This window comes from uncultured Gilliamella sp., assembly GCA_945271295.1.
Taxonomy (GTDB): domain Bacteria; phylum Pseudomonadota; class Gammaproteobacteria; order Enterobacterales; family Orbaceae; genus Gilliamella.
Genome location: CALYPG010000010.1, coordinates 1 through 57,671, shown reverse-complemented (window position 1 = coordinate 57,671; position 57,671 = coordinate 1). Strand labels below are relative to the sequence as shown.

At 35.7% G+C, this 57,671-nt stretch carries 53 protein-coding genes, 1 tRNA gene and 3 pseudogenes (1 of these 57 running past the window's edge); 28 read left to right on the top strand and 29 right to left on the bottom strand.

Annotated features, from left to right (window positions below):
- The 7 genes from Q0K76_RS06955 to ispC form a co-directional block, all read left to right on the top strand.
- Positions 1-736, top strand: partial view of a serine hydrolase gene (locus tag Q0K76_RS06955; RefSeq protein WP_294613446.1) — the 3' portion only. The gene continues 446 nt to the left of window position 1, outside the view; only the last 736 of its 1,182 coding nucleotides appear in the window; its start codon lies off the left edge, out of view; it ends in the stop codon at positions 734-736.
- Positions 737-1,171: 435 nt separating this feature from the next.
- Entirely contained in the window at positions 1,172-1,909 is a 738-nt protein-coding gene (gene rpsB, locus Q0K76_RS06950; RefSeq protein WP_294613444.1) for a 30S ribosomal protein S2, read from the top strand.
- Positions 1,910-2,000: 91 nt separating this feature from the next.
- A complete protein-coding gene (tsf, locus tag Q0K76_RS06945) occupies positions 2,001-2,861 on the top strand; it encodes a translation elongation factor Ts (protein ID WP_294613441.1) in 861 nt (286 codons plus the stop codon).
- A 118-nt stretch (positions 2,862-2,979) separates the two neighbouring features.
- On the top strand, positions 2,980-3,714 hold the full coding sequence (pyrH, locus tag Q0K76_RS06940) for a UMP kinase (RefSeq protein WP_294613438.1): 735 nt from the start codon (positions 2,980-2,982) through the stop codon (positions 3,712-3,714).
- A gap of 30 nt (positions 3,715-3,744) precedes the next feature.
- A complete protein-coding gene (gene frr, locus Q0K76_RS06935) occupies positions 3,745-4,302 on the top strand; it encodes a ribosome recycling factor (protein WP_363322419.1) in 558 nt (185 codons plus the stop codon).
- Positions 4,303-4,647: 345 nt separating this feature from the next.
- On the top strand, positions 4,648-5,313 hold the full coding sequence (deoC, locus tag Q0K76_RS06930) for a deoxyribose-phosphate aldolase (protein WP_294613434.1): 666 nt from the start codon (positions 4,648-4,650) through the stop codon (positions 5,311-5,313).
- A 17-nt stretch (positions 5,314-5,330) separates the two neighbouring features.
- Positions 5,331-6,509, top strand: coding sequence for a 1-deoxy-D-xylulose-5-phosphate reductoisomerase (gene ispC, locus Q0K76_RS06925; protein ID WP_294613432.1), 1,179 nt, complete (start codon positions 5,331-5,333; stop codon positions 6,507-6,509).
- Between the two features lie 13 nt (positions 6,510-6,522).
- On the opposite strand, the gene Q0K76_RS06920 is transcribed toward ispC, so the two are convergent.
- Entirely contained in the window at positions 6,523-7,086 is a 564-nt protein-coding gene (locus tag Q0K76_RS06920) for a sugar O-acetyltransferase (RefSeq protein WP_294613429.1), read from the bottom strand.
- Between the two features lie 4 nt (positions 7,087-7,090).
- Positions 7,091-8,050 (bottom strand): aminoimidazole riboside kinase, encoded by a 960-nt coding sequence (locus Q0K76_RS06915; RefSeq protein ID WP_294613427.1) that lies wholly within the window; start codon positions 8,048-8,050, stop codon positions 7,091-7,093.
- A gap of 314 nt (positions 8,051-8,364) precedes the next feature.
- On the opposite strand from Q0K76_RS06915, the gene Q0K76_RS06910 reads away from it, so the two are divergent.
- Positions 8,365-9,834, top strand: a complete 1,470-nt coding sequence (locus Q0K76_RS06910; RefSeq protein ID WP_294613424.1) for a sucrose-6-phosphate hydrolase — start codon at positions 8,365-8,367, stop codon at positions 9,832-9,834.
- A 51-nt stretch (positions 9,835-9,885) separates the two neighbouring features.
- Here the strand turns inward: Q0K76_RS06910 and Q0K76_RS06905 are convergent, their stop codons facing one another.
- Positions 9,886-10,890, bottom strand: a complete 1,005-nt coding sequence (locus Q0K76_RS06905) for a LacI family DNA-binding transcriptional regulator (RefSeq protein ID WP_294613421.1) — start codon at positions 10,888-10,890, stop codon at positions 9,886-9,888.
- Between the two features lie 196 nt (positions 10,891-11,086).
- On the opposite strand from Q0K76_RS06905, the gene Q0K76_RS06900 reads away from it, so the two are divergent.
- Together Q0K76_RS06900 and cysE are read left to right on the top strand one after the other, a co-directional pair.
- A complete protein-coding gene (locus Q0K76_RS06900) occupies positions 11,087-12,325 on the top strand; it encodes an oligosaccharide MFS transporter (RefSeq protein ID WP_294613418.1) in 1,239 nt (412 codons plus the stop codon).
- 187 nt (positions 12,326-12,512) lie between these two features.
- Positions 12,513-13,274, top strand: a complete 762-nt coding sequence (cysE, locus tag Q0K76_RS06895; protein ID WP_363322424.1) for a serine O-acetyltransferase — start codon at positions 12,513-12,515, stop codon at positions 13,272-13,274.
- Positions 13,275-13,336: 62 nt separating this feature from the next.
- Here the strand turns inward: cysE and Q0K76_RS06890 are convergent, their stop codons facing one another.
- From Q0K76_RS06890 to Q0K76_RS06865, 6 genes are all read right to left on the bottom strand, one after another.
- Positions 13,337-14,173 (bottom strand): mechanosensitive ion channel domain-containing protein, encoded by an 837-nt coding sequence (locus Q0K76_RS06890; protein WP_294613412.1) that lies wholly within the window; start codon positions 14,171-14,173, stop codon positions 13,337-13,339.
- Between the two features lie 63 nt (positions 14,174-14,236).
- Entirely contained in the window at positions 14,237-14,827 is a 591-nt protein-coding gene (slmA, locus tag Q0K76_RS06885) for a nucleoid occlusion factor SlmA (protein ID WP_363322423.1), read from the bottom strand.
- Positions 14,827-15,285, bottom strand: a complete 459-nt coding sequence (gene dut / locus Q0K76_RS06880) for a dUTP diphosphatase (RefSeq protein WP_294613405.1) — start codon at positions 15,283-15,285, stop codon at positions 14,827-14,829. Before dut ends, slmA begins: the two co-directional genes overlap by 1 nt.
- Positions 15,269-16,495, bottom strand: a complete 1,227-nt coding sequence (gene coaBC / locus Q0K76_RS06875) for a bifunctional phosphopantothenoylcysteine decarboxylase/phosphopantothenate--cysteine ligase CoaBC (RefSeq protein ID WP_294613402.1) — start codon at positions 16,493-16,495, stop codon at positions 15,269-15,271. The genes dut and coaBC overlap by 17 nt, the downstream gene beginning before the upstream one ends.
- A 50-nt stretch (positions 16,496-16,545) precedes the next feature.
- Entirely contained in the window at positions 16,546-18,207 is a 1,662-nt protein-coding gene (gene recN / locus Q0K76_RS06870) for a DNA repair protein RecN (protein WP_294613399.1), read from the bottom strand.
- A 378-nt stretch (positions 18,208-18,585) separates the two neighbouring features.
- Positions 18,586-19,938, bottom strand: a complete 1,353-nt coding sequence (locus Q0K76_RS06865) for an Nramp family divalent metal transporter (RefSeq protein WP_294613397.1) — start codon at positions 19,936-19,938, stop codon at positions 18,586-18,588.
- Positions 19,939-20,228: 290 nt separating this feature from the next.
- Between Q0K76_RS06865 and metE the strand changes: the two genes are divergently transcribed.
- Together metE and metF are read left to right on the top strand one after the other, a co-directional pair.
- Positions 20,229-22,502 (top strand): 5-methyltetrahydropteroyltriglutamate--homocysteine S-methyltransferase, encoded by a 2,274-nt coding sequence (metE, locus tag Q0K76_RS06860; protein ID WP_294613394.1) that lies wholly within the window; start codon positions 20,229-20,231, stop codon positions 22,500-22,502.
- 110 nt (positions 22,503-22,612) lie between these two features.
- Positions 22,613-23,488, top strand: coding sequence for a methylenetetrahydrofolate reductase [NAD(P)H] (metF, locus tag Q0K76_RS06855; RefSeq protein WP_294613391.1), 876 nt, complete (start codon positions 22,613-22,615; stop codon positions 23,486-23,488).
- A gap of 42 nt (positions 23,489-23,530) precedes the next feature.
- Here metF and Q0K76_RS06850 read toward each other — a convergent pair.
- Together Q0K76_RS06850 and Q0K76_RS06845 are read right to left on the bottom strand one after the other, a co-directional pair.
- A tRNA-Met gene (locus Q0K76_RS06850) sits at positions 23,531-23,607 on the bottom strand.
- A gap of 119 nt (positions 23,608-23,726) precedes the next feature.
- Positions 23,727-24,626, bottom strand: coding sequence for an AraC family transcriptional regulator (locus tag Q0K76_RS06845; protein ID WP_294613388.1), 900 nt, complete (start codon positions 24,624-24,626; stop codon positions 23,727-23,729).
- Positions 24,627-24,814: 188 nt separating this feature from the next.
- Here Q0K76_RS06845 and Q0K76_RS06840 point away from each other — a divergent pair, with 188 nt between their 5' ends.
- From Q0K76_RS06840 to Q0K76_RS06820, 5 genes are all read left to right on the top strand, one after another.
- Entirely contained in the window at positions 24,815-26,794 is a 1,980-nt protein-coding gene (locus Q0K76_RS06840) for a TonB-dependent receptor (protein WP_294613385.1), read from the top strand.
- A complete protein-coding gene (locus Q0K76_RS06835; RefSeq protein ID WP_294613382.1) occupies positions 26,784-27,800 on the top strand; it encodes a methyltransferase in 1,017 nt (338 codons plus the stop codon). The genes Q0K76_RS06840 and Q0K76_RS06835 overlap by 11 nt, the downstream gene beginning before the upstream one ends.
- A 13-nt stretch (positions 27,801-27,813) precedes the next feature.
- On the top strand, positions 27,814-29,019 hold the full coding sequence (locus Q0K76_RS06830) for an MFS transporter (RefSeq protein ID WP_294613379.1): 1,206 nt from the start codon (positions 27,814-27,816) through the stop codon (positions 29,017-29,019).
- A 78-nt stretch (positions 29,020-29,097) separates the two neighbouring features.
- The gene (locus Q0K76_RS06825; protein WP_294613376.1) at positions 29,098-29,526 is read left to right on the top strand and encodes a GFA family protein; all 429 of its coding nucleotides are present in this window, start codon (positions 29,098-29,100) and stop codon (positions 29,524-29,526) included.
- A 101-nt stretch (positions 29,527-29,627) separates the two neighbouring features.
- Positions 29,628-30,113 (top strand): NADAR family protein, encoded by a 486-nt coding sequence (locus Q0K76_RS06820; RefSeq protein ID WP_294613373.1) that lies wholly within the window; start codon positions 29,628-29,630, stop codon positions 30,111-30,113.
- A gap of 119 nt (positions 30,114-30,232) precedes the next feature.
- Here Q0K76_RS06820 and Q0K76_RS13035 read toward each other — a convergent pair.
- The 4 genes and pseudogenes from Q0K76_RS13035 to Q0K76_RS06805 all read right to left on the bottom strand — a co-directional run.
- Positions 30,233-30,355 (bottom strand): annotated as a pseudogene (locus Q0K76_RS13035) (IS3 family transposase); the annotation flags it as partial.
- Between the two features lie 30 nt (positions 30,356-30,385).
- Positions 30,386-30,532 (bottom strand): annotated as a pseudogene (locus tag Q0K76_RS06815) (DDE-type integrase/transposase/recombinase); the annotation flags it as partial.
- A gap of 54 nt (positions 30,533-30,586) precedes the next feature.
- Entirely contained in the window at positions 30,587-30,985 is a 399-nt protein-coding gene (locus tag Q0K76_RS06810) for a hypothetical protein (protein WP_294613370.1), read from the bottom strand.
- A 427-nt stretch (positions 30,986-31,412) separates the two neighbouring features.
- Positions 31,413-31,940, bottom strand: coding sequence for an Imm15 family immunity protein (locus Q0K76_RS06805; RefSeq protein WP_294613367.1), 528 nt, complete (start codon positions 31,938-31,940; stop codon positions 31,413-31,415).
- A 225-nt stretch (positions 31,941-32,165) separates the two neighbouring features.
- Here Q0K76_RS06805 and Q0K76_RS13030 point away from each other — a divergent pair.
- A pseudogene (locus Q0K76_RS13030) lies at positions 32,166-32,468 on the top strand (NADAR family protein); the annotation flags it as partial.
- Here Q0K76_RS13030 and Q0K76_RS06800 read toward each other — a convergent pair.
- The 3 genes from Q0K76_RS06800 to carA are packed head-to-tail and all read right to left on the bottom strand — an operon-like array spanning position 32,451 to position 37,715.
- Positions 32,451-33,296, bottom strand: a complete 846-nt coding sequence (locus Q0K76_RS06800) for a fumarylacetoacetate hydrolase family protein (protein ID WP_294613364.1) — start codon at positions 33,294-33,296, stop codon at positions 32,451-32,453. The pseudogene Q0K76_RS13030 and the gene Q0K76_RS06800 sit on opposite strands and share 18 nt — an antisense overlap.
- Before the next feature lie 43 nt (positions 33,297-33,339).
- A complete protein-coding gene (carB, locus tag Q0K76_RS06795) occupies positions 33,340-36,552 on the bottom strand; it encodes a carbamoyl-phosphate synthase large subunit (RefSeq protein WP_294613361.1) in 3,213 nt (1,070 codons plus the stop codon).
- Positions 36,553-36,554: 2 nt separating this feature from the next.
- Complete coding sequence (gene carA / locus Q0K76_RS06790; protein WP_294613358.1) at positions 36,555-37,715, bottom strand: glutamine-hydrolyzing carbamoyl-phosphate synthase small subunit; 1,161 nt, start codon at positions 37,713-37,715, stop codon at positions 36,555-36,557.
- 268 nt (positions 37,716-37,983) lie between these two features.
- On the opposite strand from carA, the gene argF reads away from it, so the two are divergent.
- The gene (gene argF / locus Q0K76_RS06785) at positions 37,984-38,994 is read left to right on the top strand and encodes an ornithine carbamoyltransferase (protein WP_294613355.1); all 1,011 of its coding nucleotides are present in this window, start codon (positions 37,984-37,986) and stop codon (positions 38,992-38,994) included.
- Between the two features lie 106 nt (positions 38,995-39,100).
- Positions 39,101-39,604 carry a phosphatidylglycerophosphatase A gene (locus tag Q0K76_RS06780; RefSeq protein ID WP_294613352.1) on the top strand — a complete coding sequence of 168 codons (504 nt, stop codon included), beginning with the start codon at positions 39,101-39,103 and terminating at the stop codon, positions 39,602-39,604.
- Positions 39,605-39,663: 59 nt separating this feature from the next.
- Here Q0K76_RS06780 and nadK read toward each other — a convergent pair whose 3' ends face one another.
- Entirely contained in the window at positions 39,664-40,542 is an 879-nt protein-coding gene (gene nadK, locus Q0K76_RS06775; RefSeq protein ID WP_294613349.1) for an NAD(+) kinase, read from the bottom strand.
- A gap of 153 nt (positions 40,543-40,695) precedes the next feature.
- Between nadK and grpE the strand changes: the two genes are divergently transcribed.
- A complete protein-coding gene (gene grpE / locus Q0K76_RS06770) occupies positions 40,696-41,280 on the top strand; it encodes a nucleotide exchange factor GrpE (RefSeq protein WP_294613346.1) in 585 nt (194 codons plus the stop codon).
- A 638-nt stretch (positions 41,281-41,918) separates the two neighbouring features.
- Positions 41,919-43,409: a hypothetical protein gene (locus tag Q0K76_RS06765; RefSeq protein ID WP_294613343.1), complete on the top strand. Its 1,491-nt coding sequence runs from the start codon at positions 41,919-41,921 to the stop codon at positions 43,407-43,409.
- Between the two features lie 91 nt (positions 43,410-43,500).
- Here the strand turns inward: Q0K76_RS06765 and def are convergent, their stop codons facing one another.
- The gene (gene def, locus Q0K76_RS06760) at positions 43,501-44,016 is read right to left on the bottom strand and encodes a peptide deformylase (RefSeq protein ID WP_294613340.1); all 516 of its coding nucleotides are present in this window, start codon (positions 44,014-44,016) and stop codon (positions 43,501-43,503) included.
- Between the two features lie 155 nt (positions 44,017-44,171).
- On the opposite strand from def, the gene dprA reads away from it, so the two are divergent.
- A complete protein-coding gene (gene dprA, locus Q0K76_RS06755; protein WP_294613337.1) occupies positions 44,172-45,275 on the top strand; it encodes a DNA-processing protein DprA in 1,104 nt (367 codons plus the stop codon).
- A gap of 96 nt (positions 45,276-45,371) precedes the next feature.
- Here dprA and rraA read toward each other — a convergent pair whose 3' ends face one another.
- From rraA to Q0K76_RS06730, 5 genes are all read right to left on the bottom strand, one after another.
- Positions 45,372-45,863 carry a ribonuclease E activity regulator RraA gene (gene rraA / locus Q0K76_RS06750; RefSeq protein ID WP_294613535.1) on the bottom strand — a complete coding sequence of 164 codons (492 nt, stop codon included), beginning with the start codon at positions 45,861-45,863 and terminating at the stop codon, positions 45,372-45,374.
- An 89-nt stretch (positions 45,864-45,952) separates the two neighbouring features.
- A complete protein-coding gene (locus Q0K76_RS06745; protein ID WP_294613334.1) occupies positions 45,953-46,855 on the bottom strand; it encodes a 1,4-dihydroxy-2-naphthoate polyprenyltransferase in 903 nt (300 codons plus the stop codon).
- Positions 46,856-47,062: 207 nt separating this feature from the next.
- Complete coding sequence (locus tag Q0K76_RS06740) at positions 47,063-48,229, bottom strand: ABC transporter permease (RefSeq protein WP_363322422.1); 1,167 nt, start codon at positions 48,227-48,229, stop codon at positions 47,063-47,065.
- 16 nt (positions 48,230-48,245) lie between these two features.
- On the bottom strand, positions 48,246-49,385 hold the full coding sequence (locus Q0K76_RS06735) for an ABC transporter permease (protein WP_294613327.1): 1,140 nt from the start codon (positions 49,383-49,385) through the stop codon (positions 48,246-48,248).
- A complete protein-coding gene (locus Q0K76_RS06730) occupies positions 49,367-50,338 on the bottom strand; it encodes an efflux RND transporter periplasmic adaptor subunit (RefSeq protein WP_294613324.1) in 972 nt (323 codons plus the stop codon). The genes Q0K76_RS06735 and Q0K76_RS06730 overlap by 19 nt, the downstream gene beginning before the upstream one ends.
- 348 nt (positions 50,339-50,686) lie before the next feature.
- On the opposite strand from Q0K76_RS06730, the gene Q0K76_RS06725 reads away from it, so the two are divergent.
- Together Q0K76_RS06725 and Q0K76_RS06720 are read left to right on the top strand one after the other, a co-directional pair.
- Complete coding sequence (locus Q0K76_RS06725; RefSeq protein WP_294613321.1) at positions 50,687-51,976, top strand: NAD(P)/FAD-dependent oxidoreductase; 1,290 nt, start codon at positions 50,687-50,689, stop codon at positions 51,974-51,976.
- Positions 51,977-52,080: 104 nt separating this feature from the next.
- Positions 52,081-52,677, top strand: coding sequence for a YiiX family permuted papain-like enzyme (locus Q0K76_RS06720; protein ID WP_294613318.1), 597 nt, complete (start codon positions 52,081-52,083; stop codon positions 52,675-52,677).
- Between the two features lie 2 nt (positions 52,678-52,679).
- Here the strand turns inward: Q0K76_RS06720 and rnhB are convergent, their stop codons facing one another.
- From rnhB to fabZ, 4 genes are read right to left on the bottom strand one after another with little or no spacing between them, the layout of a single operon-like run.
- Positions 52,680-53,273 carry a ribonuclease HII gene (gene rnhB / locus Q0K76_RS06715; protein ID WP_294613315.1) on the bottom strand — a complete coding sequence of 198 codons (594 nt, stop codon included), beginning with the start codon at positions 53,271-53,273 and terminating at the stop codon, positions 52,680-52,682.
- A complete protein-coding gene (lpxB, locus tag Q0K76_RS06710; protein ID WP_294613313.1) occupies positions 53,264-54,418 on the bottom strand; it encodes a lipid-A-disaccharide synthase in 1,155 nt (384 codons plus the stop codon). The genes rnhB and lpxB overlap by 10 nt, the downstream gene beginning before the upstream one ends.
- A complete protein-coding gene (gene lpxA, locus Q0K76_RS06705) occupies positions 54,418-55,197 on the bottom strand; it encodes an acyl-ACP--UDP-N-acetylglucosamine O-acyltransferase (RefSeq protein WP_294613311.1) in 780 nt (259 codons plus the stop codon). The genes lpxB and lpxA overlap by 1 nt, the downstream gene beginning before the upstream one ends.
- A gap of 44 nt (positions 55,198-55,241) precedes the next feature.
- Positions 55,242-55,730: a 3-hydroxyacyl-ACP dehydratase FabZ gene (fabZ, locus tag Q0K76_RS06700; RefSeq protein ID WP_363322418.1), complete on the bottom strand. Its 489-nt coding sequence runs from the start codon at positions 55,728-55,730 to the stop codon at positions 55,242-55,244.
- A 190-nt stretch (positions 55,731-55,920) separates the two neighbouring features.
- Here fabZ and fkpA point away from each other — a divergent pair, with 190 nt between their 5' ends.
- Genes fkpA through tusC form a run of 3 tightly spaced genes read left to right on the top strand, consistent with a single transcriptional unit; the run spans position 55,921 to position 57,622 of the window.
- On the top strand, positions 55,921-56,880 hold the full coding sequence (gene fkpA, locus Q0K76_RS06695; RefSeq protein ID WP_294613306.1) for an FKBP-type peptidyl-prolyl cis-trans isomerase: 960 nt from the start codon (positions 55,921-55,923) through the stop codon (positions 56,878-56,880).
- A gap of 4 nt (positions 56,881-56,884) precedes the next feature.
- Positions 56,885-57,250, top strand: a complete 366-nt coding sequence (tusD, locus tag Q0K76_RS06690; protein WP_363322421.1) for a sulfurtransferase complex subunit TusD — start codon at positions 56,885-56,887, stop codon at positions 57,248-57,250.
- Between the two features lie 15 nt (positions 57,251-57,265).
- Positions 57,266-57,622: a sulfurtransferase complex subunit TusC gene (tusC, locus tag Q0K76_RS06685; RefSeq protein ID WP_294613301.1), complete on the top strand. Its 357-nt coding sequence runs from the start codon at positions 57,266-57,268 to the stop codon at positions 57,620-57,622.
- The last annotated feature ends 49 nt before the right edge of the window (positions 57,623-57,671 follow it).

Here is a 57,671-nt window from a genome sequence, read left to right as displayed (position 1 = left end):
TAATTTGATGAATGATTATGCTAAAAAAATTGGGTTACAGCATACCCATTTTGAAACAGTACATGGACTTGATGCGCCAGGGCAATATACTACCGCCAAAGATATGGCATTTTTAGGGCAAGCTTTAATTCGTGATTTACCCACAGAATATGCAATTTACAAAGAAAAAGAGTTTACTTATACACTAGCTAAACCCCAATTAAATCGTAATGGTTTGCTCTGGGACACCACTTTAAATGTTGACGGGATTAAAACTGGCCATACTAATGCTGCTGGTTATAACCTAGTGGCTTCTGCTGTTGATGGTAATACCCGTTTAATTTCAGCGGTGCTTGGGGGACGAACCTTTAAAGGACGTGAAGAAGAAAGTAAAAAGTTGTTAGTTTGGGGATTCCGTTTTTTTGAAACAGCTAATCCGATTAAAGCTGGTATCCCATTAGTTAACAAATCAATTTGGTATGGCGATGCAAATAAAGTTCCTTTAGGCGTGATTAATGGTGCTTATCTTACTGTACCGAAAGGTCGTGCTGCTGATGTTCAAGTTCAATATACTGCTAATGATTATATTTATGCCCCTATAACTAAGGGTACAACCGTAGGTAAAATACAGTTTTTACTAGATGATAAAGTGATTAATGAACAATCATTAGTTGCACTTCAGGATGTAGAGGAAACAGGATTTTTAGGCAGTATTTGGGATTGGATATGTTTACAATTTCATAAATTATTTAGTTAATTAAATAGAATAACAGTTCTGTAGGTTTACCTAGCAGAGCTGTTATGGTGTTAGCTATTAACTCCCGGTAAGAAAATAAGTTGTAAAAAAGTTTCAGGTTAGCTATATGTTTTAGTATAAAACAACCAATTATTAATGGGTATCTACTAATATCTTCTATTGTCAATTCAATGATGCAAACTAACTTTTTATACCTAACATTGTGTATAACAAAAATAAAGCTAGTAATCTTTTATAAAATATGGTATAAAACGCGCGCTACTTTTGACTATTTTTTTCAATAGTTGAAACAGCGTAATATAAAATTTAATTATTAAATAACGTTATAACACACACATATCATTACTCTTTTCCGGGGTGCCTTTGGTTCATTGCAATAAGGTCGGTTAAAGCGGATATGTGGAGGCATAACCCCAACGTCAAAATGAGGAAATCATGACTACAGTATCAATGCGCGATATGTTACAAGCAGGTGTACACTTTGGACACCAAACTCGTTATTGGAACCCAAAAATGAAACCATTTATTTTTGGTGCACGTAATAAAGTTCATATTATTAATCTTGAAAAAACAGTTCCAATGTTCAACGATGCGTTAGCTGAATTAAATAAAATTGCTGCTCGTAAAGGCAAAATTTTGTTTGTTGGTACAAAACGCGCTGCTAGCGAAGCGATCAAACAAGCAGCAGAAAGCTGTGGACAATATTACGTTAATCACCGTTGGTTAGGTGGGATGTTGACTAACTGGAAAACTGTTCGTCAATCAATCAAACGTTTAAAAGATTTAGAAACACAGGCTAGTGATGGTACATTTGATAAATTAACCAAAAAAGAAGCATTAATGCGTTCTCGCGAAATGGTTAAATTAGAAAATAGCTTGGGTGGAATTAAAAATATGGGTGGCTTACCCGATGTAATTTTTGTTATTGGTGCAGATCATGAACATATTGCCATCAAAGAAGCTAACAATTTAGGTATTCCTGTCATTGCTGTTGTTGATACAAACTCAGATCCAGATGGTATTGATTACATCGTACCAGGTAATGATGATGCAATTCGAGCTATTCAATTATATGCAAATGCAGTTGCTGATGCGGTTCGTTCAGGTCGTGAACAAAATCAATCGCCTGTTTCTGAAGATAGCTTTGTTGAAGAAGCTCCAGCAGCTGAGTAATAACTCAAATATTTTTAGGGTCGATGTCAGATCGTAACAGTCGACCCCTGGTTATGAAAATCATCACAATGGTTAAATAGAGGATTAAAAAATGGCTGAAGTTACCGCTTCTATGGTAAAAGAACTGCGTGAAAGAACCGGCGCAGGTATGATGGAATGTAAAAAAGCATTAGTTGAAGCAAATGGTGATATTGATCTTGCTATCGACAATATGCGTAAATCTGGTCAAGCAAAAGCAGCTAAAAAAGCAGGTCGTGTTGCTGCTGAAGGTGTAATTATTTCTAAAATTTCGGCTGATAAAAAGTTTGGTGTGATTTTAGAAATTAACTGCGAAACAGACTTTGTTGCGAAAGATGCTGGTTTCTTAGCATTCTGCGAAAAAGTAGCAACAACAGCGTTAAATGATCGCATTAAAGATCTGGCTACTTTACAAGCAAAATTTGAAGAAGAACGTACCGCTTTAGTAGCTAAAATTGGTGAAAATATTAGCATCCGTCGTGTTGCTGAAATCGCTGGTGATGTAGTTGGTCTTTACCAACATGGTGCACGTATTGGTGTATTAGTTGCAGCAAATAGTGGTTGTGACGATGAACTAGTTAAGCACATTGCAATGCATATTGCTGCAAGCAAACCAGAATATGTTAACCCAAGTGATGTACCTGCGAACGTGGTTGAACATGAACGTAAAATCCAAATTGATATTGCAATGCAATCAGGTAAACCACGTGAAATAGCTGAAAAAATGGTTGAAGGCCGTATGCGTAAATTCACTGGTGAAGTATCACTAACAGGTCAACCATTTGTAATGGATCCAAGCAAAACTGTGGGTGATTTATTAACAGAAAAGAAAGCGACAATTGCTACATTTATCCGTTTTGAAGTGGGTGAAGGTATTGAAAAAGTCGAAGTCGATTTTGCAGCCGAAGTAGCAGCGATGTCGAAACAATCTTAATTGTTTTACAAAAACCGCCGTTAAGGCGGTTTTGTTTATCTACAAAATATTTTAAAATTATTAATAGCTAGTCCCCTAGCTTTTTAGGTAATTAAATAACAAATTAGTGAGACTTCATATGGTAACCCCTTTTTATAAACGTATTCTTCTAAAACTGAGTGGTGAAGCACTGCAAGGTGATGAAGGTTTTGGTATTGATGCAACGATTCTTGATCGAATGGCTCAAGAAATTAAAGAATTAATCGAAATGAAGATTGAAGTTGCAGTTGTTATCGGGGGGGGGAATTTATTTCGTGGTGCCGGTCTTGCTAAAGCAGGAATGAATCGCGTGGTTGGCGATCATATGGGAATGCTAGCAACAGTGATGAATGGACTAGCGATGCGAGATGCTTTGCATCGAATTGAAGTTAATGCTCGTTTAATGTCTGCCATCCCATTAAATGGTGTATGTGATGATTACCGTTGGACTGAGGCTATTAGTTTGCTTCGTCATGGTAAAGTGGTTATCCTTTCTGCAGGGACTGGTAATCCTTTTTTCACTACTGATTCAGCTGCTTGTTTACGTGGTATTGAAATTGAAGCTGATGTGGTTTTAAAAGCAACCAAAGTAGATGGCGTTTACTCAGCTGATCCTGTTAAAGATCCAAATGCAACACTGTATAAAACACTAAATTATGAAAAAGTGTTAGATGATGAATTAAAAGTAATGGACTTAGCCGCATTTACCTTAGCCCGCGACCACAATTTACCGATTTGTGTGTTCAATATGAATAAACCAGGTGCGTTACGTCGTGTTATTTTAGGCGAGCAAGAAGGGACATTAATTAATAATCAGGCCACAGTCAGTTGTTAGCCCTCTTTATTTTAAATAAGGTTTTTTATTATGTTAAATGAGATTCAAAAAGAAGCGCAAGCGCGCATGGAAAAAAGTATCGAAGCGTTTCAAACTCATATTTCTAAAGTCAGAACAGGTCGAGCTTCACCAAGTTTACTAGATGGTATTATGGTTGAGTACTATGGTAGCCCAACACCACTTCGTCAATTAGCCAATGTGGTGGCTGAAGATGCCAGAACATTAGCTATCACAGTATTTGATAAGTCACTAACTCCAGTTATTGAAAAAGCGATTTTAACGTCTGATTTAGGTTTAAATCCGGCTTCAGCTGGTACAGTAATTCGAGTACCGTTACCACCACTAACCGAAGAACGTCGTCGTGATTTAACTAAAATTGTTCGCAACGAAGCTGAACAAGGACGGGTATCGATTCGTAATATTCGTCGTGATGCTAACGACCAAATCAAAGCGTTATTAAAAGATAAAGAAATTTCTGAAGATGATGAACGTAAAGCACAAGATTTGATTCAAAAAGCAACGGATGCAGCGATTAAAAAACTTGACGCCACTTTGGCTGAGAAAGAAAAAGAGTTAATGGAATTTTAATACTAACGTTCATTGGTAGCGAGTTAATTTATAGCCCAGCTTTGACTGGGCAAAATCCATCAATAATTCTCTGTAATAATCATTACAGCATTTTATATAAAACAAAATTCTAGCATAAAAACGATATGTAACATCAAAGCTTAGAATGATGTTTTTAACTCTATTTAGTATTGATCCAATACCATAAAATCAGGCATTAATTAAAAAATAAACAATCCCTAAAGGTTGTCGGCTATTTTCGCTTGTTTACTGTATTTTATTTATAAAATAGTTTTATAATAAATGCTATTTACCATTTTAGAGTGATGTCTACACTCAATTTTTAATACAATTTAAGGAATTATTATGAATTATGCTAAGTATATTGATCATACTTTACTCGCTATGAATGCGACAGAAGATCAGATTAGAAAACTCTGTAACGAAGCCAAAGAGTACCATTTTTATTCTGTGTGTGTTAATTCAGGCTATGTTCCTTTAGTTGCTAGCTTATTAAAAGGTAGTGATGTTAAAGTTTGTTCGGTAGTTGGTTTTCCGCTTGGTGCAATGTTAACTTCGGCTAAAGCTTATGAAACTGAAATGGCTATCAAAGCTGGTGCTCAAGAAATTGATATGGTGATCAATGTCGGTTGGTTAAAAAGTAATGATTGGGATGCAGTTAAAAACGATATTAATGCGGTATTTAAAGCCTGCGGTGAAGTACCGTTAAAAGTTATTTTGGAAACCTGCTTATTAACTAAAGAAGAGATTGTTAAAGTTTGTACCCTGTGTAAAGAAATTGATGTAGCGTTCGTTAAAACATCAACTGGTTTTAGTGTATCAGGTGCGACAGTTGAAGATGTTAAATTGATGCGTGAAACAGTAGGTGAAAAAATGGGTGTTAAAGCGTCTGGTGGAATTCGAGATCGTCAAACTGCTGAAAAAATGATACAAGCAGGTGCTACAAGGTTGGGTGCAAGTGCTGGCATTGCTATTGTATCTGGTTCAGATACCTCATCAAGCAACTATTAATATAAGCATATATTAATATGAAAAATATCACAATTTTAGGATCAACAGGCTCTATTGGTTGTAGTACCTTAGCGGTTATTCGCCAGAATCCACATTTATTTAATGTGTTGGCATTAGTTGGTGGTAACAATGTTACAAAAATGACTGCCCAATGCCTTGAATTTATGCCCAAATATGTGGCAATGGCTAATGAACAAGCTGCTGTACAACTTAAGCATAATCTAGTTAATCTAAAATTGGATATTGAAGTATTGAATGGTGAGCAGGCCATTTGTGATTTAGCGCAACTTGCTGAAGTCGATTATGTAATGGCTGCAATTGTAGGGGCTGCTGGTTTAAAACCGACGCTAGCTGCAATTCATAAGGGTAAACGTATTTTATTAGCAAATAAAGAGTCATTAGTGACGTGTGGCAACTTATTTATGCAAGCGGTTAAACAGTATGGTGCGCAGTTATTGCCAGTTGATAGTGAACATAATGCTATTTTCCAGAGTTTACCGGCTTTAGTGCAGCAGAATTTAGGTTTTGTTAAGCTAGCTGATTATGGGATCACTAAAATTGTTTTAACCGGATCGGGTGGACCATTTCGAGATTTGGATTTAACTAAGCTGACTTCGGTTACCCCAGAACAAGCTATTGCGCATCCTAATTGGTCAATGGGTAAAAAGATCTCTGTAGATTCAGCCACTATGATGAATAAAGGGCTTGAATATATCGAAGCGCGTTGGCTATTTAATGCAAGTATTGATGAAATGGAAATTATCATTCATCCGCAATCTATTATTCACTCAATGGTACGTTATCAAGATGGTAGTGTAGTGGCAGAACTGGGTGTACCAGATATGTGTACGCCGATTGCTTACGCTATGTCTTATCCAGAACGAGTATCATCAACCGTACCACCACTAGATTTCAGTAAAATTTCGGCGTTAACCTTTAATGAACCCGATTTTAATCGTTATCCTTGCTTAAAGCTTGCTATTGAAGCTTCAAAACAAGGACAAGCAAGTACAACTGCACTTAATGCAGCCAATGAAATTGCGGTTGATGCTTTTTTACGTAATAAAATTGGTTTTATGGATATTGCTAAAAATGTGTCAACGGTTTTGGATAAACTTAATTTTCCTGAACCGTCGACTATTGATGACGTACTGGCTATTGATGAATGGGCAAGATCACAGTGTAGCGTTTTATAATAATAATGTAACTTTATGAGTTAGGCAGTTGTTTATAAACGCGACAAGGACTTCCCAATGCTACAACATTACTAGGAATATCTCGATCAACAATACTACCAGCCGCAATCACCGAATTATCACCAATTGTTACGCCAGGGAGTACTATTACATTCCCCCCTATCCAAACACTATTACCGATGGTAATTGGTTTTGCAAACTCAAGGCCGCTATTACGAATCTCACTCTCAAGTGGGTGGCCTGAGGTATAAAAACCACAATTGGGTGCAACAAGCACATTATCACCAAATGAAATTCGAGCTGCATCTAACATGATGCAGTTAAAGTTAGCAAAAAAGTTCTCACCAATTTCAATGTTATAGCCATAATCGCATTGAAAGCCAGACATAATGGTAAATTGTTGTGCTGTTTTACCCAATAAGGTTTCAAACAATTGCTTACGTTTATCAACCTCTAATGGTGATAGTTGATTTAGTTGAAAACAAAGGTCTTGTGCATAAAGCCGTTCATTGGCTAGTGAAGTATCTGTACAAGGATCATAAAGAAGACCCGCCAACATTTTCTCTTTTTCTATCATAATATTAACTCATCTGTTTGGCTGACAAAGTTGGGTTATCATTAATAAAAGACTGTAAAAAACTACTATCAGGTAGCGCAGTAAGGGCTCCTTTTTTCGTGGTGGCTAAAGCACCGCATGCACTAGCTATGGTCATCATACTTTCTAACATTAACTTATCATCAGGCATACCAGATGAAGCAATACTACTTAATAAACCAGCAACAAAAGCATCGCCAGCACCAGTGGTATCAACACTATTTACGTGATAGGAGTCAAAAGAAAAGGTTTTCCCCTGCCATAATACTATACTGCCCTCACTACCTTTGGTAACTAACGTTAATGGTGATTGATAATGTTGTTGTAATTTTTCTAGCGCTTTATCCCAATCATTACATTGAGTTAACCAAAAAAGCTCATCGTCCGAAAGTTTTAATATATCGGCATCATGGCAAAATTGATTAATTATAATGCGCATTTCATTTTTATCGGCCCACATTTGCTCACGCAAATTGACATCAAAACTAATCAATCCATTTTTGGCGGTAAGACTTTCAATTGCTGTCTTTAATGTTTGTCTACAAGTTTGCCCAACTAAGGCTAAAGAACAAAAATGTAGAATATCTTGGTTAAAATCAGGTATTGCTTGCTTTGATAAAAATTGATCGGCAGAGGGAGAAACCAGGAAGGTAAAACTACGTTCACCATTCTTACCCAAATCGACCACAACCGTACTGGTTTTATAATAGTCATCTTTTTCAAGGCTTTGACAATCAACATGGAATTCGCTAAAGGTTTTTTCCATAAAGTGTCCAAATGGATCATTTCCAACTCGACCAATAAAAGCGGACGGTAGTCCTAATTTTGCTACGCCAATGGCAACATTGGCTGGTGCTCCTCCTGCGCAAGCTTGATAAGTCATATCACCAAATGGCAATAAATCAACCACCGCATCGCCAAGAGACCAAACTTTAGTATTATTCATTTTTTTACTCGATTATAGTTAATTGTTCTGCTAATTTAGCATAGTTAAAGATTGCACTAAATGTTATAAAATTAGTAATCTTTGATTATTAGTTAAAAATAATTGCTGTGCTGTTTGTCGTGATAATTAATAACAATCACTTTAAAAACTAGCCATAGACTAAATCATTTAGCAAAAAATTCATTGTTAACGTTAAAAATGTGTGATTATCATCACATTTTTAAGCTATTCTTTTATTAAAAGTTAACGTTAACAGTTAATTTGGCGTAGTATGTTAGCCAAACTATCTAATACTGGATAAAAGAGGTGATTTTATGTCTACTGCTATCAATGATGCAAATCAAGCTGTTAAAAATTTAGAAAAACAAATGAACAAACAATATTATCCTCATTTTCACATATCACCCCTTGCGGGCTGGATGAATGATCCTAATGGTTTGATCTATTTTAAAGGCCAATATCATGCTTTTTATCAACATCATCCTTATGATGAAAACTGGGGGCCAATGCATTGGGGGCATGTTGTTAGTGATGATTTAGTGACATGGCGAAGGTTGCCTATTGCTATTGCGCCCGGTAATGAGTTTGATAAGAGTGGTTGCTTTTCTGGTTCGGCAGTCGATAATAATGGTGAATTATGTTTAATTTATACCGGTCATATTTGGTTAGAAGGTCAAGGTAAACAAGAGCAAATTCGACAAACTCAATGCCTTGCAACTAGTAAAGATGGTATTCATTTTGAAAAACACGGTACTATCGTTGCGCCAAAAGAAGGTATTATGCATTTTCGTGATCCTAAAGTGTGGCAGCAAGATGGTAAATGGTGGATGGTGGTTGGGCAACGTGATTTACAAGATGTTGGTCAAATTTTACTTTATCGATCGGATGACTTAAAAAATTGGACATTTGATCAGGTAGTGGTAAGCAATATAGATCCAAATGTGTATATGCTTGAATGTCCAGATTTTTTCCCTCTTGGTGATAAATGGATTTTGATGTTCTCCCCACAAGGTATGCAAGCCAAAGGTTATAAATACCGTAATTTGTTTCAATCTGGTTATATTGTTGGTAATTGGCAACCGGGACAACAATTTTCAATTATTAAACCTTTCCAAGAAATGGATTTTGGTCATGATTTTTATGCTCCCCAATCTTTTTTAGCGGCCGATGGTAGACGCATCATGTTTGCTTGGATGGATATGTGGGAATCAATCATGCCGAGTAAAAATGATAAATGGATGGGCTCATTTACTCTGCCGCGTGAATTAATTTTAGATCATAATGATAATGTACGTAATCGCCCAATAAAGGAATTAGCAGCACTTCGTGAAACACCAATATTATTAACCGATATATCACTTAACAATGAGTTAAAAAATACCAATATTGAATTGGTTCACTGTGAGCTAAAAGTTGAATTTGATTTAAGCCAAAGTGATGCTGAACGTTTTGGTTTACAACTTGCCGCAACTAAAGATGGTAAACAAGCAACACTGCTATATGTTGATTTACAATCAAATCGATTAGTACTCGATCGCAGTCTTTCTGGCGTTGAGTTAAAAGGTTATCGAAGTGTACCACTACCAAGAACAAAAAAATTAATGTTACATGTTTATGTTGATACATCTTCTGTTGAGGTATTTGTTAATGATAATTTATATAGTTTTTCAAGCCGTATTTATCCAAAACTACCAGCCAAACGTATAGTCAACTTATTTGCTGAAAATGGTTTTGCTAAAATTACAAAATTAGAGGGCTGGCAGTTAAAATCGATTTATGAATGATTTTTAATCTCACGTTACCGCTTTTGTGACGGCGAGTTTATTTCATCAGATTTATAACGATTCTCTTGGTAAATAAGGAGATGCAATATAAGTTGTCTCCTTATTTGTTTTACCGGTTATAATGTGTAACGCTGCTTGTTCACCAATTTCATAATGCGGTAATTGTATGGTTGAAAGCGGTGGATAAAAGAGTTCGCCAGTTCCGACCATGTTGTCGTATCCTAATACGGCGACGTCTTTTGGTATATGAAATCCTTGACCAAGTAAATATTGATAGGCAAGAAAAGCAATACGATCATTACCACAAATTAATACATCAAAATCTGGTTTTTTGTGACAATGCTTTTTCAAAATATCAATTGTCAACATATATTCTTGAGTAATGTTTTGTTGGTTGGTTTGTGTATGATAACTAACCATGTCTTTTAAATTGTTACCTGCATCAAGCCAGGCTCGTTCAGCAGCCTTACGACGTGTATTGCCTGCTAATGTTTTTTCTGATAAAAAGATGCATAATGGTTTTTGGTAGCCTTTTTTTATCACTTGTTGCATTGCTTGATATTGACCTAAATAGTCATCTGGAATATAGCAAGCTAGTTGTTCTGAATCGCTAATACAATTGGCTAATACTAAATTTTTTTCAAGCAATTTTTCTGGAAGATCAACTTTTCGTAGTCCCATCGTGGTATAAATAATGCCGTTAGGACGATAAGATAGCAATGTATTGATGGCATGATCTGGATCTTTATCATCAAATAAATTAACTATAAACGTATTCCAACCATGATGTTGTGCGGTCTTTTCTATTGCTTGTAATAATTCTACTGAAAACGGCGTCATTGCTGTTTCTAAAGCTAATACACCAATTGCTCTCGGCCCTGAACTATCACCACGAATTTTTCTGGCTGATAAGTCAGGTACATAATTAAGTTGCTCTATAGCCTGTTTTACACGTGTATAGGTTTCTTTGTTTAACTTTTCCGGATTATTAATAGCGCGAGAAACTGTCATCAAAGAGACAGAGGCTAACTTTGCGACATCCTTTAATGAAGCCATATTTAAATCCTTTTGCTCTATAAGATAAAAATTATCAGTTATTACTTGTATGTGATAATACCACAAATATAAATGATAAAAAGTGTGAGCAAAGTAACATTTACGATAATTGATTGTTTCTATTTCGAGTTAATTATGACAATAATGTTAACATTAACATGTTAACGTTAAACTTCAACTAAATAAGAGAATGAACATGAATATAATACAAAATAGAAACTATTGGTTCTCGTCGGGTTATCTTATTACCTTTTATGCCGCTTGGTCACTTTGGTGGTCTTTTTATGCTATTTGGTTAAAAAGTAAAATTGGACTATCGGGTGAAGATCTGGCAATTGTTTATTCAGCTAATTCTGCTGCGGCGATGTTCTTCATGATCTTTTATGGTGTCATTCAAGATAAATTGCAAATAGGTAAAGCGGTGATTACTTTTCAAAGTGTTATTATGATAATGATTGGTCCGTTTTTAATCTATGTGTATGAACCGTTATTGAGAAATAATTTTATTGTAGGTGTGTGTATTGGTGCGCCAGTTTTAAGTGCTGGTTTTATCTCTGGATGTGCATTGGTTGACTCTTTCATTGAACGAATTAGTCGATTGTTTGGGTTTGAATTTGGTCCGGCTCGATTTTGGGGATCATTTGGTTATGCCGCTGCAACTTTTGTTGCTGGTATCTTATTTGGTATTGATCCTCATATTAACTTTTGGATGGCATCGGCTGTCGCTGCAATCTTTTTTGCTATTAATATTTTGTTTAAGCCAAAACATTATTCAGCATCATCAACCGAAAATACCAGTGAAGTAGTTGTTGAGAAAATCACTACAATTCCAACTATGAATGAAATCTTTTCTTTATTTAGTATGAAAAAGTTCTGGTTATTTGTCTTTTTTATAATCGGAACTAATAGTTTTTATACTATTTATGATCAGCAACTATTTCCAAATTTTTATACTAGCTTTTTTATAACACCTGAAGATGGCTACAGAATATATGGTTATTTGAATTCGTTCCAAGTCTTTTTAGAAGCAACTTGTATGATTTTGGCGCCTTTCTTTATTAATAAAGTTGGTGCTAAAAAATCATTATTAGTTGCCGCATTGGTAATGATTTGCCGAATTTCGTTATCAGCAACATTGGATAATGTTTATTTGATTTCGGTTGTTAAGCTTTTCCATGCTATTGAAACACCATTATTCATTTTGGCTGTATTTAAATATGCTGTAAGCAATTTTGATGAAAGGTTATCTTCTACATTATATTTAGTCGGATTTAATATTTCGTCAAATGTGGGTGTTATTGTGTTGTCATGGTTGGTGGGTAAATTATTTGATAATACAGGCTATTCAACAACATTTTATGTACTGGCAAGTATTGTGCTATTTATTTTGGTGATTGCTATATTTACTTTAAGTGATGATAAAAAAGCTAAGTAACAATAATTTTAAACCGTGTGATATTGAATAAAAATGGAAACAAAATGTTTCCATTTTGCTTTTTAAGCCATAATAAATTAATACAAAACTTGCTTCCTGAATAAGTTTGCGAAACAATGTTAACAATGTTGGTTAATGTATATAGGAACTTGGTGTGAATGTAGTAAAAACAGTTGTTAAATCTGATATGTTATGGCAAACCATTCGCCATGAAGCGTTGCAATTAATTGAAAGTGAACCTATGTTAGCAAGTTATTTTCATGCCACATTGCTCAACCATGACAATTTAGATAGTGCATTAAGTTATATTTTAGCTAATAAACTTGCGACACAAGTTATGCCAGCTATTGAGATCCGTGAGATTGCATGGCAAGCTTATCAAGCAGATCAACATATCATTCAATCAGCCATAACTGATATTTTAGCTGTGTATATTCGCGATCCTGCAACCAATTATTATTCCACGCCATTGCTTTATTATAAAGGTTTTTTGTCTTTACAAGCTTATCGTATCGCGCATTGGCTTTGGCAACAAAATCGTAAATCACTGGCTATTTTTTTTCAAAGTCAGATTGCCATTGTGTTTGGCGTTGATATTCATCCTGCAGCTAATATTGGATCTGGAGTGATGTTTGATCATGCTACCGGAATTGTAATTGGTGAAACAACGGTTATTGAAAACGATGTCTCCATTTTACAATCAGTGACATTAGGTGGCACAGGTAAAGAAAATGGCGATCGCCACCCTAAAATTCGTGAAGGTGTAATGATTGGTGCGCATTCAACTATTTTAGGTAATATTGAAATAGGTAAAGGTGCTAAAATTGGTGCCGGCTCTGTAGTGTTAGAATCTGTGCCACAGCATACGACGGTTGCAGGTGTACCTGCTAAAATAGTTGGTAGCCCAGACTGTGAAAAACCAGCTCTAAATATGGATCAAGATATTTAAGATAGTTCTTTTTTAAAGCGTTGCCGTCGATCAATTGTCGACGGTGTAATTAAGCTAAATTGTTATTGGTTAGTGTTGACATTCACATCCATGGTAGGGTATGGAATATTGATATTATTTTCAGTTAGTCGATTTTTTATATTCTCAAGTAATTCACTTTTAACTGCACCATAATTTTCATTTAAAGTCCAAACTAATACACTAAAATTCATGGATGAAGCATCTAACACATCTAAACGGATAGTCGGTTCTTTGCGAGTTAAAATATTATTAGTTTGACTCACCGCTAGCCTTAAAACTTGATAAACTTGTTGAATATTTGCATCATATCCAACATTGACAACCAGATCTAAACGTCTTTCGGGTAAACGGCTAAAGTTAATAATATTAGCACTAACAACTTGTCCATTTGGAATAACTACCATTTCATTGGTTGGTGTGATAATGGTGGTTGAAAAAATTTGGATAGAATCAATTATACCTTTTTGATTATTGATGATAACGGTCTCACCCACTCTAAAAGGACGAAAGATAATTAAAATTACACCTGCGGCAAAATTAGAGAGTGAGCCTTGTAATGCTAAACCAATAGCTAAACCCGCAGCACCAATTACAGCAACAATTGAAGCCGTTTGGACACCTAATTGGCCAAGAACAGCAACTAAAGTGATAATAATAATGGCGTAATAAGCCAAAGTACTAACAAACTTAACCACTGTGGGATCGACATTACGGATGGTTAATACCCGTTTGAGCTGTTTACTAATAAATCTGGCTATTGTTCTACCAAGAAAAAAAATAATAATAGCAAAACAAAAGTGAGCAATATAACTAAGCACAACGCCATCGTATTTATCAATAAATGAAAGTAAGTGATCAAAAACATCTTTAAAATTCATTTTATTATCCTCTGTAATTGGTAACAGAAAATTTAGGTCGCAATATGACTATGTTTAATTTACTTAAACTAACTGTTTGGCCAATAAAGTCCAGCGTGTATCAAAATTAGTTGTTGGTAGGTATTTAAAACCGGAACGAGAATAACGAACCATCATTCCTTCACAAAAAGCTAATAGTTGGCTAGATAAAATGCGTTCATCAGTAATAAAAGCAACCCCTTCACGAATTTTTCGCTCACGCAAAACTTGCCTAATTTGTGTTTCAATACGTTCGAATAGTTGACTGATACGTTCTTGTAACTGTTCTTGCTCAAACATTAATGCATGCCCAGTCATAATTCTAGTAAGCCCTGGGTTTTTTTCAGAAAAACCTAGTATCAATGCTAAAATAAGTTGCAGGCGAGTAAAGGTTTTGGGTTCATCTTGCAAAATCACATTTATTCGTGATAGCAAGATATCTTCAATATAGACAATTAAACTTTCAAACATTTTGGTTTTACTTGGAAAATGTCGATAAAGTGCTGCTTCAGAAACGCCAACTGTAGCAGCTAATTTCGCCGTAGTAATACGTTGTGTACCTTCATTGGATTCAAGCATGGTTGCCAATGCTTGTAAAATATCCTCTTTGCGATTTCTATTTTTGGTGTTCACGATTATTTTTTACCCGAATGCCCAAAACCACCTTCTCCACGTTGCGATTCGGTGAATTCATCAACAATATTAAATTCCGCTTGCACTACTGGTACAATAATTAGCTGAGCAATTCGATCACCTATTTCTATAGTAAAAGGTGTTTGACTACGATTCCAAAGTGGTACAAACAATTGACCTTGATAATCAGAATCAATTAATCCAACTAAATTACCAAGTACGATACCATTTTTAGAACCAAGTCCTGAACGGGGTAAAACTAATGCAGCTAAGTTAGGATCTGCTATGTGCATCGATAAACCAGTTGGGGTTAAAATGGTTTCACCAGGTTTAATTTCCGTTGTTTTTTCAAACATAGCACGTAAATCAATACCAGCTGATCCTTCTGTTGCATAAGTAGGAAGTGGAAACTCATTGCCTAAGCGTTTATCTAATAGTTTAATATCAATTTTTCTTTTCATTACAACTCGCTTTATATTGTGTTATAACTATTTCAAGTAACTGCTGTGCTAATATATTTTTATTATCTAATGGTAACGTTTGTTCGCCGTTTTGCCAATAAACCGTTAATGCATTTTGATCAGAATTAAAGCCAATTTTTTTATTAGAAACATCATTAGCACAAATTAAATCTAAATTTTTAGCACTTAATTTTTTAAGTGCATAGGTTTTAACATCATTGGTTTCTGCTGCAAATCCTACCACAAATGGGCGTTGTTTGTTTAATGCAGCTACAGAAGCAACGATATCCGGATTTTTAACTAATTTGATAACCAGCTCATTATTATCATTAGTTTTTTTTATTTTTTGAGAAGCGATTGTTGCTGCTCGATAGTCGGCAACCGCTGCACATGAAATAAAAATAGTTGATGTCTTGGCTTGATTTAATGCTATTTTGTACATTTCTTCAGCGCTTTTTACATCAATACGCGTTACATTATTTGGGGTGTCTAAATGTACTGGACCACTAATTAATGTGACTGTCGCCCCCATTTCGGCAGCAGCTTTGGCAATAGCAAAGCCCATTTTCCCTGAACTATAATTACTAATATAACGAACCGGATCAATCTCTTCAATAGTTGGCCCGGCAGTGATAGTGATAGACATTCCGGTTAGTTTAGTAGCAGATGAAAAATAATAATTGATATGTTCAACAATAGCATTAGGTTCAAGCATACGACCAGGACCAATGTCTCCACATGCTTGATAACCGTCCTGTGGCCCCCAAATCAAAATTTTTCTGGAATCAAGGACAGACAAATTATGTTGTGTCGCTGCTGCTTTATACATTTGTTGATTCATCGCGGGTGTTATTGCAATTTGAGCAGAGGTTGCTAAACAAATTGTAGATAACAAATCATCAGCAATACCATTGGCGATTTTAGCAATAATATTAGCAGTTGCAGGCGCAATTAACACCAGATCAGCCCATTTAGCCAGTTCAATATGACTCATTGAAAGTTCGGCTGATGGATCAAATAAATCGTTGGCAACCCGGTTACCAGAAACAGCTTGTAGTGTCAAAGGTGTAACAAAGTGCTTAGCTGAATCGGTGAGTACTACATGGACTTGTGCACCAGCTTTTTTTAATTGACGCACCAGATCTGGGCACTTGTAAGCAGCAATACCACCACTGATCCCTAATAAAATACGTTTACCAGATAGATTCATAATCAAGCTTCCTTCATGCCAACAGAAAGCGCTATATTACCACAATTGAGTTAGATAATAAGTAACTCTTTAGCATTAGCTAATGTTGCTTCTGTAATTTTATCACCGCCTAACAACCGGGCGAGCTCGTTCAATCGCCCATTATTGTCTAATTTTTGCATATCAGTAGAAGTTTGTTTTTTGTTGGTTTGTTTACTGACAAAATAGTGTTGATTCGCATGTCCTGCCACTTGTGGTAAATGCGTGACAGTAATGACTTGGGTTGATTGACCAAGCTGCCTTAATAATTGCCCAACTTTGGCCGCAGTTGGACCACTAATACCGACATCAATTTCATCGAAAATCAATGCCGGTGTATCCATTTTTTGTGCTGTTAACACTTGAATAGCCAATGCTATTCGTGACAATTCACCACCCGATGCCACTTTAGCAAGTGGTTGTGTATTTTGCCCAGCATTGGTACTAACTAAAAATGTTATTTGGTCAGCACCATCTTCATTTAAACGATTTTCATCAAAAATTATCTCAATGTTAAATAGCCCATTTGGCATTGATAATTCTTGCATAATAGCGGTTACTTTTTTGGCTAAGGTTTTACTGACTGTCACGTGCTTTTGATGCAATTTATTTGCTATTTCTAATGCTAATTGATGATATTTGCTAATATTTGCTTTAAGTTGCTCACTTTGCTCGTCTTGTTGATTAAATTGTTTAAACTCGGTTAAAAGATTTTGATGTAATTCTGGTAGTGCTTCGGGTGAAACATGATGTTTACGAGCAAGTGCAATCTGTTTAGATAATCGTTGTTCAAGTTGCATTACACGCGCCGGATCTATTTCTAAATTTTCACTATAATGACGCAATTCATAACTTGCTTCCTTAATCTGGATGGAAGCTTCTTCTAGCATGTTATAAATGTTATTTAAGGTAGGATCGAGTTCTGACAGTTCGTGAACACTATGTTTAACACTATTAAGTAAGTTATTAATATTATATTCATCAGCTTCTTCTAATAGCATCACAGATTGCTGACTAAGGTTAATTAACTGTTCGCTATTAGATAATCGTTTATATTCTTCATCGATTTGTTGATATTCCCCCTCGATAGGTGAAAATTCATTTAACTCTTTTAATTGATACTGCAAAAGTTGCATATGTGCATCGCGCTCTTGCTTTGAGGTTTCATATTGTTGATAAGCATGGCAAGCATTTTTCCATTGCTTATAAGCTTGATGCATTTGCGAAAGTAGCTCAGGTTCATTCATATAATGATTAAGAAGAAGCTGTTGGTATTCACTACGTAAAAGTCGTTGATGTTCATGTTGCCCATGAATTTGAATCAGCATCTGCCCTAGGTCTTTTAATTGTGAAACAGGTACCGCTCGACCATTAATAAATGCTTTAGAACGGCCATCTTGATTAATAACTCGACGTAAAATACACTCATTACCTTCATCAAGTTGGTTTTCTTTAAGCCAAGACAATGCGGTCGGTGTATCATCAAGAAGAAAACAGGCAGAAATATCAACCCGATCTGCACCTGGCCGAATAGAAGAAGCATCAGAACGATTCCCTAAACAAAGCCCTAGTGCATCAATAGCAATAGATTTACCAGCGCCAGTTTCGCCAGTAATGGCCGTCATACCTATTGTAAAATCAACTAATAGCTGATCAACGATAGCAAAATTATTGATAGTTAATTGGGTTATCATAATAAATCAATGTATTAGACCAGTTAAATTTAAAGCTAGTATATCAATAAAAATACTGTAAATAAATACAGTTTTTTAATTTAATTAAAGATACTTAATTGAACATTTAAATAACTAAAATTGCAATCTTAATTTTGTTCAATTCTTGTTATCATCATGTGGATAAGCTTGGGATAAAATTAATGCTCATGTTTGATAACTTATCGTAAATCAGTCTGTTAAGTTAACCGTAATAAATTTGTACATGGGTGTTAATCAATAGTTTTTGCGTTACAGATAGCATAAACTAAAAAAGTACATGGATAGACTAACTATCCATGTACTTTTATAACCGAATAATATTTTTAATCAGACAAAAATATTTAGGATTAGGTATGCTTAAAATAATGAACTAATTACTTCATAAATTAGTTGTAAATTTAAAATTACCAAAGAAACTGTGGCTAACCAGCCTAAAATAATAGTTAGCTTGCAGTTAACAAATTCACCCATCAATTTTTTGTTAGAGGTTACTAGTATTAAAGGAACCATTGATATAGGTAAGGCTATACTTAAAAATACTTGAGTGTATATTAATAAATTTTCTACGATACTTTCCCTGTCGCCCCATATCCAGATACATAAAATAACTGGCGTTACTGCTAATCCCCGACTTATAAGTCTTCTTGCCCAAAGTGGAATGGAGAAGTTTATAAATCCTTCCATCACTATTTGCCCAGTCAAAGTACCTGTGATAGTGGCGTTCTGGCCTGATGCTAGCAAAGCCACTGCAAACAAGGTAGCCATGATTGAACTCGCTACCGGACCAACCATTTGTGGATTTTTTAAAGCATCATAAAGTTGCGTGAAGCGACCAAGATCATCAGGGTCATTACCAAAAAATAGCGCTGCGCCAAGAATCAGTAATAAACAATTAATAATAAATGAAAATGATAATTGTAGATTAGAGTCAATCGTTGCATATTTAATTGCATCTTTTAGACTTGCGGTTTTCTTCCTATCATATTTTCGGGTTTGCACAATAGATGAGTGCAGGTATAGGTTATGTGGCATAACTGTTGCACCAACAATACCAAGCGCTATCACCAATGCCGAATCGTGACCTTTAATTGATGCAGTAAAAATATCTGTTCTTGGAATAAAGCCATTAATTACTTCACTTAGTTCAGGCGATGCTCTTAAAACCTCATAGGTGAATATAATAAAAATAGTTGCAATTAAACAAAATACAATTGCTTCTATTTTTCTAAATCCAAAACGCATGAGTAATAAAAGAATAATTACATCAAATACCGTTAATAGCACACCTATGAGTAATGGAATATCAAATAACAAGTTTAGTGCTACTGCACTACCAATAACTTCGGCTATTTCGGTAGCAATAATTGCGAGTTCGGTTGATATCCACAAACAAAAAGATACCTTTCGCCCCACCATGGACTTAGTTGCTTGGGCTAAATCCATACCAGTGACTACACCTATTTTTACACACATAGCTTGAAGTAGCATGGCGATTAAACTTGATATTAATATAACTGATAACAGTAAATAACTATAAAGTGCGCCGCCTTGTATAGAAGTGATCCAATTACCTGGATCCATATAACCTACAGCAACTAATGCTCCCGGTCCTGAAAACGCCCATAGTTTTCGAAAAAAACCAGACTGATGATCGGGAATATGCACGGTATTATTTATTTCTTCAAGGCTAATTGTCGATGTCTTTAACATAACTAAAATCTCTTTGTGAAATGTAATTACCATTATTTTAATGATAATGAGAATTATTATCAATAAAATAATTAAACTATTTATACTATTCACGCGTTAATAAATAAAAAATAAATAATATTAATTAGTTAAGATATATTTTTATATAGTTAGCTTTTTAATAAAGAAAGTTATACTCATTTGATATAGATATAAACTATAACAATCCATAAAAAACTAGAATTATTCAATAGCATTTTTTTTTGTTATCTTCTTTATCACTAAAGAAAAGTGATAAAAGGAAATGAAAAATGAATACTGCTGTTATTGGATATCCGCGAGTTGGTAAACTGCGTGAACTTAAATTTGCTACCGAAGCTTATTTTAAAGGCAATAAAACCCAAGCTGAATTATTAGCCGAAGCTAAGGCTTTGCGTGTCGAGCATTTACAACAACAAGCTGCACAAAAAATCGCATTTATTTCATCTAATGACTTTTCATTTTATGATGCAGTATTAGATACTGCTTGTTTACTCAATGTTATTCCTAAACGTTATCAAGATTTAGGTTTACCAGAGCTTGATCGTTATTTTGCTATGGCGCGTGGTTATCAAGGTGATAAAGGCGATGTGCGGGCACTAGCGATGAAAAAATGGTTCAATACCAATTATCACTATTTAGTGCCTGAAATTGAAGATTCTGTGCAAATTAAGCTTGCTGGCACTAAACCCTTTGATGAATATCAAGAAGCAAAAGCATTGGGTATACAAACCAAACCGGTAGTTATCGGTGCTTTAACCTTTTTCAAATTAGCCCAATATTTAGGTAACAAACAGCTTACTGATTTTAAAGCGGATATTATTAAGTCCTACCAAGATATTATTCAAAAATTTACCGCGCTTGGTGCTGAGTGGATTCAGATTGATGAACCAATTTTAGTCACTGATCTCAATAAAGATGATATCGCGCTATTTACTGAACTGTATCAAGCTATTTTAGCTGTTAAAGGTAGTACTAAAGTGGTGTTACAAACCTATTTTGGTGATGTGCGCGACTGCTACAAAGAGTTAGTAGCATTGCCATTTGATGGTGTTGGGCTTGACTTTGTTGAAGGTAAACAGTCATTAAATTTACTTAAAAATAATGGTTTCCCCGCGAATAAAGTGTTATTTGCTGGTGTAGTAAATGGCAAAAATATTTGGAAAAACAATTACCAAAAAACTTTAGCGTTATTAAATCAAATTAAGCAAAACGCTGAAAAAATTGTTATTAATACGTCTTGTTCATTATTACATGTACCATACACTTTACAAAATGAGACCAAACTAACTATTCAGCAACGTGCATACTTTGCCTTTGCGCAAGAAAAACTGCAAGAACTGGCTGAACTTGGTCAGTTATTTAATGACTCCAATCCAGATAACAATGCAGCTTATAAAGCAAATCAAACGCTATTTACCCGTGAACGTGAAGGTGCCAATCAAAGCGTTCGTCAAAAAGTCGCGGCTTTAAAAGCGTCTGATTTTACCCGCCTACCAGAGTTTTCTGTACGTGAAGCGACGCAAAAACAAGCGTTTAATTTACCATTATTACCAACTACTACTATCGGTTCATTCCCACAAACACCGGATGTTCGTTTAAATCGTGCTAAATTCAAAAAAGGTGAAATTTGCTTGAATGAATACACTGAATTTAACAAACAGAAAATTGCCCAGTGTATTAAATTGCAAGAACAAATCGGTATTGATGTCTTGGTTCATGGCGAATTTGAACGTAATGATATGGTGGAATATTTTGGTGAAAGCCTAAATGGTTTTGTGTTCACGGAAAAAGCATGGGTACAATCTTATGGTACTCGTTGCGTTAAGCCACCTATTGTTTGGGGTGATATTTCACGCTCAAAACCGATTACTGTTGCCTATTCACAATATGCGCAAAGCCTAACTGATAAACCAGTTAAAGGTATGTTAACAGGGCCGGTAACGATTCTTAACTGGTCGTTCCCACGTGAAGATATTTCACAAAAAGAATCAGTATTCCAAATTGCATTAGCCATTGGTGACGAAGTATTAGATCTGGAAGCTGCTGGCATTAAGATCATCCAAATTGATGAAGCGGCACTCAAAGAAAAATTACCACTGCGTAAAGCTGATTGGAATAGTGAATACCTCGATTGGGCAATTCCGGCATTTAGATTAGTGCACAGTAAAGTGCAAGCTGATACCCAAATCCACACCCATATGTGTTATAGCGAATTTGCTGACATTATTAAAGATATTGATGCAATGGATGCTGATGTTATCTCGTTTGAAGCATCACGTTCTAACTTGCAATTAATCGATGTACTTAAAGCTAATAATTTTAAAACTGAAGTTGGTCCGGGTGTTTACGATATTCACTCACCACGCGTACCACCAGTTGCTGAAATTAAAACAACAATTGAGGAATTACTTGCCAAAATTGAAAAACAAAAATTATGGATTAATCCAGATTGTGGTTTAAAAACCCGTGGTGAGAAAGAGGTGGTCGAAAGCTTACAACACTTGGTACAAGCAACCTTAGAAGTGAGAAAAACACTTAATTAATGCCGTTTTTTATAAAGTAAATTAATTTTGTTTTACCTTATTTCCGCCGCCTAAATAGGCGGCGGAAACGTCAATAAGGAAAATCATGACAAAACTAATGGATGATAGAGATGAAAACTAGTCAATTATTTAATAAAAAAACGGTATTTTCTTTTGAGGTTTTTCCTCCTAAAAAGACATCACCGTTAGAAACCATATATAGCACCTTACGTGAACTTGGTTACTTTAAACCTGATTTTATTAGTGTAACCTATGGTGCAGGTGGTAGCTTAAATGGTCAAACTACTATCGATATTGCTCACGCCGTTAAGCATACCTATGGTATCGAAAGTGTGGCCCATTTACCGGGTATCAATTTTGATAAAATTGAGATGAAGAAGATTCTTCACGATCTTAAATGCGCAGGTATTGATAATGTACTTGCTTTACGTGGTGATATAAATCCAAACGTGAAACCAAAAAATGATTTTCGTTTTGCCAGTGAGCTGGTGTCTTTTATTAAAGAAAATGGTGATTTTAACATTATTGGTGCTTGTTATCCGGAAGGCCATCTTGAAGCGCCAACACTCAAGCAAGATTTGATTCATTTGAAAGAAAAAGTCAATGCCGGAACTGATCAATTAATTTCGCAACTATTTTTTGATAATGACTACTTTTTTGCTTTTTTAGACAAAGCTCATGACATGGGTATTAATGTACCGATTGAAGCGGGAATTATGCCAGTTACCAATAAAAATCAAATAGAGCGTATGGTTTCAATGTGTGGTGTGAATTTACCTAAAAAATTCAAACAAATAATGGAAAAATACCAACACCATCCAGATGCTTTTCGTGATGCTGGCATCGCCTATGCGATTGATCAGATTGTTGATTTAATATCTCAAAATGTGGATGGTATTCATTTATACACAATGAATAACAGCTATATTGCCAGACGCATTAATGAGGCAGTATCGACATTATTGGAAATACCCAAAGTACAATAAATGATTTGGCAAATTAAGATAGGATAAATATTCGGTTTGAATTGGTTGCGGGGGCTGGATTTGAACCAACGACCTTCGGGTTATGAGCCCGACGAGCTACCAAACTGCTCCACCCCGCGTCAAAGAGGTCGCTATATTATAGTAATTAAATAATAAAGCAATACCGGTTTTAAATAAAATTGAAATATTTTTTAAAATATATCAAAAATATATCTTATAGCGATTACTGTTATTATATTTACCTAAATACTGATTTAGGTGGATAGCCAAAATAGCGTGTAAAAGCTACACTAAAATTATTGGCATAAGGATAACCCACTAACCATGCCGTTTTAGTGACTTGCATACCTGATTCTAATAATAGATGTGCCTTATACATACGAATAGCTAATAACATTTGCGATGGCGTGATGTTGTAAAGCTTGGAAAACCCACTTTTTAGTTTGGTCCTATTTAAACCTACTTTTAGACATAAATAGTTTTCGGTCAGCGGTTGCTGATATTGTGTTAATAAAATTGTCCGTACTTGTTCAAGTTTGTTTACCTCATGGGAAGTCAATTTATCATTTAAAGTAGCCGTTTTAGGTAAAAGCCAATCAAGATGATCAGCCAATAAGTGCAAACTATGCATATGCAATTTTAATGGATCTGTTTGCGCTTGATAAAGTTGATAAACTAAGGCATTAGCTTGATACAAATTCATCTCTGATGTTGCTTGATAAGCAAGATTTTTTAAATAACTACCACCAAATAACTGGGCTGTTCTTTGTTCCCCAAGATAACGCTGTAGAACTGATTCACCAACAATTAACCGTAGCTGCTCAGTCACATTATTTTTTTTATAGCAACGCTCACCTCGAATAGATGAAAAAGTGGTTACTGTTGTCTGTTTGGCCTTAAAACACACTTCCGGATGCTTATCGGTACGAAAATAAGATTGTCCTTTTAGTCCTATTGTAATGGCTAACATCGACTTTTTGTAAGGATGATGTGATCGCACAATCTGATCATCTGTAGGTTGATAGTTCAGGTAAATAAGGTTGAACTCGGGTTCAATAGTAAATTGCTTAATCTGATAAGGGTTTATTGCATTATTTAGATTATGCGTGACATTGTTAGCGATATTTATCATTGTCATGACGTTTTACTCGTTATTGGCTATTACCCATTCTAATAAATTCAGACATATTACTGCTTTTTTCATACATCTTTAAACAATAATGATAATTATTTACAAATATAATTAAAAGTATTTTAACAGCGATGAATTTTTATTGGTTACTTAATGTGTAATTAGCATTATTTCTGGAGGTAGGAATTGTTACGATGATAAATATTAAATCCATTTACAAAACGATTAGTTTTAGTTGTTGCATATGTTTTATCTCTTTTAGTTATGGCGAGATGCAAACCCTTGTGGTTACAGCCGATAAAACAGAGCAATCCCCTCAAGACATTCCTATCGGTCTGTCGGTATTAACTTCGGAAGAGTTACAGCAACGACGAATTGAAGACTTAACTAAGCTAGCGCGACAAACCCCAAATTTTAGTTTTCAAAGTACTGGTCAATCAGGTTTTAATCCACCTGTTATGCGTGGGTTAACCTCTTATGCAACCGCATTTTCATCATCCGTCCTAATGACCGTTGATGGAGTTCCCACTTTAGTTAATCAAGGGTTTGAACATAATCTTATTGGTGTTGACCGCGTAGAAGTGTTACGAGGCCCACAATCAGCAATATATGGTAAAAATGCCGAGGCAGGAGTCGTTAATATTTATACGCGCTTGCCCGATAATTCACCTTATGCTCGCCTTGATTTAGAGGTGGGTCAGCGCAATAAATATTTAACTCGTTTAGATACTAGTTCCCCGTTAATTGACGATACGCTATATGCGAGTGTTCAAGGGCAATTTTACCAACAAGATGGATTTATTAACAATCGCTATACTGGTGATAAAGCTGATGATCGCAAAAACTATTATGGTCAAACATCCTTACGTTGGACTCCTACAACCGCAGACGATATCATTTTACGTTATAGTCATTTAACTTATCGTGACGGCGCGGCGTTATGGGGCCGCGTTAGTGGCCCCAAAAGGGCTGTTTATTCTGGAACCCCTAGTTGGAACCATTCACAAGGCGAGTCGGTTTCGCTTGATATTTCACATCAATTTGATTCGGGCATAACACTTCGTTCCATAACTGCCCATAATCGTTATCAAGATAAATTGAAACAAGATACCGATTTTTTACCTATTGAACGTTTTTATACTCAGCGCGATTATCTTCTCAATACTACGTCTCAAGAATTTCGTTTATCAGGAAAACTAGATGATAGCCAATGGTTAGCCGGTCTCTATTTTGATAAAGATAACCATCATTTATCTTTTACACGTAAGACACCATTACTCAAACAAACGGTTAAACCTGATCAAGAAGGTTATTCTATGTCAGTATTTGGTCAATGGATGCAACCACTAAATCAATACTGGACACTTACATTAGGTGGTCGAGCTGAAAAAGATAATATCAAAATCTCCCCTAAAGATGCGAGTAATGAATCCCAAACTTGGCATGAGTTTTCGCCTAAAGCAGCATTACAGTATCAATTAAATACCGATACGCAAATTTATCTATCTTACTCTCAAGGATTTCGTACCGGAGGTTTTAATGTATTTTCGCCACAAGAGAATTATCCTGCTTATTTACCAGAAAAGGTTCACGCTTATGAAACGGGTATTAAAGGGTTTATTGACGATTGGCATTTAGGTTATTCGCTGGCTGCTTATTACATGAAAATCAATGATATGCAGGTACAGCAGTATATTACTCCGGGAGTAGTACGTATTACCAATGCCGCATCTGCGAATTCTAAAGGTATTGAAGGCACGCTCAATTACTGGATCAATGCAAACTGGATAGTAGACTCTTCGCTTGGTATTAACCAAACTAAATTTAATCGCTATCGAGATGGAAAAAACAATTATGACGACAATGAAAATCCATATTCCCCCAATCTTACTTGGCATTTAGGGCTACGTTATGATGCCGACCACTGGTTTGGGGATGTTTCCTTAGAAGGCGTAGGCAAAAGCTATTTAGATTCCGCTAATCGTTATAAACGAAGTGCTTATCAACTCGTTAATCTTTCTTTAGGCTATTGTGTTAATAATCAATTAACTGTTACAACTTACGCCGATAATTTATTTGATAAAGAATACAATGCGGTTGGTTTTATGAATGGTACTGTCACAGTTTATAGTCCACCACGAGAAATCGGTATGAGGGTAACATATGAATTCTAAACATGTTTTACAACCTTATTGGGATCTTGCTTTAGCAAATATTAACGCCGATGTATTAACCATTGCCATTGAACAACATTGGTTTGATTTTCTTAGTTCACCATACTGTTCAGCTGACTTGGCCAAACAATTACACTTAAATGTTAAAAATGTCGGTTATTACTTAGACATATTATGGTCTATGGGACTATTAGATCGTCAACAAGAAGCTAATACAAACTATCAAAATAGTCCTATAGCACAACGTTATTTTTGTAGCCAATCTGTAGATTACATAGGTGATGCATGGCTTTTTCGTCGCAAAACGTTAACTCACCGAGGACAGCAATTACTAGCTCAAATTCAGGCTGATTTTTCACCGACCTTAACGGAACAAAACGTCATTGAACAAAACTGGGCAAAAGCCGCCAACAAGCAGATTGCTCAAGAGCAACAAGCCATTACTAAACATACAGCGTTAGGCATTATTAAATCTTTGCCCGACGCAGCTAAATGCCAAAAACTCCTCGATCTTGGTGGTGGTCCGGGGTTTATTGCTATCGAATTGATTAAAGCAATGCCTGCGCTAAGTGGCGTCATTTTTGATTTTCCTAATACCACAGATGTTGCTCAACAAAATATAATTCAGGCTGGATTAACCAAGCGTTTATCGGTAATGAGTGGCAACATTGTTACTGACCCAATTGGTGGTGGTTATGATCTCATTTGGTGTTCATCTGTTCTACATTTTTTACCTAATACGAGTGAGGTTTTAGTAAAAATTTATAATGCTTTAAATTCTGGTGGGGTGCTGATTAGTGCTCATGCAGAAATCACAACAGATCGTAACGTAGCCAAACGAGTTTTACCTTATTACCTTTCGATGCAAATACAAGGGCGCCCTTTATTAGCTGCTGGTAAATTAGCTCAATTATTTGCGGAAATAGGATTTGTGCAGATAGAGCAACAGCATAATATTACTTTTCCTGTTGCACCGGTATCACTTGTTATCGCGAGAAAGGCTTAATATGCGTCTTAAAATGACTTCAGTTACACAACAACAATGGTTATTTGGTTTGATCAGCTTTGCTTTAACTGTACCTAACACGTATTTGTTACTTGGATTACCTTTGCTAATGCGTCAATATAATTGGTCAGGGACCGAAATTGGCTTATTTCAATTAGCCGCCTTACCTGCTGCATTTAAATTCCTGTTAGCCATTCCAATACAATATTACCAATTGGGACGTAAGCATTATTGTAATTGGTTGCTGATTTTGATGATAGTATTAATAATATTACTAGCTATATTAGCGGTAAATTCATGGATTAATCAGCCCCTATGGTTATTTGTGCTTGTTTTCATGACCCTATTTTTGATCACTTGGATAGATATTCCGTTAAATGCATTATTAGTAAAATTAATTCCTCACGATCAACAATTATATTCGGGCAGTATTCGATCTATTTCACTATTTTTAGGAGCTATTTTTGGTGGTGGTATTATGCTAACTGTTCAATATCACTGGGGGTGGTCAGCGCCTTTTCTGATCATTGTTGTTACTCTGTTATTAAGCCTACTAATAATTAAATTCATCCCAGAAACAGAAACTAAACACCTCCCACAAGAACAACTCAGAATGCGTCAAATTATGCGTGATTGGCAATCATTTTTTAATCAACCAGGCTCATTACGATGGATTTTATTTTTGTTAACTTGCTTTCCGACTGTTGCTGCAGTTTGGATTTATCAAAAACCTTTTTTACTTGATCAAGGTATGGCTGCTAATCATGTGGCATGGATAATTGGTGTAGGTGGCGGTATTGTTGGTTCATTATTTAGTTTAATGGGTAATAAAATAATGAATTATTTATCAATAAATAAAATATTACCACTTTGCATTGGCTGGGCAATGATAACATTAACTATGTTGTGGCTTTCGATAATTTTTTCATTATCAATAAATTATTTAATAATAAGTCTATTTTTAATTGCTTCGTCAATGGGTATAGCTTCAACACTATTTATTGGTTTAATGTTTAATTATACTCGACAAAGTAAGCGAGCTTCAGATTATGGTCTACAAGCAAGCTTATTTGTGATTGCCCGGATATTAATACCAATTATTGCTGGAGTCATGCTTGATTTAGGTGGGTATCAGTTAATGCTAGGTTGCCTGTCATTAATTATGTTGGCTTTGTTCATTTTTTCAGTTTTAACTTGCCAGCAACAAATTTCAAAATAATATTTCCATCAATATGGATTCTTTATAAAATGTAATCTCACTGTTTTAATTATTTTTTACTAAAATAAGGAAAATATAATGTCTACTCAATATCATGGTTCATGCTTGTGTGGCAAAGTTAAGTTCATTGTGCCATTTCAAAATACTAATTTAAGCGCTTGTCATTGCCATACCTGTCGTAAATGGAGTGCTGGCCCATTAATGACCTTGATGTATAGTGGTGAAATTGTTACTCAAGGACAAGAATATATCAGCCATTACAATTCTTCTGCGTGGGCCGAAAGAGCCTTTTGTAAAGAGTGTGGTTCTCATCTTTATTATCATTTAAAAGGTACCAATAATTATTATTTTGCTACGTGGATCTTTGATGATATTAAAGATTTAGAATTTACGACAGAAGTGTTTATTGATAACAAGCCAAGCTGTTATGACTTTGCCAATCATACCCATAAATTGACTGAGGCTGATATTATGTCAATGACCACTAACAAAGGTTCAGAAAGTTGATTTTTAATTGTAATTAATAAGTAATTAGCAATATTACTTATTTATCATTTTATGGTTATATTTGTTTATAAACTTATTTTTAAAAAGAGTGATATTAACAGTTGAAACAAGTCGGAAAGAAGAAAATAATTTTCTTTTTTAGCCCAGATCATTATTTATCACAATGGTATCCTTGTCGTTTTGTCATTGACAATATTGAATTTACTAGTGCCGAACAATGGATGATGTATGCCAAGGCAATATTATTTCAAGATTTAGATTGTGCCAATGCCATTTTATCGATTTCTTCTGCCAAAATGCAGAAAAATTTTGGGAAAAAAGTAAGTAATTTTGATGAGAATATATGGAATTTTCATAAAAAAGAGATTGTTTTTAAAGGTAATTACGCTAAATTTTCTCAAAATGCTGAGCTTAAAACATATCTATTATCAACCAAAGGTAAGGTATTAGCTGAAGCTAGCCCGTATGATAAAGTTTGGGGAATAGGTTTAAATATTGATGATGAAATGAGATTTAATATGACTAAATGGAGAGGAAAAAACCTATTGGGTGAGGTTTTAATGCAAGTAAGAGCAGCCTTAAAATAGCTACTATCTTAAAATTTTCATCCACTCTTATGTACCTCCTCGCCAAAATATTAGGCAGTGCTCACCTCTATGATCTTGTTGTTTTGGTAGTACTGTTGTTTATATTGCTGCGGCGATATTTAGCCATTGGCAGAATGATGACGGAACCCATAATAAATTTCAATATATTCAAATAGTGCTTTATTTGCTAATTTCCTCGTTTGGTAGTAACAATCATGAATCATATGCGTTTTTAATGTATGAAAGAAGCTTTCAGCTACCGCATTATCCTAACAATTTCCTGCTTTACTCATACTTTGTTTAACTCCATACTGTAACAATAACTGTTTAAAATCAGCACTACAATATTGATTTCCCAGGTCACTGTGAATTAAAACTTTTTTAGGAAAACCACGTCTAAATAACGCTTGTTTTAATGCCAGTCAAACTAAATAAATAGCGGTCAATATAACAACTTTAGATCAGTTTAGGTGTTATTTTTCTTGTTCTGTGACTTTAATAATATAAACTTTTTTAAAATCAGAAGGCGCATTCCAACCAGAAGAAATCATTCCTCCTTGAATAATAACTTTAATATCACCTATGATTTTTGGAATCCCCTTCACTGCTAAATTATTATATTCAACCCTACCATTTATTTCAGGTGATATAATTTCTAACCCAGAGTTTATGGGATAAATTTCCCGCTGAAATCCACTTCCTGAAATTGGCCCAGAGCCTCCATCAATAGTAATCTGAGCATAATAGTTCTTACCTATAACACCTGTCGGAAGATCATTAGGTGTTATAATTATTCGCGGGGGAATACAACCTATCAATAAAAAACATACTGAAAAAACGATAAATAATCTATTAAATCTTAATTTTGTCATTATTTTACCATGGTATTTTCTTCAAAACTCCCTCAGAAAACATATACTAACACCATAGCCCAATGGTAGTGGTATTCATGGCATCGAACAACAATCCCTATATAATCTTCTAACGCGTCATTCACCAGAAACGAAGACAATATAAGAGATTCTGCCTCATCTTCTGATTTATGGGCATATTTTACCATTATGGCTTTTATTACTTCCACCCACGTACGAAAATTAAAAATTACACTGTCTTTCGGGTTTTTATCATCAACATCAAACGGACTATCAATCTAATATCGACTATTGCTTTCATAATTTATTAAAACATCTCTATTTTATCTCATTACAAATGGCACTAAATACGCCATCAATCAATTGTTAAACAATTAACCAGAGTTCATAATGAATAAAATTAAGTCTTAATAATAACAAGAATCATCTAGCTAAATGTTTCAGGATTATTCAATATATTCTTCTTTATTATATATATTCTTTTATTTTCGCCATTCTCACCACTAGGAACAAATGCACTATATTGATTCAAACCTAAAGAATAAAGATATTCGTTTACTAGATTTTCTTCAATTGACGATTGATAACTAAGCTTTAAATTAGATAAAATCCAAGTTTTTCTTCTTGATACATAGATACAAGGCGTTAAACAATCAATTTCTTTATAATCATCCCATTCAGTTATAGTAAGACAAATAAAATACTCTCTAAATTCTTCTGAATTAATATATTTAAAGGGATTGGCTAAAATGCAATCAATCAATTTAACACCTAGATTAATTAATAATTTATTTTTTTCATTAAAAGATAATGAAGATAGGAAAGTTATATGTTTCAATCTAGAAAACAACGGAATTTCCTCAAAATCTTGGTATTGTCTAAAATAAATATCAAATCTATCCAATTTTTCTTTTTTTATTAAATCATTAAATTTCTTATTTAATTTATTTATCATAACCAATCATCGACATGCCAATTGACATTTTTTAACCATATAAGCGTTTTTAGAAAAATTCAGCAATACTGAGTATGTTTATAATGGTAGCTTAATATAGTTCAATTTTACTCCTGAATTGTATGATCTTATTATGGAGTGTGATGAAATTATCAGTCAAGTGGCCATATCGTTGCTTGATGAAGTTGAAGAGAAAATACAAAAGTATGATTTAAGACTAAAAAAGAGATAGTTTTTAAAGGTAATTACGCTAAATTTTCTCAAAATGCGGAGCTTAAAACATACCTCTTATCTACTAAAGGTAAGGTATTAGCTGAAGCTAGCCCGTATGATAAAGTTTGGAAAATAGGTTTAAATATTGATGATGAAATGAGATTTAATATGACTAAATGGAGAGGAAAAAACCTATTGGGCGAGGTTTTAATGCAAGTAAGAGCAGCCTTAAAATCCCCCCGCTTATGCACCATCATTAATAGTAATAAGGGCGTTATTTATATTGTAATAATAGTATTATTCACTTACCACTAACTGCTCTTGAATTCCTAATTTTTCAATTCCTAAACGGACTTTTTGTCCTGCTTTTAAAAATACAGGTTCGGGTTTAATGCCAAGACCAACGCCTGGCGGTGTGCCGGTTGAAATAATGTCACCAGGTTGTAAGCTCATAAATTGGCTAACATAGCTAATAATCTGTTTAACATTAAAAATCATATTACTGGTATTACTATGTTGATAACGTTTACCATCTACTTCTAACCATAATTCAAGATTTTGCGGATCACTAATTTCATCAGTAGTCACTAACCAAGGGCCAATGGGGCCAAAACTATCACAGCCTTTGCCTTTGTCCCAAGTTCCACCACGATTTTGTTGATAATCACGTTCAGAAACATCATTAACCACGCAATAACCAGCAACATAAGTTAATGCCTCTTGCTCTTGAATATATTTACCTTCTTTACCAATAATGATACCTAATTCCACTTCCCAATCGGTATGAGTCGAACCTCGAGGTAATACAATATTATCATTAGGGCCACTTATGGCACTGATCCATTTATTAAAGATAACCGGTTCTTTAGGAATTGGCGCACCGGTTTCTTTAGCATGATCGATATAGTTCAAACCAATACAAATAAATTTACCCACTTTACCCACACAAGGCGCAATACGCTGAGGATGATTAATTATCGGTAAAGTATCAATATCCAGTTGGCTAATTTTTGTTAACACATTATCGGCTAATGTTTGCGCATCAATGTCGGCAATTACCGCGCTTAGATCGCGTAGTTGATCTTTATCATCTAAAATGGCTGGTTTTTCATGTCCTTTTAAACCATAACGCAGTAATCGCATAATTTTCTCCATTAAATCATCTAATTAGGGTGGTTGTAATTTATTAATAAAGCTCCTGTAATGGTATAACGGTTTTAGTTGGATCGCAATCTAACGCCGCCGTAGTCGCATAAGCGGCATTCATGGTTGTATCATAGTGCACCTTATATTGAATGGCACTACGGCGTAAAATTTTCGAAGCTTCAATGGCGGCGCGACCTGATGTAGTATTAAGAATATAACTATATTCACCATTTTTAATATGATCATGAATATTCGGCCGACCTTCGTTTTCTTTTTTCACAATTTGACAGTTTATTCCCGCTTGTTGCAAGACTGTGGCAGTACCAGCAGTGGCGTCAAGAGTAAAATCATGGGCAACTAATCGTTTGGCTACTTCTAATAAGCGTGTTTTGTCCTGATCACGAACGGATAATAACGCTTTCCCTGATTTTTTCATGTTGGATAAGCTAGCTAATTGTGCTTTAGCAAAAGCTTCGGCAAAGGTCTTGCCAATCCCCATAACTTCACCAGTTGAACGCATTTCAGGTCCTAAAATTGGATCGACACCACTAAATTTATTAAATGGTAGTACGACTTCTTTTACTGAAAAATAAGGTGGAATAACCTCTTTTGTTACCTGTTGTTTAGCGAGTGATTGTCCTGTCATTACCCGTGCAGCAATCTTGGCTAATGGCAAACCAGTAGCTTTGGAAACAAAAGGAACGGTACGCGCGGCACGAGGATTAATTTCAATCAAGTAAATATCATTGCCTTTCACTGCAAATTGGCCATTCATTAACCCTTTTACATTTAGTTCAAGTGCCAATTGTTTAGCTTGTTCACGTAGCCTAGTTAAAATATCAGGACTTAATGTGTGTGTGGGTAGTGAGCAAGCTGAATCGCCGGAATGGATCCCAGCTTGTTCTATATGTTCCATAATTCCGCCAATCACAATATGTTCACCATCAGCGATCACGTCAATATCGATTTCAATAGCATCATCTAAAAAGTGATCGAGTAATACCGGTGCATTATTCGATTCACTCACCGCCGTTTTAAAATAGCGCTTTAAGTCTTGCTCGTTATAGACAATTTCCATTGCTCGTCCACCTAAAACATAAGAAGGACGAACAACTAATGGATAGCCTATTTTTTCGGCTTTGATAACAGCTTCATCAATATCAGTCACAGTGGCATTGACTGGTTGTTTTAATTGCAATTTATCGACAATCGCTTGAAAGCGTTTACGATCTTCGGCTTTATCAATGGCATCTGGAGATGTGCCAATAATTGGTAAACCAGCACTTTCTAATGATCGAGCTAATTTAAGCGGAGTTTGTCCACCATATTGCACAATCACACCATCAGGTTTTTCGACATGGGCAATCTCTAGTACATCTTCAAGCGTAACCGGTTCAAAATAGAGCCGGTTAGAAGTATCATAATCAGTGGAAACGGTCTCTGGATTACAGTTAACCATAATGGTTTCAAAACCATCTTCACGTAATGCTAATGCAGCATGTACGCAACAATAGTCAAATTCAATGCCTTGTCCTATTCGGTTTGGCCCACCACCTAGAATCATGATTTTTGGTCGTTTAAACTGTGGCTGTGCCTCGCACTCCTCTTCGTAAGTCGAATATAAGTAAGCTGTATCGGTTGCAAACTCCGCGGCACAAGTATCAACCCGTTTATAAACCGGATGAATATTATATTGAGAACGTAAATTACGTACTGATTGTTCATCGGTATTAAGTAATTTGGCAATACGTTGATCAGAAAAACCTTTGCGTTTAATCTGCCATAACGTTTCTTTATTTAAACTAGTAATTGATTGCTGTTTGAGTTCATTTTCGATATTAACTAACTCTTGAATTTGGACTAAAAACCAGCGATCAATATTGGTTAATAAAAATATCTCATCTAAAGCTAAACCTGCTCTAAAAGCATCGGCAATATACCAAATACGCTCTGCGCCGGCATCTTGTAATTCATAACGGATCTTGGTGATATTTTTTTCATTAGTATAATCATCAATTTTAGGATCCAATCCACAGGCACCGACTTCAAGTCCGCGCAGTGCTTTTTGTAGCGATTCTTGAAAAGTACGACCTATTGCCATAACTTCACCCACTGATTTCATTTGTGTGGTTAAACGATCATTACAACCAGCAAATTTTTCAAAATTAAAGCGCGGAATTTTTGTGACTACATAATCAATGGATGGTTCAAATGAAGCTGGGGTTTTGCCCCCAGTAATATCATTGCTAAGCTCATCAAGCGTATACCCCACGGCTAATTTAGCCGCTATTTTGGCAATAGGGAATCCGGTTGCTTTAGAAGCTAAAGCCGACGAACGTGACACCCGCGGATTCATCTCAATCACAATTAATCGTCCTGTTTTAGGATCAACTGAGAATTGTACGTTGGAGCCTCCGGTTTCGACACCAATTTCACGTAATACTGCAATAGAGGCATTACGCATGATTTGGTATTCTTTATCGGTTAGGGTTTGGGCTGGAGCAACAGTAATTGAGTCACCAGTATGAATCCCCATTGGGTCGAAGTTTTCAATTGAGCACACAATAATACAGTTATCGTTTTTATCTCTAACCACTTCCATTTCGTACTCTTTCCAACCAATCAATGATTCATCAATTAATAATTCATTAGTTGGTGAAAGATCGAGTCCACGAGTACAAATTTCATCAAATTCTTCGGTATTATAAGCAATGCCGCCACCCGTCCCTCCCATTGTGAATGATGGGCGAATAATGCAAGGGAAGCCGACTAACTCAAGTACGGAATAAGCTTCTTTTAGTGAATGAGCAATACCAGAACGCGCGGTTTCAAGACCGATTTTTTTCATAGCTTGGTCAAACCGCTTACGATCTTCAGCTTTATCTATAGCGTCTGCGGTGGCACCAATCATTTCAACATTAAACTCTTTTAAAATTCCTTTGTTTTCTAGTTCTAAGGCACAATTTAATGCAGTTTGCCCGCCCATAGTGGGTAAGATAGCATCAGGGCGTTCTTTTTCGATAATTCTACGTACTGTTGACCAGTGAATGGGTTCAATATAAGTTGCATCAGCCATTTCCGGATCGGTCATGATAGTAGCCGGATTTGAATTAACTAAAATCACGCGATAGCCTTCTTCGCGTAATGCTTTACATGCCTGAGCACCTGAATAATCAAATTCACATGCTTGACCAATAACAATCGGGCCGGCGCCAATAATTAAAATACTGTTAATATCTGTTCGCTTAGCCATGGTTATTGCTCCTGCTTATAAATTTTCATTAATTCAATAAAGTGGTCAAAAAGAGGGGCTGCATCGTGTGGACCAGGACTAGCTTCTGGATGGCCTTGAAAGCTAAAGGCTGGTTTTTCATTGTGATGAATACCTTGTAGTGAACCGTCAAACAGGGATTTATGTGTGGCTCGTAAATGAGCAGGTAAACTACTTTCATCCACAGCGAAACCATGATTTTGGGCAGTGATCATCACGCGATTGTTCTCAAGATCTTTAACCGGATGATTACCACCATGATGACCGAATTTCATTTTTACCGTTTGGGCACCGCAAGCGAGCGCCAATAACTGATGTCCCAAACAGATTCCAAATACCGGAACATTTGTGGTTAAAAACTGTTTAATAGCATCAATGGCATAAGTACAAGGTGCCGGATCGCCCGGGCCATTTGATAAAAAAATGCCATCAGGATTTAATGCAAGCACTTCTTCAGCTCTGGTTTTGGCAGGTACTACGGTTAATTTACAACCTCGGGCAACTAACATACGCAAAATATTGCGTTTTACCCCAAAATCATAAGCTACCACATGGTAAGATAATTCACTAGCGGCTTTAGGTTGTGACTGTTCATTTTGCCTGGTCCATAACCCTTGAGTCCAACTATAACTTTGCTTACACGTTACCTGTTTAGCTAAATCCAGCCCTTTTAGGCCCTTAAAATTGTTAGCTTGCTGTTTGGCAGACTCGGCTTGTGCCAATAAAGCTTCTTTATCGCTCGCGGTAATAATGACACCATGTTGCGCCCCTTTTTCACGTAAAATACGCGTTAAGCGGCGGGTATCAATATCAGCAATGGCTACCACCTTATGTTGTTTTAAATAACTAGATAGATCTAAGTCACTACGGTAATTACTTGCTAATAACGGCAAATCTCGAATAATAAGTCCCTTAACATAAACTTGTGCCGATTCGGCATCAGCATCATTAGTACCTACATTACCAATATGCGGATAGGTTAATGTAACCATTTGCTCGGCATAAGAAGGGTCAGTCAAAATTTCTTGATAGCCAGTCATCGAGGTATTAAATACTACTTCACCAACAGTTTGACCATCAGCGCCTATCGATTTGCCAATAAATTGTGAACCATCTTGTAACATAAGGAGGGCATAAGTGTGCATAATCTACAATACCTTTGAATAACAAATCATAAAACATGAATAAAAATTCATTTGGACTTGTGGTTGAAGATGTAATATCTAGGCATTTTATTACACTTTTTTAAACAAAAAAAGCACTATTATAAAAATTAATTGAATAATTAAGTCTAAATTTTGAGATTTTTTAAAGGTAAACACTAAAGATTATCTATTTGGTTATGTTTAACTTGAATTTGCATAATTATTCAAATAGAATTATAAAAATATTTATAGTTCCTAGGAGCAAGTTATGTACGGTTTTTATCAGCGTCATTTTTTACGCTTACTCGATTTTACCCCTGCCGAAATTAATCAATTAATCGAGCTGGCAATCAAACTAAAACAAGCCAAACAGCAAGGCACTGAACAGAAATATCTTACAGGCAAAAACATTGCCTTAATTTTTGAGAAAGATTCTACGCGTACCCGTTGTGCTTTTGAAGTTGGCGCTTTTGATCAAGGTGCTTGTGTTACTTATTTAGGGCCAAGTGGCAGTCAAATTGGCCATAAAGAATCCATTGCTGATACCGCACGAGTACTTGGACGAATGTATGACGGTATTGAGTACCGCGGTTATGGGCAAGATATTGTAGAAACATTGGCAAAATATGCCGGTGTACCAGTTTGGAATGGTTTAACCACTGAAGCTCACCCGACACAAATTTTAGCTGATTTTATGACTATGCAAGAACATATTGGCGATCGTGAACTTAAATCGGTTAAATTTGCCTATTTAGGTGATGCACGTAATAACATGGGCAATTCATTGATGGAAGGTGCCGCCTTAATGGGCATGGAAATTCGATTAGTTGCACCTAAAGCATGTCAGCCCGAAGCAGAACTTGTTAACAAGTGCCAAGAAATTGCCAAAAATACAGGGGCAAAAATTATTTTGACCGAAAATGTTGCCCAAGGGGTACAAAATGTAGATTTTTTATATACTGATGTTTGGGTATCAATGGGTGAACCTAAACAAGTATGGGATGAACGCGTTAAATTATTAACCCCTTATCAAATTAATCAGAATGTTATTAAACTCACTAATAATCCAAAGGTTAAATTTATGCATTGTTTACCGGCTTTTCATGATATGAATACCACCGTGGGTAAACAAATGGCCACACAATATGGTTTAGCTAATGGGCTGGAAGTGACCGACGACGTTTTTGAATCTAAGCATAGCATTGTGTTTGATGAGGCAGAAAATAGACTGCATACTATCAAAGCAGTAATGGTTGCAACCTTAAGTAAAGACGAATAATATACCTGCCAATCAGAAAATACTTAGCTAATATGTATTTTCTTCACGCTTATGCCGATCTAAAGTCGGCATAATAATATCGTTTTAGTTAGCAAAATAGACCATAATGACAAAACAAGAGCGCAACAAAGATTTTAAACAATACCTTAAACTAAGCAATCCCATTCATTTATTAGCAGTTGGTTTGGGTAGCGGTATGTCACCCCTCATGCCAGGTACCATGGGATCATTAATGGCGATTGTATTATGGTGGTTATTTTATGGTTTAGAACCTGCTTTGTATTGGGTGCTTATTACTGTCGCTTTTGTATTTGGTTGCTTTCTATGCCAAAAAACCTCAGATGATACCCATACTCATGATTCTGGGCATATTGTTTGGGATGAGTTTGTCGGTATGTGGATCACATTATTTTTTATCCCACAAATATCTGCTATTTGGATTGCTATTGCTTTTATTGCTTTTAGAATTTTTGATATGGCCAAACCGTGGCCAATTCGTTGGTTTGATAAAAGAGTACCTGGTGGTTTTGGCATTATGATCGATGATGTCATCGCCGCAATTTTCTCATCGGCTACAGTTTGGATTTTAGCCCAAATAATTACTTTCTAATTTTAGCTGTAATGCTTTAATTGACTACTGTTACTATTTAGTTTTAGTCCGCAGCATGCTTAAAACATCTTTTGTGACCATCCTAATTTACTGGAAAGATTATTAAAGTAATCATAATCTTTGGTATGAATTAAATTAAATTCATAAGCTGAGCGGCGAATAATCACATCTTGGTTTGGTTTAACCGGCAAAATAATTTGGCTGTCACAAGCGATATTTAAATCTAGTGCTGTGGTCGGAAATTTAAGATGGATTGGATTATCACTCTTAATAACCAGTGGCCTAACCGATAATGAATGCGGGAACATTGGTGTAATAATTAAAGCATCTAAATGTGGAGCCAAAATTGGTCCCCCAGCTGACAAGGAATAGGCAGTAGAACCTGTAGGTGTAGCAATAATTAAACCGTCAGCGCGCTGTGAAAATGCATTGCGTTCATTAATATACACATCATAATCAATCATATGGGCAACCGTATTAGGGGTGACCACAATCTCATTAACGGCAAAACCAGAATTGATTAATGCACCATTATCATAAATGGATACTTCAAGTAAAAACCGGGGATCATCATCATAATGACCAGCAATAACCGGGCTTAACTGTTCAATGACCTGTTCGTGCAATATATCGGTTAAAAAACCCAAATTACCGCGATTTACACCAATCACCTTGATTTTATAATGTGACAAATAGCGAGCTGATCGTAACATATTACCATCGCCACCAACCACGATGGCTAGATCAGCTTGTTTACCGATAGTATCTAATGAAGCATACTCACTAACCGGAAAGGTGATAAATTTGGCTAATCTGTCTTCGACTAACACGCGAATGCCTTGTTTAACAAGCCAATCATAAAGTACTTGATGGGTTTCGATTGCTTCTAATTTACGTGGAAGTCCAATTAAGCCAATACATTTAAATGGTTTATCCATAACATAATCCTGTAATTTTTTACCTAAACTTAAGTGTTTTTTCGACATAAATTAAAAAAACACTTATCAATACATCGATAAGCTTGTAATAATAAAAATTGTCCCCATAATAACCCTAATTCATTAAGATTTCGACTAAATTTGGAGTACCGTATGACAGAGCAAGATAAGAACATGTCAGAAAATGAAAATAACACTCGAGCAGTGATAGAAGAGCCTACCGAAAAAGAGTCACCAGCAGAACCGGGTATTGATGAGCAATTAAAAGCTAAAGATGCACGCATAGCTGAGCTTGAACAAGCATTACAACTAGCTAAAAAAAATGAAAGTGAAGCCATGATCCGTGCGCGCGCTGAAATTGATAATGTACGCAAACGTGTGGAGCAAGATGTGGATAAAGCGCACAAATATGCGTTAGAAAAATTTTCCAATGAATTATTACCAGTGATTGATAATTTAGAGCGCGCATTAGAATCAACCGATAAAACCAATCCACAGCACCAAGCCACGGTTGAAGGCTTAGAGCTTACGTTAAAATCATTTTTAGATACGGTGAAAAAATTTGGTATTGAAGTAGTTAGTACTGATGATTCACAATTAAACCCCGATGTACACCAAGCCATTAGTATGGTTGAGTCGGCCGATCATCAATCCGGGCAAATTATCAATACCATTCAAAAAGGCTATACCTTAAACGGTCGATTAATTCGCCCCGCGATGGTAATAGTGGCAAAATAATAACTATTATCTATTTAAATAAAAGATAAAAACTATTAAAGCTGTGGGGGTGTGTAACTCTTACAGCTTTTATCGCCTCTTGATTTTTATTGCCGGTTAAAATCCTACCAACATTTCGCGAATATTCAAATTGATAAGTCAATTTGTGTTTAAAAGGCTATACTTTAAAATCATACCTTAAAATGGTCGGTTAATTGGCCCGACTAGGGTAATGATTACAAAATAATTACTATTGCCTCTTTAAATAAAATATCAATGGCTATTATAGATTTGTGGGTGTATAGTTCACTATATTGATTAGTAGTATGCATCATAATCATCAGTAAAAGTCTTACTTGCAGTTCGCCAGTATTCAAAATTTATCAGTAAATTTGTATAAACCTAGTTTAAAACCAGATGATAACCTTTGATTTGCTAATTTTGTTATCTGTTTAGAATACCAAATTAAATTATTGTATTACCAATATTGCCGTTGAAAATTGATTTATAAAGATTACTTAATAATATTAATTGACCCAATTTTGTTGCATTTATCGCTAAAATGATATATTATATCAACTTGATATTGATTATCTATATGGTGCTGTTTGTTTGTAAATTTCCACAAAAAAATAAAATAAGTAGATGGGGGGGATATAATGTGCTTTTGTAAAAAAAGGAGTTTCAATAGTTATGCAATATTGAATATCAGTTACCGTTTTACCTTATTTTTACAAATTCTTATTCTCACCATAAATATCAGTCCAGCCATGGCATTATCAATTGAGAGCAGTAAAAGTATTGAGGGTAGTGCATCTTATATTTCACTCGATGGTGGTATTACCAAAGTACCAAGTCCTACAGGATTATTGGGGTTAAAATTACCTGATGGGCGTTTTTATATTCCATCTAGAGCTAGCGATGCAGCATTATATCCAGGTGCAATAGTGGATAACTCAACTAGAACTACACCAATAAAAGTGCCCGAAGGTATAACGTTTGCTGATTTAAAAATTGCTATACCTCGAACAAATAATGATAATTATCCTAAACTATTATTTAAAGATTTTCCCAAATTCGGGTATATTATTGATGATGATGGTGATTCAATAAACATAACATCAACATCTAACGAATATCTACAAGTTACTTGGACTAATTATTGGAATTATACAGATAACGTTACTAATGATGTACGTAATAATATTAATGATAAATTGGATTCCTGCATGGGCATTTATATGTTGTCACTTACGCAGCGTGGAACTCTTAGTGGCAAATCTTTAGGCATTCCTAACAATATTTTGTTTTCAAATAGTTCTTTATCTCACGACTATTTTATTGCTCCTAGTGATAATGCAAACCGCCCTAGAGCTTGCTTTGCACGAACACCAAGTTTAGGTCCTGATAAAAATTCAACAGGTTTTAGTGTAGGTCCAGGCTGGGTATACCGAAGGGGATTTAAAACACAAGATATCAATAATCCGGAGAGTAACTTCCCTACTACGGGTACGGATGGTCTTTCTTTCTATCTACAATTTGTGAATATAACGCCAGAGCAGGTTATTGCCGCCAATGGTGTAAACGTTTCACCTATAAGTGGCAGCAATACCGTAACGTTATCATTATCAGTGGCACAACTTTTGGGTAAAAATACATTATTAATAAAGTTAAATGGACCTGTGCATACAAGTTCGTCAATCCAACCATTTGTTCCAGCAGAGTTTAAACTATATTCCGATGCTTCTCATCATAATTTATTGTATAGTTTTAAACTTGGACGATGGTATCTAAAACCAATAGCTCAATATTATTATGGTTCATATGATAAGGCTGTAGCCCAATGTCAAAGTTATGATGGTTATCGAATTCCCCGTATTGCAGATTTGACCAACGCAAATGCACCAAATTTAGGTATTGAAATAATTCCTGGAAACGGAAATAGTTACCGCCGACAATTAAGTTTCAAAGATAATAACGGTAATTGGATTGGTGGAATAAAGAATGAATGGGGGGATGAATATAGATATAATATAGAGAGTAATGCCTATATTTGGGCTGAAGGTCGCTATAGAGTCACGAATTCTTACGGTTCAATTATGAATGCCAACAACGGACAAAGTGCTTATACTTTATGTGTCAGCCCTTAACCCAACCAACTTTGGTTAATGATATAACGGGCTGATTAATTAAAAATCTATTTATGCTTGAATTTTGCTAAGCCAACTTTAGTGGCTAATTTTATTTATTTTTTTGCTCTTCACGTGTCATTTTTTTCATTTTTTGTTCAATGCGTTGCCGTTTTAGTGGGGATAAATAATCAACAAACAACTTGCCTTTTAAATGATCCATTTCGTGTTGAATACAAATAGCCAGTAACTCATCCGCGTCGATCTCATAAGGCTTGCCATGACGATCAAGTGCTTTGATTTTGATTTTTTCCGATCTGGGTACAAATCCATGGCAATCCGGTATCGATAAACAGCCTTCTTCAATGCCAGTTTCGCCTTGCTGACTTATCACTTCTGGGTTAATAATCACATAAAGTTGGCTTTTGTCTGGCGACACATCAATGACAATAATTTGCTCATGTACATTAACTTGAGTAGCAGCCAGACCAATACCATTTTCGGAAGAGTACATGGTTTCAATCATATTATCGATCGTTGTTTGTAGCTCTGGGGTGAATTGGCTAACCGGCTTTGCAATTTTGCGAAGTCGTTCATCAGGAAAGCGTAATATCGGTAAAATAGCCATAAATTATTCGATCTACTCCTCAATAATAAGGTTTATTTGAAATTTTCGCATTATAAACATTTATCATGCTAATGAATAGCCTTTGTTGGCTATTGCTTAAATATATCATATCAATTTCAGGTTTAGTGCATGTTTAAAATAAATGAATAAAGATTATGATGAGTAAATATGAATTGTTTTTACGAATTTCAATGTTAGAGCAAGGGAAGCTTAAGATTTTTAAAAAAATTGAACAACTGTTTGCCAAAGGTTTACCAGATAATCTGCATGATGTGCCGTGTTTATTAACCAAAATTGGCTTGACTGACATTGAGCAGTCCCGTTTGTTAGCGGTTTCTTATCTCCATTTTGAACCAATTCTTGATTGGTTAGCCGACACTCACCATCAAAATTACTTAATTGCATATTGTGATGTGAATTACCCACCGTTACTTAAGCAAATTAGCTCGCCACCTTTACTGTTATTTGTTTCGGGGAATTGGCAATTATTACATTCGCCACAAATTGCTATGGTCGGTAGCCGAGAATTTAGTGAATATGGGGCGCAGTGGGGGCGGTATTTTGCTGGTGAATTGGCCATTAATGGTTTAACAGTTACTAGCGGTTTAGCACTGGGCATTGATGCCATTTGTCATCGAGGCGCACTTGAAGTTGCGGGCAATACTATCGCTGTTTTAGGTAGTGGTAATGCTAATATTACGCCAAAATCTAATTTGAGATTAGCAAATGATATTCTTGCTCAAAACGGTACAATTGTGTCAGAGTTTGTTCCCTTTACCGTAGCTAGGCCAGAATATTTCCCTCGGCGTAATCGTATTATTAGTGGGCTAAGTTTAGGTACTTTTGTTATTGAAGCTTCGGCGCGAAGCGGTTCGTTGATTACCGCACGTTATGCACTTGAGCAAAACCGTGATGTGTTTGCCCTACCAGGTGATATTGATAATATTAATTGCACTGGCACACACGCTTTAATTAAGCAAGGGGCTTATTTAGTGACGCAACCGACCGATATTTTAGAACATTATAGTGGCTATTTGCCGACAGCTAGTATTCAAGCAAATGTGTGTACCCAACAATCTACTAGTATTTTATACCCCGAGATTTTTGCCATCATTCATCAGCAACCGGTTCCTATAGATGTTATTGCTAAACAGGTAAATTTATCGATTCCTGAAATAACCATTAAATTGTTAGATATGGAACTTGAAGGATTAATTAAAACAGTGACTGGGGGTTATGTGCGCAATTGTATCCGTTAGTGGAATGCAAGCTTAATGCTTGTAAAAAAGTTTCAGGAGTAGTATGCGTTTTAGTATAATCAATCCGCCGATAATCACCGGCGGTAGCGCATATTGTTATTTTTCTTCAATTTCGAGTGCAATTTCGGACAGGATAATACCAGTATTATCGGCATAAACAAAGTCGCCAGAAAAGAAGGTTACACCTGCAAAATTAACCCGAATATCAACTTCGCCAATTCCTTGGTCTTCAGCCCCAACAGGAATGGCAGCTAAAGCTTGAATACCAATTTCAGCATCAGCCAGATAGTCAACTTGGCGCACAGCACCGTAGACAATTATGCCTTCCCATTGGTTTTGAATGGCAATATCAATCAGCTCCGCATCAACAAGCGCACGACGTACCGACCCACCCCCGTCAATAACCAGGATTTTACCGGTGCCATCTGTTTGTAAAACTTCGTACAATAAGCCGTTATCTTCAAAGCACTTGACCGTCACCGCTTGACCTGAAAAGGACACTACACCACCAAAATTACTAAATATTGGTTCAACCACATTAACATCTTCTGGATAATAATCGCAAAGAATTGAAGTATCAAACTCCATCATTGAGTCTCCTATTGCTGTCATATTTAATTTTGACTAGTATAACGCTAACAGTACCTAACATGATATAAAATTTAAATAAACGTGAGCTAGCTCAAAATAATACCCAAACAATAAAGTAAATTGGTCAATAAAGCAAGTTTGACCATCTGTAATAACAGTGGCGCAGCGTTTTTGGCCGTATTAAATTGTAAAACAGCATAACTATGTTTCAAAAATAGTGGTAGCGTCAATAGGTATAATCCACTGTAAATAGTGTGTAAGTAATAATAAGCAAATAAACTCAGTAACCACATAGCTAGCAGTAATAAAAACAGATGATAAAAACGCGCTACCTTATCCCCCATTATGACGGCTAATGTTTGTTTATGATTGCTTCGATCGCTATCAATATCACGTAGATTATTAATATTGAGTACAGCAACGGCTAATAATCCACAGCCCATTGCTGGTAAAAAAATCCATGGCGACCAAGATTTTGTTTGTAAGTAATAACTCCCCATCACACCAACTAAACCGAAGAAGATAAGTACCGATATATCACCTAATCCCATATAACCATAAGGTTTTTTGCCAACGGTATAGGTTATTGCTGCAACAATTGCTAGCAGCCCTAATAGTAAAAAAATAACTAATTCATAATAATTTTGGCAAGCCAATAGGAGCAAACAAAGTCCAGACAAAATACATAAACTAGCATTTACCCACAAGGCTAGTTTTAACTGTTTTAGGGTAATTAAGCCAAGTTGGATCCCGCGAGTATGTGCTGTAGGGTTGGGTTTATCACTGCCTTTAATGGTATCACCATAATCATTGGCTAAATTAGAGAGTATTTGTAACAATAAGGCTGTAATAAGGGAAAATAACATAATCAGTAGATTAAATTGTTGCTGCCAATAAGCAAGGGCATTACCCATTAAAATAGCTGAAATGGATAGCGGTAAGGTTTTTAGTCTTAGGCTGATTAACCATGCGTAACAGTTGAAGTGCATTTAACTTGTTATTTATATTAGTAAAAAATTACTCATCATCATAACAGGAATATCCAAAGGATTCACGTTTGCTAGTGGTGAAATGATTTTTTTGTCTAAATGGCTAGCAATCTGGTCTGCTATTTTGTTGTTATGCCATAGCTAGCTATCGTGATTAAAATCACTGTTATTAATAAACTAGCTTACCTCAATAGTGTAACTTTATTTTTATGATTTTTTGCGTTTTTTTCTATGATAGAAATTTCGGATTTTACGTAAAAACTTCCTAACTCGCCCTTCTCGTAAGGCTGCAATAAAAATACCGAGTGAACTGTAGATAACACCAAGTAACATTATCATCAATATATTCAATATATTGTCGGATAAGCTAAGTCCCATTTGATTAACACCAGCAATCATATTTGTTGCCCATGTTGATGGGAGCAGATGTGAAACAAATTGTACCCAAAGTGGCATAGCATCAAGCGGCCAAATAGTACCTGAGAGGTAAAAAACAGGGGTTGTTAAAAATGCCAGAGTAAGATAAATCATTTCAGTTTTACGAAGGCATTCTGTCACCAATTTACTTAATCCCATAACACCAATTAATAGTGGAAATGTCATCACCAAAATTTCTGGAATACTGGCTAATTGGCGGTAACCAAGAACCCAAGGCCATAACCCAAATAAAACGATTGATAAAAATAACCAAATGGGAATTAAGCCACATAAGCTACCAAATACCACAATTTTAGGTGGTTTACCTTGTGGTAACGAGTTTAGGGTAATATTGGTGCGGGTTGCAGCAATTAAAAATGAGTGTTGCAATAACATCACTAATAAACCCGGGAAAGTAATTGCTGCAAAGCTAATCCCGGCATTATAAAGTGGTTCAGTTTGACTTTTAATTGGCGCTAGAATGATATTGATTTGTTTGTCTGAAAATCCACTATTTCGCATAATTTTAGTATTGTAATCGGTTAAAATTTGCTGATAGATCCCCCTCATATCAAGTTGTATTAAACCATTAGCTAAACGGCTAGAAGCATCACCATAAGCAGGGATGGTAACGTCTTGGCCATTTAATAAGCGTTTTTCAAAATTTCTGGGAATAGTAATAACGGCAAAAAGTTTGCGATTATTGATATCTTCATAGGCTTGCAGTGAGCTTTCGTACATCGTAATTGTAATTTTAGTACTAGTGCTCAACGACCGAATTAAACTGCGACTAGTTGGAGTATGATCGAGATCGATAACCGCAACAGGAAGATTAGTTATGGTGCCATTACTATAAACCAGACTCATTAGTGAGACCGATAACAGTAATAATAACCACATTGGTCGCCCTAACAAAAAGAAGAATATTCTTACAAATGAAGACCAAAATAGTTTAATCATCCAAACTGTTCCTTTACTGCGAATGTAAACGTTTAACTAAACGCTTTCTGACTAACACGGTAATAATTATTGGGTAGATCATTAAAATGCCGCAAGTTTTTAGTACTGACAACCAATTGGAATGTCGTAAAAATAGATCAAACAGTTTATTAAGGGCATAGGTTAGTGGTTCAAGCGATGAGATAACTCTGGCAATCCATGGCATGGAAAGTTCGGGCACCACAATGCCGGAATAGGTTAATGCAAGCCCGACTAACACACCAATATACGTGTAAGCATCAATCGAGGTTTTAGTAAAAGTATATAGCAAAATACCAATGCTTTGCGCAGCAATCACATAGAAAAATACCACACTTATCATCGCATAGGGTGAACCAGAAACACGGGCATTAGAGAAGAACACCAACATAGCAATTTCAAAAATGAGTAACATTGTGTACCAAATGGTGTACGGCGCTAATTTGCCAAGCACAAAAGGATAGTTGGGGCGTGTACGTTTGGGTAATTGCGCTAAAATATGAATAGTAGTAGTAATAACAAATAGTTGTAATAAATGCACTACCGCCGAAAATTGCTGAAAGTACATTGAGTTGCCACTAGCATTAAACAGTCCATCATAATTAAAATTAACTTTAGCTAATGGCGGGACCGACAGTCCAATACTGGTTGCCATGGTGGTTCGATATTGGGTATTTAGCGTAGCAATCAGTCCTGAATAGTCCATAATTGAATATAAGCCAGCACTATAATATAACGCATTATAATAAAGCATGGGCGTAGGCTGGCGCCCAGCTAATACATCGGCTTCAAAATTAGGTGGAATATAGAGTATGGCATAAATTCTTGCTTTTTTAAGATCACGTTCGGCATGATTAAGCTGGCTATCATAATTGATAAGATTGGCATGTGCGGCGGCATTAAGATCGCGAACAATTTCACGAGATAACACACTTTTATCCTGATCAACATAACCAACAGGTAGATCGAATAATACCCCACGGTAAAAAATACTGCTAATCAAGACAAAAATAATCAGGGGTAAAATCCACATTAACCAATGGAAAGTAAACCGGCTAAATATCTGTGGTACTTCGTGGTTAAACGCTTCTTTAAAGCGATACCAGAAGTCTAGCACTAGTTGTCTAATTTCCATAATGTGCTCATGCCTGCACGTAAACCGTCAACAGGATTGATTGGATATAACCTGATTTCAAAGGTTTTTAAATCAAAATCACCAGTGGCGCGGGTAGCGCGTTTAGTTGCATAATCACCCATTGGGGCAATATAGCGTATTTCGGCTTCGACCTTTTTATGACCAAGTGCCGGTACTTCTAGTTGAATATGGTCACCTTTACGGATACTTGGCATAATATCTTCGCGGAGATTAAAGACAAAATAAGCTTGGGGTAGTCTAATTACGGTTAACAATGGACTATTGGCGTTAAATAATTCTCCTACTTCTGCTGGAATAGCACCTACTTCACCTTCAACCGGGGCTTTGACTTGTAAATCATCATATTGTATTTGTAATTGTTTGAGTTGTTCTTCGGCTTCTTTTAGTTTAGCGGCATAAATTTCACGCTGTTCAATACGGTCGCCATTTTGTGCTTGATCTAAGTTAGCTTGAGCTGATTGCACTTGTTGAAAGGCGGCATCCCGTGTTTTAAGAGCATTATCTAATATTGATTGTGAGACAAAACCCTTAGCTGAAATTGCTTTATTACGATCGTATTCTTTTTTAGCATTGTCATACGTTACTTTAGCTTGGGTTAGTAGTGCTTGATAGTAACGAATACTCTCTTCGCGGGTGCCATGTTCGGAAAGTGCAACTTGAGCTTGTGCTTGGTCGCGAGCGGCTTTTGCAGCATTAACTTGCGCTAATAACTCAGGGCTATCAAGCGTGATTAAAATATCATTTACTTTGACATCATCACCACGATTTACATGAATAACTTGAACCCGCCCTTTGGCTTTTGATGCAACATTAACGTTAGGCGCATCAACTTCGCCTTGCAGTATAAGCTGGCTGTTGTGTGAACGAATTAAAATCGTCATTGATAGCAAAATAACAATTAATACGATAATAGTAAAAGTTTTTTTATTCATAAAATTCTGTATAAGCGTGATATTAATTGATAAGACATAGAGAATTAAGATAATTTAGTATGAGATAGCCATAACATACTTAGATTATCATTCTCAGCATTGTACGAAAAGTACTTTATTCACACAAATCAAGTCAATTTTGTATCAAAAATAGATATGATACCGATGATTTGCGTGATGTGATCAACATTAACTATAATTAGATATATATATACATTAAGTGATTTTTCATAATTGTAAATACTATTTTCGATAGATTTTGTTTATAAATGAGATTAGCCAAAGGAAATAGCTAAAAACCTACTTATTTAGTATGATATTTATAATTGTAATAATTAGGTAAATAATATGAAAAAAATAGTTATTGTTGGTGGGGGCGCTGGGGGGTTAGAGCTAGCAACTGATCTCGGTGATAAATTAGGGAAAAATAACCAAGCTGAAATTACGCTTATAGATAAAAACAGTTATCATCTATGGAAACCCTTGTTACATGAAGTTGCAACTGGGGTACTTGATGAGCAAGTTGATAATATTTTTTATGCCTCTCAAGCTCAGCAACATCATTTTTTATTTACCCAAGGTACCTTTTCAAATATCGATCGGCAAAATAAACAAGTTATTATCACTGATTTTCAAGATGAAACCGTGTCTATTCGTTACGATATTTTAGTGGTGGCAATTGGCAGTACCTCTAACGATTTTGGGACTCCCGGTGTTAACGAGCATTGTATTTTTTTAGATGATCAAAATGCTGCCATTCAATTACGCGAAACACTAATAACCAAATTTTCTAGTTTTTGTTCGATGGTGGATCAAAATGCAACATCAAACAGCGATAAAATTCGAATCGCAATTGTAGGTGGCGGGGCAACCGGTGTTGAACTGGCATCTGAATTACCTCATATGGTTGATGCGTTTGGTGCTTGTAGACATAATAAAATGTGTTCTGAGCTGTTAGAGGTAGCTGTTATTGAAGCGACCGATCGTATTTTACCTGCCTTGCCAGAAGATACTGCTTTAAGTATTACTAATACTCTACAAAAGCGTGGCATTAATGTATTAACCAACACAATGATTACTAAAGCTGAAAGTGATGGTTTTTACCCAAAAGATGGTAACACCATTAAAGCAGATATTATGATTTGGACAGCAGGGGTAAAAGCGCCGGATTATCTAAAAGAGATCGCTGGGTTAGAATCAAGCCGTTCTAATCAACTGGTGGTTAAACCGACATTACAAACCACGCGCGATGATAGTATTTTTGTGATTGGCGATTGTGCTTATGCTATGCAGGGCAATGGTCGCGCTGCCCCGCCAAGCGCGCAAGCGGCTCATCAAATGGCAAAAATATGTTTCGAAAATATCATTCGATCTTTAAATAATAAACCAATGAAATCATTTAAATATATAGATAATGGCACGATTATTTCACTTCACGATACCGCACAAGGTGTGATTAAATTACTCGGTAAGAGTCAAATGGGCGTTAAAGGCTTTTTAGCTTTAATGATTCATCGATTCTTATACCGAACCCATCAAGCAAATTTATTAGGAATTTTCAAAACAATGCGTTTTGCTAGAGCCAGTAAATTTATGTATAAAACCAAATCGACTTCCATTTTTACCCATAGGGATTAACGGTTTTAACTTAAAAAACTATAGCCATTTATAATTATTAATTTTATAAGTGGCTTTTTATCTATAAAATAACATAAATCGATTTTGTTTGTGGGTATTAGTGTATGCGTTTTATTTTTGTATTTATGTTATGGGTGAGTTTTGTTAGCGGTGCTAGCTATAAACCACAAGATGGGGATATTATTTTTCAATCATTGCAATCAAGACAAAGCCAAGCAGTTGAACAAGTAACCGATTCTCCCTACAGCCATGTCGGCATTATTTTTATTAATAATGGTCAACCTTATGTTTTTGAAGCTATTAGCAATGTTATATATACACCATTAAATAGTTGGATTGCTCGTGGAAACCATAAAAATTATGTGATTAAGCGGTTAAAAGATCATAACTTATCTAATAATGATATTGAAAAATTAAAACAAGTTGCGAGTACTTTTGAAGGTAAGCCTTATGATATCTGGTTTGGTTGGGATGATAATTATATGTATTGCTCAGAATTAGTCTGGAAAATTTATGATAGGGCGCTGAAATTAAAAATTGGTCAATTACAAACTATCAAAGAATTTGATCTTTCATCACCTTTAGTCAAACAAATATTAAAAGAACGTTACGGCAATGATATCCCTTATCAAGAAACCGTGATTTCACCAGTTGCTATGTATAATTCGCCATTACTGATAACGGTGGATAAGCAATGGTAATATTAAAGTAACATTAATTTTTTTATAGGTGCATAGCTTTTGCGGTATAGATGATTAATACCATGCTTTTCAATGGCGGCTAAATGGGCTTTAGTGGGATAGCCTTTGTGCTTAGCAAGTCCATATTGCGGATATAATTGATCTAGCGCAATCATTTCCCGATCACGTGTCACTTTAGCTAAAATTGAAGCGGCACTGATTTCTGCCACCAATAAATCCCCTTTTATAACAGCCTGAGTTTGAATGCCAAAATTAGGACAACGGTTACCATCAACTAATACAAAATTAGGTTTAATGGGTAACTGTGCAACAGCACGCTGCATCGCTAGCATAGTTGCATGTAAAATATTCAATTTATCAATTTCATCAACCGATGCTCTGGCTATAGACCAAGCCAAGGCATTTTGCTTAATGATATCAAATAATTGTTCGCGTTTTTTTTCAGTTAGTTTTTTCGAGTCAGTAAGGCCAACAATCGGTTTATTGGGATCTAAAATCACCGCTGCGGTTACGACATCACCACAAAGTGGACCTCGCCCTACTTCATCAACACCGGCGATTAATGTGGCATTGGGGTAAGTAAATTCTAATAACAATCTGAAACTCCTAATACATCAAGTACGGCTTGTGCGGCTTGCTCATCGGCATTACAACGAATTTGTTTATGTAAAGCAAGGAAGGTTTGTTGCAATTGGATATTATTACCTTCTAAAAAAGGAATAATATGATTGGCAATATTTTCAGGTGTACAATCATGTTGTAACAACTCGGGCACAATTTCTTTACCGGCTAAAATGTTTGGTAAAGAAACATAAGGTGTTTTTATTAATTTTTTTGCTAACCAAAAAGTAAACGCTTTCATTTTATAACCAACGACCATCGGGCATTTGGCTAACATGCATTCTAATGCTACTGTGCCTGACGCCAAGATTGAGGCATTACTGGCAATCATGGCTTCACGAGCATGCCCCATTAATAATTGCATATTAAGTTCAGGTGCAATTTTAGCTTTGATCTGCTCAAATTCTTCACGCCTTTTAGCATTGGCTAAAGGTACCACAATATGTAAGTCGGGAAAGCGTTGCCGTAGTAATACCGCTGCTTTTAAAAAAGGCTCAGATAATAAGGTGACTTCAGCATGACGGCTACCCGGTAATAATGCTAAACAATGGCAATTAAACGGAATACCTAACTGTTGTCGCATCGCTGTTTGATCAGGTTTGAGTGGCACATCATCAGCCATTTTGTGACCAATAAAACGACATGGGACGTCAAATTTATCGTAAAAGGCTTTTTCAAAAGGTAAAAAAGCTAAAATAAGATCAGTGTTGCGCTTAATTTTAAACACACGTTTTTGTTTCCACGCCCAAACCGATGGACTAACATAATGAATAGTTTTAATACCAGCTTGTTTTAGTTTACCCTCTAACGAAAGGTTAAAATCAGGCGCATCTATACCAATAAAAATATCGGGTTTGAAGGCAATTAAGCGTTTAGTAATGTCTCGCCGAATTGCTAAAATGCGGCGTAATCGACCCAATACCTCAACAATACCCATTACCGATAATTCATCCATTTGATACCATGCTTGACAGCCTTCTGCTTGCATTTGTGGTCCAGCAATACCTATAAATTGAATATTTGGATAGTGTTTTTTGAGAGACCGGATTAAACCTGCACCGAGAATATCGCCGGAAGTTTCTCCAGCGACTAAAGCAACCGTTAATGGCTTATTAATCATTAACGGATGATGCCACGGGTTGAACGAGCGAAAAAGTCAATAAATAGCTTAACTTCTGGATACTGTTTGGCAATAGTTTCGATTTCGAGTTTTGCTTCTTCCAATGCTATTCCATTCCGATAAAGAACCTTATAGCTATTACGAATGGCTTGTAGTGCATCTTTACTAAAGCCTCGGCGTTTTAGTCCTTCATAATTAATGCCATGAGGGGTGGCATGATTTCCTTGTGCAATCACGTAAGGTGGTACGTCTTGGGCTACACCAGAACAACCACCAACCATAACGTGCGCACCGATCACACAAAACTGATGAACCGCGGTCATGCCGCCAATAATGACATAATCGTCTAATTGAACATGCCCACCAAGCGTTGCATTATTGGCTAAAATACAATGATCGCCAATTTGGCAATCATGGGCTATATGTGCATTAATCATTAATAAGTTATCGTTACCAACTCGAGTTAGCTCACCGCCTTGCACCGTGCCACGGTGAATGGTCACACTTTCACGGATCAGATTACGATCGCCTATTTCGGTACGTGTTGGTTCACCGCGATATTTTAGATCTTGGTTGACTTCGCCAATAGAAGTAAATTGGTAAATTTGATTATCTTTACCTATTTTAGTATGACCATTTATGACTACGTGTGATTTTAAAAAGGTTCCATCACCAATTTCAACATTTTCACCGATAAAGCAGAAAGGACCAATTTTGACATTATTGCCAATTTTTGCGCCTTTTTCAATCACTGAACTTGGATGTATTTCCGTTGCCATAGTATTTCCTTAATACTGTTTTTGGGATCATTCAAAAACAAATTTTATTTACGCGCACACATCATTTCGGCTTCGCAAACTAATTTGCCGTCAACAGTTGCAACACCATGGAATAATGCAATACCTCGACGCTCTTTGATATATTCAACATCTAATACGATTTGGTCGCCGGGTACAACCGGACGTTTAAAACGGGCTTTGTCAATTGAGGCAAAGTAATAAAGTTGCCCCGGTGATAACTCCTCAATGCTTTTAAACGCTAAAATTCCTGTTGCTTGTGCCATTGCTTCTAAGATTAATACACCAGGAAAGATAGGTTTATTTGGAAAGTGTCCTTGAAAGAAGGGTTCATTAACAGTGACATTTTTAATTGCTTTTAATGTTTTACCTTTTTCATAACTAACCACGCGGTCAACCATCAAAAATGGGAATCGATGCGGGAGTAAACTGATGATCTCCTCAATATCGAGAGAATTAAGTTCGGTAGTCAAAATAGCTATCCTTCTACATATATTATTATCAATTACCAGCATTATAACTGAGGTAACCCCTTTCACTCAAGGATGATTTAAATAGCAATTATGTGTTCATTTTAAGTTGGTTAACTATAGATTAAAGTTATTTTATTCAATAAATGATTCGTAAATACTATATTATCCTATGCCGGATCATATATAATTGATTTGATTATCCGTTATAAAAGTTTTAACTTGGAGAAGTAGAATGAAATCATTGATAAAAATGACATTAGTAAGTAGCGCAATCGCATTAGCATTAGTCGGCTGTGAAAAGAATAAACCAGCTGAAAATAATACTCCTGCCACAACAGCAGAAAAAGTAACGTCAGAAAGTAACTGTCCTGAAATCCCTGCTAACAAAGTAGTAATTTCAACAGATGCACAAAAAGAAGCCTACGCTTTAGGTTCATCATTTGCAACATATATGAAATCAAATTTAGAACAAAATCAAATTCAAATTGATACTGATTATTTTATTCATGGTTTTGATGAGACGTTTCGTGGCGAAGCACAACTTACAAAAGAAGATGTGAAAACCACTTTAAATATATTTGATAAGCGTATCCAAGAAGAAAGTAAAGCTCGTTTTGAAAAACAAAAAGCAGATAATACCTTAGCGGGCGAACAATTCCGTGCTGAGTTTGCCAAACAAGATGGCGTTAAACAAACTAAGTCTGGTTTGCTGTATCAAATTATTCAAGAAGGTTCAGAACGTCATCCAACCGCTAATGATACTGTAATTGTCCACTATACTGGGACATTAACTGATGGGCGTAAATTTGATAGTTCATATGATCGTGGTGAAACAGCAACATTTCCTCTTAATGGTGTGATAAAAGGTTGGACTGAAGGAATTCAATTAATTGGTGTTGGTGGAAAGATCAAATTAGTTGTTCCGCCAGATTTAGCTTATGGTGACCAAAGTTTTCCTGGTCAAGAGGATAAAGCTGGTATTGAACCTGCATCAACATTAGTTTTTGAGGTTGAATTACTTGGTATTAATGATGATAACAATAATCCTGAACCTCAGAAGTATCAAGAGCCTCAAGAATCTCAAGAATCTCAAGAGCCTCAAGAACCTCAGGCATCTCAGGAACTTCAGGAGCATCAAGATTCTCAAAACTCACAAGAGTCTCAAGAACCACAAGAAGAGCCAGCAAATTAATTTGATTAGCTCATTAAATTATACATTGATGGTTATGGGTCCTGCTTATGGGACCCAAGCAGCTTATTGTGCCTATCAATTTGCACAAGTATTACTTACAGATACAAACCATACTATTAATAATATCTTCTTTTATGCAGATGGTGTTTATAACGGTAACAGTTATACCGATCCTGCTAATGATGAGTTTGATTTAGTTTCGGCATGGCAACAATTAGCTCAACAGCATTCATTAAAGTTAACCGTTTGTGTTGCCGCAGCTCAGCGACGTGGTGTTTTGCAAAGTAATCTAGCGGCTCATTTTCAGTTAACCGGTCTTGGTGAATTAAGTGAATCGATTACAACTTCCGATCGGGTTATTCAGTTTTAACATAATGGTGCTAAAGTGAAAAAAGTCGCGGTTATTATTGCTACGCCCCCACATGGCAATGCAAAAGGTCGAGAAGCGTTAGATATTGCTCTATCTTTATCAGGGATTAATCATGTCTCGGTTTTTTTTATGGCTGATGGTGTGTTTCACTTGTTACTAAATCAATACCCGGAACAAATTCTAATGCGCGATTATATTGCAACATTTAATATGCTGGAACTTTATGATATTGAAGATGTTTACGTGTGTGAATCTTCACTTTCTGCCCGAAGTCTTAGTCAGGTTAAATTGAATATTGCCAATAAAGTAATCGCAACACAAACTTTAAATCAACTACTTGCTAAGCAAGATGTGATTTTTCGGTTTTCTTGAATTCAAGTACTAAGTGCGAATCTTAACTAAAATAATGGTGACAATAAAA

Coding starts and splice junctions, on each gene's coding strand:
- rpsB (WP_294613444.1), top strand. CDS start 1,172: ATGACTACAGTATCAATGCGCGATATGTTACAAGCAGGTGTACACTTT.
- tsf (WP_294613441.1), top strand. CDS start 2,001: ATGGCTGAAGTTACCGCTTCTATGGTAAAAGAACTGCGTGAAAGAACC.
- pyrH (WP_294613438.1), top strand. CDS start 2,980: ATGGTAACCCCTTTTTATAAACGTATTCTTCTAAAACTGAGTGGTGAA.
- frr (WP_363322419.1), top strand. CDS start 3,745: ATGTTAAATGAGATTCAAAAAGAAGCGCAAGCGCGCATGGAAAAAAGT.
- deoC (WP_294613434.1), top strand. CDS start 4,648: ATGAATTATGCTAAGTATATTGATCATACTTTACTCGCTATGAATGCG.
- ispC (WP_294613432.1), top strand. CDS start 5,331: ATGAAAAATATCACAATTTTAGGATCAACAGGCTCTATTGGTTGTAGT.
- Q0K76_RS06920 (WP_294613429.1), bottom strand. CDS start 7,086: ATGATAGAAAAAGAGAAAATGTTGGCGGGTCTTCTTTATGATCCTTGT.
- Q0K76_RS06915 (WP_294613427.1), bottom strand. CDS start 8,050: ATGAATAATACTAAAGTTTGGTCTCTTGGCGATGCGGTGGTTGATTTA.
- Q0K76_RS06910 (WP_294613424.1), top strand. CDS start 8,365: ATGTCTACTGCTATCAATGATGCAAATCAAGCTGTTAAAAATTTAGAA.
- Q0K76_RS06905 (WP_294613421.1), bottom strand. CDS start 10,890: ATGGCTTCATTAAAGGATGTCGCAAAGTTAGCCTCTGTCTCTTTGATG.
- Q0K76_RS06900 (WP_294613418.1), top strand. CDS start 11,087: ATGAATATAATACAAAATAGAAACTATTGGTTCTCGTCGGGTTATCTT.
- cysE (WP_363322424.1), top strand. CDS start 12,513: ATGTTATGGCAAACCATTCGCCATGAAGCGTTGCAATTAATTGAAAGT.
- Q0K76_RS06890 (WP_294613412.1), bottom strand. CDS start 14,173: ATGAATTTTAAAGATGTTTTTGATCACTTACTTTCATTTATTGATAAA.
- dut (WP_294613405.1), bottom strand. CDS start 15,285: ATGAAAAGAAAAATTGATATTAAACTATTAGATAAACGCTTAGGCAAT.
- coaBC (WP_294613402.1), bottom strand. CDS start 16,495: ATGAATCTATCTGGTAAACGTATTTTATTAGGGATCAGTGGTGGTATT.
- recN (WP_294613399.1), bottom strand. CDS start 18,207: ATGATAACCCAATTAACTATCAATAATTTTGCTATCGTTGATCAGCTA.
- Q0K76_RS06865 (WP_294613397.1), bottom strand. CDS start 19,938: ATGTTAAAGACATCGACAATTAGCCTTGAAGAAATAAATAATACCGTG.
- metE (WP_294613394.1), top strand. CDS start 20,229: ATGAATACTGCTGTTATTGGATATCCGCGAGTTGGTAAACTGCGTGAA.
- metF (WP_294613391.1), top strand. CDS start 22,613: ATGAAAACTAGTCAATTATTTAATAAAAAAACGGTATTTTCTTTTGAG.
- Q0K76_RS06845 (WP_294613388.1), bottom strand. CDS start 24,626: ATGACAATGATAAATATCGCTAACAATGTCACGCATAATCTAAATAAT.
- Q0K76_RS06840 (WP_294613385.1), top strand. CDS start 24,815: ATGATAAATATTAAATCCATTTACAAAACGATTAGTTTTAGTTGTTGC.
- Q0K76_RS06835 (WP_294613382.1), top strand. CDS start 26,784: ATGAATTCTAAACATGTTTTACAACCTTATTGGGATCTTGCTTTAGCA.
- Q0K76_RS06830 (WP_294613379.1), top strand. CDS start 27,814: ATGACTTCAGTTACACAACAACAATGGTTATTTGGTTTGATCAGCTTT.
- Q0K76_RS06825 (WP_294613376.1), top strand. CDS start 29,098: ATGTCTACTCAATATCATGGTTCATGCTTGTGTGGCAAAGTTAAGTTC.
- Q0K76_RS06810 (WP_294613370.1), bottom strand. CDS start 30,985: ATGACAAAATTAAGATTTAATAGATTATTTATCGTTTTTTCAGTATGT.
- Q0K76_RS06805 (WP_294613367.1), bottom strand. CDS start 31,940: ATGATAAATAAATTAAATAAGAAATTTAATGATTTAATAAAAAAAGAA.
- Q0K76_RS06800 (WP_294613364.1), bottom strand. CDS start 33,296: ATGCGATTACTGCGTTATGGTTTAAAAGGACATGAAAAACCAGCCATT.
- carB (WP_294613361.1), bottom strand. CDS start 36,552: ATGGCTAAGCGAACAGATATTAACAGTATTTTAATTATTGGCGCCGGC.
- carA (WP_294613358.1), bottom strand. CDS start 37,715: ATGCACACTTATGCCCTCCTTATGTTACAAGATGGTTCACAATTTATT.
- argF (WP_294613355.1), top strand. CDS start 37,984: ATGTACGGTTTTTATCAGCGTCATTTTTTACGCTTACTCGATTTTACC.
- Q0K76_RS06780 (WP_294613352.1), top strand. CDS start 39,101: ATGACAAAACAAGAGCGCAACAAAGATTTTAAACAATACCTTAAACTA.
- nadK (WP_294613349.1), bottom strand. CDS start 40,542: ATGGATAAACCATTTAAATGTATTGGCTTAATTGGACTTCCACGTAAA.
- grpE (WP_294613346.1), top strand. CDS start 40,696: ATGACAGAGCAAGATAAGAACATGTCAGAAAATGAAAATAACACTCGA.
- Q0K76_RS06765 (WP_294613343.1), top strand. CDS start 41,919: ATGTGCTTTTGTAAAAAAAGGAGTTTCAATAGTTATGCAATATTGAAT.
- def (WP_294613340.1), bottom strand. CDS start 44,016: ATGGCTATTTTACCGATATTACGCTTTCCTGATGAACGACTTCGCAAA.
- dprA (WP_294613337.1), top strand. CDS start 44,172: ATGATGAGTAAATATGAATTGTTTTTACGAATTTCAATGTTAGAGCAA.
- rraA (WP_294613535.1), bottom strand. CDS start 45,863: ATGGAGTTTGATACTTCAATTCTTTGCGATTATTATCCAGAAGATGTT.
- Q0K76_RS06745 (WP_294613334.1), bottom strand. CDS start 46,855: ATGCACTTCAACTGTTACGCATGGTTAATCAGCCTAAGACTAAAAACC.
- Q0K76_RS06735 (WP_294613327.1), bottom strand. CDS start 49,385: ATGGAAATTAGACAACTAGTGCTAGACTTCTGGTATCGCTTTAAAGAA.
- Q0K76_RS06730 (WP_294613324.1), bottom strand. CDS start 50,338: ATGAATAAAAAAACTTTTACTATTATCGTATTAATTGTTATTTTGCTA.
- Q0K76_RS06725 (WP_294613321.1), top strand. CDS start 50,687: ATGAAAAAAATAGTTATTGTTGGTGGGGGCGCTGGGGGGTTAGAGCTA.
- Q0K76_RS06720 (WP_294613318.1), top strand. CDS start 52,081: ATGCGTTTTATTTTTGTATTTATGTTATGGGTGAGTTTTGTTAGCGGT.
- lpxB (WP_294613313.1), bottom strand. CDS start 54,418: ATGATTAATAAGCCATTAACGGTTGCTTTAGTCGCTGGAGAAACTTCC.
- lpxA (WP_294613311.1), bottom strand. CDS start 55,197: ATGGCAACGGAAATACATCCAAGTTCAGTGATTGAAAAAGGCGCAAAA.
- fabZ (WP_363322418.1), bottom strand. CDS start 55,730: ATGCTGGTAATTGATAATAATATATGTAGAAGGATAGCTATTTTGACT.
- fkpA (WP_294613306.1), top strand. CDS start 55,921: ATGAAATCATTGATAAAAATGACATTAGTAAGTAGCGCAATCGCATTA.